We start from the raw sequence: 57671 nt of genomic DNA, 5'->3' as shown, positions 1-57671 counted from the left end.
GTGGTGGCGGAGGACGAGGAGTCGCTGACCGCCGACGTCATCATGCGCGTCGAGGACGCCCGCGACCTCACCACGCCGAACGTGCAGTGGTCGCTGCCCATGGTGCTGCTGTTCGGCACCGCGCCCGGCTGGTGGAGCGCCGCTTCGGTCGCCTACCTGTTCCTGGGCCTGGTCGCGTGCGTCGCGCTCCATGCCAGGACGCCGTCGAGCGCGACGGTGGCCCGGCGGGCCATGAGCGTCCGATGATCGTCATCGACGCGGCCTCGCCGGTGCCGCCGTTCGAGCAGCTGCGGGCCCAGCTCGCCCGGCAGATCCAGGACCGCACGCTGGCCGTGGGCACTCGGCTGCCGACCATCCGCCACCTCGCGGCCGACCTCGGCCTGGCCGTCAACACGGTCGGCCGTGCCTACCGGGAGCTCGAGGAGGCGGGGCTGATCGAGACGCGCGGGCGGGCGGGCTCGTTCGTGTCGGCCGCCGGAGAGGAGGGCCGGGAGCGGGCCCGCCGGGCCGCCGCCGACTACGCGGCCGTGATCGCCAGCGTCGGCATCGACGCGGGCGAGGCGATCCGCATCGTGCAGGCGGCTCTGACGTCCGGCGCGGCAGCACCGGCCTCGTCATGACCGCGACCCGGCCGCGGGGTCACGCCGCCGGGCGCACGACGCCGGCATTGTCTCCTCCTGCACCGTCGACCGGGCCGAGAGCGCGGTGCTCAACCGGGCGCAGGCGCTGGATGAAGGGCCGGCCGGTGTCCGCCGGGACTCCGTGGGCGGGCGCGACAGCGGCTACGAGACGGCTTCCAGCGGTACGTCGTTGCCGCGCCAGGTAGCCGCCAACTCCTGAACCGGCACGTCGAGTGCCTCGCCGAGGCAGACGATCGTGCCGAATCCGGGGGACGGCAGTCGTCCGGTCTCGATCTTGCGCAGGGTTTCCGGCGAGATGCCCGCCGCGTGCGCGACTTCCGCGAGGTCGCGTCCCGCTCGCGCGTGGCGCAGCAGGGCGCCGAGACGTCTGCCGGCTTCGATCTGCTCAGGTGTGAGCGGTTGGCGGACCATGCTCCCAGGATAGGGCTGGTATTACTATACCGGCAAGTGCTAGGGTGCCGGTATAACTATACCAACACCCTGTGATGCGAGGTAGTCGTGATCGAACTGAAGACGCCTGCGGAGATCCAACGCATGCACGTGGCCGGGCGTTTCGTCGCCGAGGTGCTCTCCGAGGTCGGCCGACTCGCCGACGTGGGCGTCAACCTCCTGGACCTGGAGCGCCACGTGCGCGGCATGATCAAACGGCGCGGGGCGGAGTCGTGCTACTGGGACTACGCGCCGTCCTTCGGACGCGGCCCGTTCCGCAACGTCATCTGCCTGTCGGTCAACGACGCCGTCCTGCACGGCCTTCCCCACGACTACACGCTGCGCGACGGCGACGTGCTCAGCGCGGACCTCGCGGTCAGCGTCGACGGCTGGGTGGCCGACTCGGCGCGCACGGTCGTCGTCGGGACCGCCGCCGAGGAGGACCTGCGGCTCATCCGTGCCACCGAGGAAGCGTTGGAGGCGGCGATCGAGGTGGCACGTCCGGGCAACCGCCTGGGTGACATCTCGGCGGCCATCGCGGCGGTGGCCCACGACCACGGTTATCCGGTCAACACCGAGTTCGGCGGCCACGGCATCGGCCGCACCATGCACGAGGGGCCCCATGTTTCCAACAAGGGCCGGGCAGGGCGCGGCCTCACGCTCCGGCCGGGCCTGACCCTCGCACTCGAACCCTGGTTCGCCCGCACGACCGACCGGATCGTCTATGACGCCGACGGCTGGACCATCCGGTCGGCGGACGGCTCGCGCACGGCCCACTCCGAGCACACGGTCGCCATCACCGAGGACGCTCCCTTGGTGCTCACCCGGCGTGAACCGGAGAACCCGGCCACGCGGGCTGATTCCGCCAGTCGGCTGTCCGCGAAGGACGCTTGAGTCGCCCTGTTCCACCGATGCCGGACCGATCGAACGGTGCCGGCGCCGATTGGCTGCTGCTCAAGGGTCGTGACCTCCTGAACCAGCCGGCACGACGTGGTCACTCGCCTTGGCCGAGGTTGCCGTGCGCTTCCGCCGAAAGGTCCTGCCAGTCGGCCCAGGTCTTGAGCCGGTCGGCGTAGACCTGCTGGAGCATCGGGTAGAAGCCCAGGCCGAACAGCACCCGCAGGGGCGGGTTGTCGGCGTCGACGATCTTGAGTAGTGCCTGGGCCGCGGCCGGGTCGCCGGCGGGCTGCTTGCCCGCGAAGCCGGCCAGGCGCCGGCGGAGGCCGTCGTAGATCGGGTTGGGCTCGGCCATGTGGCCGTTGTCGAGGGGATCGGGGTTCTTGCCGGACCGGGTGGCGAAACCGCCGGGCTCGATGACGGTCACCTTGATGCCGAAGTCGGCGACCTCCTGGGCGAGGGATTCGTTCAGGGCTTCCACGGCCCACTTGGAGACGTGGTAGGCGCCGCCGAGCGGCATCGCCAGGAGGTCATTGAAGCCCGCGGTGGTGCGGGCGGTCGCGGCCACCTGGTCGCCACGCGACAGGGCGGCCTCGACGAAGTCGCGGCCGAGGCCGCGGGACGAACCGGTGACGAACCAGACCTTGCTCATGATGTCTTTCCGTTCTCTCTGCGGTGGCGGTCACGCGACGGGGTCAAGGCGATCACTCGTGAAATCGTGGTGCCGCGTGGATCGTTCGCGCAGCGTCCCGACGACCATGAGGCGCCGGCGACCCGACCTTTGTGACAGCGCGGTCATGTGACGTCCGTCACCGATCACGGGTGTCACAAAGCGGTCATGGGCGGCGTCTCGTGAATGGACCACAGTCGAGAGCGAACAGGCAGGAGCCGGCTATGAACGAGCGCAGCGGGCCAACGACGGGCACAGTCGAGCCGCCCGCCGGCGGCGGCCGGATGGCTCGCGCCACCGAGGTGTTCGTCGCCCACCGCAACCTGCTGTTCACCGTCGCCTACGAGATGCTCGGCTCGGCGGCCGACGCGGAGGACGTCCTGCAGGAGACCTGGCTGCGGTGGATGAAGGTCGACCTGAGGCAGGTGCGTGACCAGCGCGCCTACCTGGTCCGGATCACGACCCGGCGCTCACTCGACCGGCTGCGTGCCATGAGCCGCCGAAAGGAGGACTACGTCGGCTCCTGGCTGCCGGAGCCGCTGCTCACCGCGCCGGATGTGGCCGAGGACGTCGAGCTCGCCGCAAGCGTGTCGATGGCGCTCATGATCGTGCTGGAGACGCTGTCGCCGACCGAGCGCGCCGTCTTCGTGCTGCGCGAGGCCTTCGGCATCAGTCACGACGAGATCGCGGCCGCCGTCGGCAAGAGCCCCGCGGCCGTCCGTCAGATCGCACTTCGCGCCCGCCGGCACGTCGATGCCCGCCGCCCTCGCGAGGAGGTCGCCCCCCACCAGGCCCGGGCGGTGTTGGAGTCATTTCAGGCCGCACTCGAGACCAAGGACCTGCAGAGCCTCCTCGACGTGCTCGCCCCGCAGGTCGTTCTGATCAGCGACGGCGGCGGCGTCAAGCGGGCCGCGCCGCGGCCGATCACCGGAGCCGGCAAGGTGGCCCGCTTCATCGTCGGCGGCCTCGGCAAGGCCCAAGTCGCGCTCACCACTGACCACACGGTGGTCAACGGCAACCCGGCACTCATCCTCCGCGTGAACGGCGAGATCGACGGCGTCATAGCAGTCCGGGTCGAGCACGCCCGCATCACCGGCCTCTACTACGTCCGCAACCCGCAGAAGCTGACCCGCGTTGAATCCGAGACCCCACTCACGCTGACGTAATCCTTCAGCGCCGCATGATCACGATTGCGCGACCGTGGGAGCACCCCGAGCGAAGACATCTGCTCATCGTCAGAAGCGCGTACCGGTCACCCCGTAAAGCACGCAGACGCTCTCTTCGAGGAGCGGACATGGCCGATGACGGCCGTGCGATCACGCTGCCCAGGTCGGCGGCAAGCAGCACAAATCTCGGCCAGATCCATAACTAGGAGGTCATTCATGACGAAGAACGTCGCCGACGAACTCGCCGGTCTGCAGCTGCCGGTCGAGCGGGGCTGCCCCTTCGCTCCGCCCGCCGCCTACGAGCGACTGCGCGAGCAGGCGCCGATCAGCAAGGACCGCCTGACCAGCGGCGGCGAGGCATGGTGGGTGTCCGGGCACGAGGAGGCCCGTGCCGTCCTCACCGACGGCCGCTTGTCCTCCGACAAGCGCAAGGACGGCTTCCCGCTCTTCACCCTCGATGCGGCGACCCTGCAGCAGCTCCGCAGCCAGCCGCCGTTGATGCTCGGCATGGACGGCGCGGAACACTCCGCGGCCCGCCGGCCGGTGATCGGCGAGTTCACCGTGAGGAGGCTGGCCGCGCTGCGCCCGCGGATCCAGGACATCGTCGACCACTTCATCGACGACATGCTCGCCGCCGACCAGCGGCCGGTCGACCTGGTGCGGGCGCTGTCCCTGCCGGTGCCGTCCCTGGTGATCTGCGAACTGCTCGGCGTCCCCTACACCGACCACGACTTCTTCCAAAGCCGCACCACCATGTTGGTGCGCAAAACCTCGTTGGAAGACCGCCAGCGAGCCTTGGCCGAACTGCGCGCCTACCTCGACGACCTGGTCACCCGCAAGGAGTCCGAACCTGCCGACGACCTGTTCGGCCGACAGATCGCCCGGCAACGCCAGGAGGGCACCCTCGACCACGCGGGCCTGGTGAGCCTGGCCTTCCTGCTGCTGACCGCCGGACACGAGACCACGGCGAACATGATCTCGCTCGGCGTGGTCGGGTTGCTCTCCCATCCGGAGCAACTGGCCCTGGTCAAGGCCGACTCGGGCAGGACGCCCATGGCCGTGGAGGAACTGCTGCGCTACTTCACCATCGCCGACGGGGTCACCTCCCGGGTGGCCACCGAAGAGGTGGAGATCGGCGGGGTGAGCATCAAGGCCGGCGAGGGCGTCATCGTCTCGGCCCTGTCGGCCAACTGGGACCCGGCGGCGTTCAAGGATCCGGCCGAACTGGATGTCGGGCGCGGGGCCCGCCACCACCTCGCCTTCGGATTCGGCCCGCACCAGTGCCTCGGCCAGAACCTGGCCCGGATGGAGCTGCAGATCGTCTTCGACACGCTGTTGCGCCGCATCCCCACCCTGCGGCTCGCCGCACCGGTCGAGGACCTGCCGTTCAAGACCGACGCCGTCATCTACGGCGTTCACGAACTCCCGGTCACCTGGTGAGCAGGACATGATGCGGATCAAAGCGGACACCGGCCTCTGCGTCGGCTCCGGCCAGTGCGTCCTGACCGAGCCGGCCGTCTTCGACCAAGACGACGACGGCATCGTGGCGCTGCTGACCGATCACCCCGACGGCCAGAGCGCCGCGCAGGCGCGCCACGCCGTCACCCTGTGCCCGTCCCGAGCCCTGTCCATCCCGCAGGAGTAGGCCATACCCGGGTGCACTACGCGTCCGTGCCTTCAGTTCGTCCGAGCTGGAGGCAACCGGGCCGCTGCCCACCGCGCGGATCAGGGACCGTAGCCGGTCGTGCCCCGCTCCGCTCGATGTTGCGCCCGGTCGCGTCGATCCGGGTCATGTCGTCGACCACCAGCCGTCCGCCCTCGGCCAGGATCTCGCGGTAGTCGACGACCGCATCGTGGGATCCGCCCACCAGGTGGTGGAGGCGCAGACGCGGGACGAAGACCCGGCGCGGGTTCGCAGCGCGGGTGCTGCGCCTGGCCGCGGTCGGCGCCGGGTCACCACTGGGAGATGAGCGGCGTGTCCGGTTCGTGCTGCCGCCAGGCTTGGGTGAGGCGGACGAGGCGGGTGGCGGCGGCGATGCCGCGCACGGTTGCGATCTTGCCGTCGGTGATGTCGAACGTCACGGCGCCGACGACCTGGTCGCCGAGCACGAAGAGGATGGCGGGGGCGCCGTTGACGAGCGCGTAGTGGATGGCGGGCGTGCCGCCGGCCAGTCGCCGTTTCGCGGGCGTGGGTTTGAAGCCGGCCCGTGCGACGGCGGCGATGCGCTGCGGAGTGTCGAACCGCAGCAGCGTCTCGGTCAGGCCGGCGCCGTCGGAGATCGCGGTCGCGTCGTCGGTGAGCAGCGCCGCCAGCCGTTCGGTGCGGCCCGAGGAGGCGGCGGCGAGGAATTCCTCGACGATCCTGCGGGCGGATGCCAGATCGACTTCGCCGCCGCGGCGGCGCGCGGCGGTGATGCGGCGCCGGGCCCGGTGGAGGTGCTGCTGGCTTGCGGACTCGGTGATGTCGAGGATCTCGGCGATCTCGGCGTGGCTGTAGGAGAACGCTTCGCGCAGGAGATAGACGGCCCGCTCGACGGGTGACAGGCGCTCCATGAGGGTCAGCATGGCCAGGGAGACCGATTCGCGTTGCTCGAACGTGTCGGCCGGGCCGAGCATCGGGTCGCCGTCGAGGAGCGGTTCGGGCAGCCAGGCGCCGACGGTGCGTTCGCGGCGGGCTTGTGCCGAGCGGAGCCGGTCGAGGCACAGGTTGGTGACGACCTTGGTCAGCCATGCTTCCGGCACCTTGATCCGCTGCCGGTCGGCGGCCTGCCAGTGCAGGAACGCATCCTGCACGGCGTCTTCGGCGTCGGCGGCGGAGCCCAGCAGCCGGTACGCCAGCGAGGCCAGCCGGTTCCGGCTGGCCTCGAACCGACTGGTGTCGAAGCGGTCAGTGGCGGTGCTGTCCACGCGGACCACCCTAGGCGGCTACGCGAGCGCCTTCTCAGCGGACCTGTCCGGCGCGGCGGCCAGGCGGCGCCTGCGCTTGGGCAGGCCGAAGGTCGGGTGCGAGATGCCCCACAGCGAGATCTTGAGGATGCCCGTCTTGATCCGCGCGGCCTTCCGGCCGCCCACATACGTCGGCTTCGCCTGCGCTTCGTCGTCGACCATCTGCAGGATCCCGTCCCGCCGCCCGAGGCTGATGTGGTTGCCCGGGTAGACCAGCTTGGTGTTGGCAATCTCGCGGCCGGTCAGGCGTCCCACGATCGCGTCCGTGGCCTGCCGGCCGGTGTAGCCGGCCGTAGCGCAGGACATCGGCAGCGGCCGGCCGTTGTCGCCGATGGCGTAGGCGCTGTCGCCGGCGGCGTAGACGTTCGGGTGCGAGACCGACCGCATGGTGCGATCGACGACGATCCGACCGTTCTCGGTGACCTCCAGCCCGCCGGCGGCGGCGATGGGGCTGACCGCGAACCCGACCGTCCACACGGTCGCGTCGGACGCCAGGGCGGTGCCGTCGGCGCACAGCACCCGCGTCGCTTCGACGGCTTCGACGCTGGTGTGCTCCAGGACGGTGATGCCCAGCCGGCCGCAGGCCTGGCGCAGGTGGCTGCGGGCTCCGGCGGAGAGCCGGGCGCCCAGCTCGCCGCGGGCGACCAGCGCCACCGACAGGCCGGGCCGGGATTCGGCGATCTCGGTGGCGGTCTCGATGCCGGTCAACCCGTCGCCGACGACCAGCACGCTCCCGCCTTCGCCCCGCCTGCCCAGGCTGTCCAGGCGCTCGCGCAGGCGCAGCGCCGAGGGCCGGCCGGTGACGTCGAAGGCGTGCTCGGCCACGCCGGGGAAGCCGCGGTCGGCGACGTGGCTGCCGAGCGCGTAGAAAAGCGTGTCGTAGGCGAGCTCGCCGCCGCCGCCGCCGGCGCCGGCCACGGCGACGACCTGGCGCTCGGGGTCGACGGCGGTGACACGGGCCAGGCGCAGCCGTATCCCCGTGCCCGCGAAGACGTCGGCGAGCTTGCGAGCCTCGATCTCCTGCCCGGCCGCGAGCTGGTGCAGCCGCAGCCGCTCGACGAAGTCCGGCTCAGCGTTGACCACGGTGATCTCGGTGTCCGCCGGCGACAGCCGGCGGGCCAGGTTCCCGGCCACGTAGGCCCCGGCATAGCCGGCGCCGAGGACGACGATGCGGTGCTTCATGCGTTGCTCCTGTCGGTTCGCTTGCTCCCGGTGACTTGAGCGGGACGGCGCCCCGATTGCTGACAGGAACTGTCTGTGGCATGGGTCACAGAGCGGCAGGAGCGCCGCCCGACGATGCTCGCGACGCCGAGGCAGCGCAGACGCAGGCCGAGCCGCCAACCTGGCCGTGCTGAAGAACGGCAGCGCCGTCCGCTTCGCCACCTCGCCGCACTCTGGATCTCCCGGCAAGGCCGAGCATCCGGCTATTCGCGGGGCAGCGTGCGGGCGAAGTGGGCCGCTGCGGCGTCCACTGCCGTCGTGACCTGCGGTTCCTGGTCATAGAAGGCGAACTGGTCGCCGTCGGTCCAGACGAACTCCTTGGGCCCGGCCAGCGCGGCGTGGAAGCGCCGCGCCCCGTCCGGGATGGCGGCGTCCTCGCTGTGGACGAGCAGGACGGGCTGGGTGAGGCGGGAGGCAAGGGAGATCGAGTCGTAGCCGAGCCAGTCCCGCCATGCCATCACCGCGAAGCGGTTGGGCCACTGCGGCAGGCCGCCGCGGTCGGGGTTGAGGTAGAAGTCGATGTCGAACGGCATGGCCGCGCGAGGGTCGGAGCCGCTGACGACCGGCACGTACTCGACCTCGCCGGTCGCCTCGTACTTCGCGCGTGCCCGTGCGGCCTCGGCCAGCTTGCCCGCGACGCCCTCCTCACCGCCGTACACCTCCCGGCAGATCTCGGGGTCGTGCAGCCAAGGCGCGACGAGCGCCAGCGACCGGATGCGCGGATCGTCGACGGCGTTCCCGCTCATGTACATCGCGGCCGCGCAGACGCCGAGGGCGCCGAGACGGGCGGCGTTCACCGCAGGATGTTCGGCGAGGAAGGTGACCGCGTGGTTGATGTCGCGGACCTTCCGTTCCGGCACCTCGTAGTCGCGAGGCTCGCCCTCGGATTCGCCATAGCCGGTGAAGTCGAAGGACAGGGCGGCGAACCCGCGGTCGGCGAGCCGTTCGGCGTACCGGTCGGCCATCAGCTCCTTGACGCTCGTCCAGGTGCCCGCCACCACGATGCCCGGCGCCGGGCCGGCGCCGCCGGGCAGAAACAGGTTCCCGGTCAGCGCCACGTCGCCGGCGGAGAACTTCACCTTCTGCACAGTGGTCATGAACGTCTGCTCCTTCGATCAGTTCGCATAGGTCAGTTCGGCTCTGGTGATGGACGAGCCGTCGACGGTGAAGGCGTAGTAGGCATCGAAGCCTCCCTGGCCGCCGGGGGCGAAGCGCACCAGGAGGCGCTGGTGACCGGGCCGGTTCTCGGCGACCTCGATGACGGTCAGGCTGCCGCCGATGACCTCGGCCCTGGCCCAGTCGCGGATCGCGGCGCGACCCTTGAAACGCCGCCCGACGTCAATGAGCTCCGCGTCGGCGGCGAACGCTCCCGCCAGCGCGTCGAGGTTGCGGTCGTTGACCGCGGTGACGTAGGCGCTCACCGGCGCGAGCAGCCCGTCCGCCCCTTCCTGGGGGGTGTCCGCGCAGGCGGCGGGCGTCTTCGCGGGGTCCTCGGCGGACAGCTCCCGCGCGACGGCCTTGATGTTCTCCTGCACGATGGTCGGAAGGTCCGCGACCGGCGGATGGCCGGGGTAGGCGCGGTCCAGCTCGGCGATGATCGACTTCTGCTCGCCGGGGGCGACCGTCCCGCCCTCGGGCGAGTCAGGGGCGACGGCCGGCCGGACCAGCCCGCGGAACACCTGCAGATACCGGCGCTGCACGTCGATCAATGCGCGGGCCGGGCCTGCGGCACCGTGCCCCGGGTACATCGTCCTGGCCCCGGAGAAGCGCCCACCGAGCTGATCGAGGATCTGGAGCCAGCCACAGCTGGTGCCCTCGATCAGCGCGGGCGTGACCTTACCGGTCGCCAGGTCACCGGAGAAGAGGTCGCCGGTGTCGGGACGGTAGTAGACGTTCGCGGTGTCGGACTCGCCGTGGGCGAACGTGGCGGTCTCGAAGCGGAGACCGCCGGCCTGCAACGGTGCGCCGTCCTCGAAGGTCCGGTCGGCGTAGGTGATCTTGGCGGGGAAGCCCGCGTTCGCCGAACGGGCCAGCGGGTAGAAGCCCCGGCTGTCCTCCCGCATCGTCTTGTCGGTCGCCTTGGACGCGTAGATGGGCGCTTGGGGGAACGCCTCGTGGAAGGCGCCCGCCCCGCCCACATGGTCGGGATGGGAGTGGGTGAGCAGGATGGCGGCGACCGGCTCGCCGGTCTTCTTGATCTCCTCCACCGCCTTCCTGGCATCGGTCGGCGTGCGTAGGGTGTCGATGATGACCAGGCCCTCCGGTGCCTGGACCCAGTAGGTGTTGACCGAACCCGGGTTGGACGAGGCGAAGCGTCCCGGCTCCACCTTTCGCGCGGGCTGCGCCACGGGCCTGTCGTCGTTCGAACAGCCCGCCACCGACGCGATCGCGCATGCGGCGGCGGAGCTTGCGGCGAGAAGGCGCCGCAATCTCTGGTTCATCTGGAGCTTTCGTGAAGTCGGGATGCGAAGGGGTTCAGCGGAAGTCGTCCGCGTGGGCCTGTGTCCACTGCTCGAAGGTGCGGGGCTCGCGGCCGGTGACCTCGCGGACGGTCGGGCGGACGATCGACTCGTCGAGCGAGCCGTTCACGTAGAAGTCGAAGAACGCGTCCACGTACTCGACGGGCATGGTGGCGAGCAGATCGGTGCGCGCCTCCTCGTTCGTCAGGCCCACGAACTCCAGATCGCGGCCGAGGGCCCTGGCCAGCACGGCGACCTGGTCGGCGGGCCGCATCGCGACCGGACCGGTCGGCCGGAGGATCTCGCCCCGGTACTCGTCCGACAGCAGCGCGCGGGCGGCGACGGCCCCGATGTCGTGCGGGTCGACGCTCGCCGCGCGGACGTCAGGGAACGGGACCCGCACCCGATCGCCGGACCGGAGCTGCGGCAGCCAGCGCAGGGCATTGGACATGAACGCGCTCGGCCGCAGGAACGTCCACGGCAGCCCGGACTCCCGCACGGCGGCCTCGGACGCGGCCATGAAACGGGTCACCGCGTTGGTCATGTCGCCGCTCCCGGCCGAGCCGCCGGACAGCAGCACGACCTGTTCCACTCCCGCACGCCGGGCCTCGGCCACCAGGCCCGGCATGTCCTCGTACCCGGGGAGCAGGAACACCGCGCGGGCCCCGCGCAGCGCTCCGGTCATGCTCTCCGGCCGGTTGAGATCGCCCGTCACCGCCTCGACGCCGTCCGGCAGCGGCACGGTGTCCGGCTTCCGCACCAGCGCCCGGACGGGTTCACCGGCTGCGGCCAGGGCCCGGACCACTTCGGAGCCGACGTTGCCTGTCGCGCCCGTCACCAAGATCATTTCATTGTCCTTATCAGGGTGTTCACCAGGGGAGGGGACGGCCGTCGCGGAAGAACCCGCCGGTCGGGCCGTTGTCGGGCAGCGTGGCCGCCCAGACGACGCCGGCCGCGCCCTCGGAGACGGGACGGCCGCCCGGTCCTCCCATGTCCGTCGCGACCCAGCCAGGGCAGATCGCGTTCACGAGGACGCCGTCACCGCGAAGCTCCGCCGCCAGCATGCGGGTCAGGGCGTTGAGGGCCACTTTGGTGGTGCCGTACGCCGGGGTGCCGCCGCCCATGTTGGTCAGCGAGGCTGCCTCGCTTGACACGTTGACGATCCGGGGATGCGCGCTCTCGCGCAGGAGCGGCAGCAGCTCCTGGATCAGCCGCCAGGGACCGTACAGGTTCGTCTCGGCGGCCTCGCGGACGACGTCCAGGTCGGCGGACGCGCCGCCCTGCCAGGTGTCGTAGGTGATGGCGGCATTGTTGACCAGAACGTCCAGCCGCCCGTACCGCTCGGCGACGGCGGCCGCCGCCCCCGCGATGTCCTCCTCGGAGGTGACGTCGAGCCGTAGCGGGACGACGTCACCTCCGAGTTCCTTGGCCGCGGTCTCGGCCGCCTCCGGCGATCGGGCGGTGAGGAGGACGGTGTGGCCGAGTGCCGCCAGCTGGTGGCAGACCTCCCGGCCGATCCCCCGGTTGCCGCCGGTCACGAGGGCGATCATCCGTTCCCCGCCGCCAGGGACATGAGGTTCCGGTTGCCGTCGGCCCAGGTGGCGGTCATCACCACAGCGCCGATCTTCCACACGCCGTCCGACCGGACCAGGTCGAAGCGGTAGGTGCCGCCCAGCGTCCACAGCGACGAGCCGAACGGATCGGTGAGGCGGTGCGTGGCCTGGAACGACGCCGTGCAGAGCGCGGTGTCGCCGTCGACGGTCACCAGGTGGTTCGTGATCAGGTGCTGCGTGGCGTCGAACGCGCCGAGCAGGCCCGTCCATGCCTCGACGATCTGCGCCGGCTTCAGCACGGCAGGCTCGCCGCCGTTCAGGCTGGTGTAGTCCAGCGTCACCGAGTCCGCGAACACCTCGCCCAGGCGGTCCCACTCGCGCTGGTCGGCGTGCCATGCCATGCGGGTACAGGTCTCGATGATCGCCAGGCGATCCTCCGTGGTACTCATGCCGCAATCGTGGCGTTGACCTTTCCCGCACGTCCAATATCTGCTGTAATAGCCGACGGTTATGGATGCTCATCTGCGTGACATGAGGTATTTCGTGGCCGTGGCGGAGGAGCTCAGCTTCACCCGCGCGGCCGAGCGCCTGTTCATCTCGCAGCCGGCGCTCAGCAAGCAGATACGCCAGCTCGAAGAGCTGATGCGGGTGAGGCTGTTCGACCGTGACCGGCGCACGGTGCGGCTCACCGCACCGGGCGAGGCGCTGCTGCCGGCCGCCCGCGAACTGCTCCGGCAGTGGGACGAGGCCCAGCGGGCCGTCGGCGACGCCGCGGCCGCCGAAGCCTCACGGCTGACCGTGGGCATGTCGACCAGTGTCGGACGCGGCCTCCTGGGAACGCTGCGGGAACGGTTCACCGCCCGCCGTCCAGGCTGCGACCTGCGGCTGCGCCAGGTCAACTGGACCGACCCCACGGCGGGCCTGGCCGAGGGCGAGGTCGACGTGGCGTTCGTCTGGCTGCCGTTCCCCGGTCAGGACGATCTCAACGTCCGGGTCGTGGCCCGAGAGCCGCGCTGGGTCGCGTTCCGGGACGACCACTGGCTCGCCGAACGGGACGAGGTCGACTTCGCCGAGCTCCTGGACGAAGAGTTCCTGGCGCTCCCCGAAAGCGCCGGCCCGCTCCGCGACCACTGGCTCGCGACCGACGAGCGCGGCGGGCGGCCACCGGTCGTCTGCACGACCGTGACGAACGCCGAGGAGACCTTCGCGGCGCTTGAGAGCGGCGACACCATCGTCCTGCTCGCCGCCGGCAACGCCGAGATCTACCGGCGGCCGGGGATCATGACCATCCCGGTCACGGGTCTGTCCCCGAGCGCGCTCGCCCTCGCGTGGCGGCCCGGCGATCACCGCAGCACCATCCGCGACCTGGTCGAGGCCCTGTCGCCCGACCCGCAGCGCCTCCAGACGTGATCCCCGTACGCTCCTGGTAGGCGTGGTGGTCCTGACACGGGTGCCGCCCCCTGCCCGCATTATTCGATAGATCCGCTTTCCTGGTCGCTTGTACAGTGACGCCAGGCGTCAGGGGGAGGGGATCATGCGCGTGCACTACCCGCGTACCCCTCATCTGCCCTGGTCGCCCGGCGCGACAGCGGACGACGTCCGCGCGGGTGACCTGTCCGGGCTGCGCGGACAGGAGGTCGTGGTCACCGAGAAGCTCGACGGGGAGAACACCACCCTGTACCCCGACGGCATGCACGCCCGGTCCCTGGACTCGGCCCACCACCCCTCCCGGGCGTGGGTCAAGGGACTTCAGGGGCGGATCGGCGCGCGGATCCCGGCAGGGTGGCGGGTGTGCGGGGAGAACGTGTACGCCCGGCACTCCATCGCCTACCAGGAGCTGGAAAGCTGGTTCTACGGGTTCTCGGTCTGGGCCGGCGATCGGTGCCTGGACTGGGACCGGACGGTGGCCCTCCTGCGGGAGCTGGGGGTTCCGGCGCCGCCGGTGCTGTGGCGCGGCGTCTTCGACGAGCGGGTGCTGCGACGGCTGCGGCTGGACACGGAGCGGCAGGAGGGGTACGTCGTCCGGACCGTCGAGGGGTTCGGGCGGGAGGAGTTCGCCGGACGGGTGGCCAAGTGGGTGCGGCGGGAGCACGTACGGACCGACACGCACTGGATGCACGGCCCCGTCGTGGCCAACGGCCTGGGGCCGGCCGCGGCGCTGTGGTCGGTGCGTTCGGGAGCGGATGCCGACGCGGCCGCCCTGCTGTCCGCGGTGAAGGTCGCAGGCGAGGACCCGGCGGCGGCCGGCACGGCGGTGGCCGAGGTGACGGGCAGGCTCGACGCGATCGGGCGGTACGGGGACGCCCGGCTGGCAGGGGTGCTCGCCGCCGCGCTGCACGCCATGCCGCGCGCCTGGCTGGCGGCGCGGCTGGCGGGGCCGCTGGGCATGCCACTGGCGCGGCGGGTCGCGGACCTGGTCGGGTTGCACGCCGGCCTGCGCCGGCCGTACCCGGACGAGGATCGGCGCGCCGGCCTGGTCCGCATGGCGTTCGCCGCCGATCTGGGGGTACTGCACGCCGTCGCCGCGTCCGTGCCGGCAGGAGAGGTCGACGGCGAGGCGCGCGAGCAGGTCGAGTGGTCGGCGCTGCACGCCGAGGACGCCGGGCTGCTGGGGCCGGGGCCGCTGGAGCCGCTGCGGACCGGCCTGCGCGAGGCGCTCGCCGGGCTCGGGGCGGAGGCCGCCGACCGGTGCTGGGCGGAGGCACGCGAGGCGTACGCCAGGGGGCGGGTCGCCACGGTCGAGGAGGCCGTGGCGGCGACCTGGAGATGGCGGTCCGGACGGTTTCCCCGGCTGGTTCACCTGGTCGGGCCGTCGGGCAGCGGGAAGAGCACGTTCGCGGCGGGCCTGCGGGGGATCGACGTGCGCCTGTCCCTGGACGACCTGCGCGAGGCCCGGGGCTCGCGGGCGGACCAGCGGGACAACCGGGAGGTGCTCGGCGAGTGCCTGGAGCGGCTGGACGCCGCGCTGGCCGGCGGCGCCACCGTGGTGTGGGACGCGACGTCGCTCACCCAGCACCAGCGCTCCGTGGTGCACGCCGTGGCGCGCCGCCGCGACGCGCTGACGACGCACGCGGTCGTGCTGGTGGAGGAGGCCGAGCTGCACCGGCGGAACGACCGCCGCGACCACCCGGTGCCGCCGCACGTGCTCGCCGCCCAGGCACGCCGGTTCGTCCCGCCCTATCCCGGCCAGGCCCATCGCACCTGGTACGTCGGCGCGTCAGGAACCGTCGATGACGTGGGCGGAACCATGGACGCGGCGGAGGCGTGATGCGTACCAGCGAGGAGATCTACCACCGGGTGCGCTGGGACCCGCGGTTCGACCCGTCGCGTTTCGTGCTGGGCGTCGGCCAGCGCGGAGCCGCCCCCAAGCGGATCCCGCTGCCTGCCTTCACCCCGGGCGGCGACATTCCCTGGCACCGGGTGCTGTTCGTCGAGGCGGACGGCGAGCTGGTCTGGGACCGCGCCACCGGCCTGGACCGCGTCGACACCTGCGTCGCCGGCCGGGCGCGGGACCCGCGCCGCCTGCGGGCGCCGTTCTTCACGGCGCGGACCCCGCACGCCTGGGACCCGGTGGAAGGCTGGCGTCCCTGCTCCGGGCAGGGGACACCCGCGACGCACGACCTGCGGGTCCTGACCTGGAACACGCTGTGGGACCGCTACGACAGCGAGCACATCGACACCGCCCGGCGCCGGCCCCTGCTCCTGGCGGCGCTCGAGGCGGCCGACGCGGACGTCATCGCCCTGCAGGAGGTCGAGCCCGCGCTGCTGTCCATGCTGCTGGCGGCCCCGTGGGTGCGCGCCCGCTACGCCATCGGCACCGGCCCGGACGGCGCGGACGTCGACGACAGCGGGCTGCTGCTGCTCAGCCGGCTGCCCGTGCGCGAGGCGGCATGGCACGCGCTCGGGCCGCACAAGGCCGTGGCCGCCCTCGTCGTGGACACCGCGGCCGGCCCCCTCGTGGTCGCCGCCACCCACCTGACCAGCGATCACACCGACGACGGCGCGGCCAGGCGGCGGGCCGAGCTGGCCAGGATCGCCGAAGGGCTGGCCGGTGTGGACGGCGACCTGATCCTGCTGGGCGACTTCAACGACGGCACGGACGCCCCCGCGGCCGAGCTCCGGCTCCGGGACGCCTGGACGGAGATGTACGGACCCGACCAGACCCCTACCTTCGATCCGCGCGCCAACCCGCTGGCGGCGCTCTCCTCGCTGACCGGGCGGGCCGCGCGCCTGGACCGGATCCTGCTGCGGGGCCGGCCCCGGGTGGTCTCGGCGGCCCTGCGCGGTGACACGCCGTACCCGGAAGGGCTGTACATCTCCGACCACTACGGGGTGGAGGCGGTCCTCGACGTCACGGGGACCGCGCCCGCCGGGACACTCGACGTGCCGCCGACCGCGCGCACGGCGGTGGCGTGGCTGCCGCCGCCGGAGCTGTGGCCGCCCATCCAGGATGTCCGCCGGGAGCACGATCCCCGTATCGACCGCTGGCCGCCGCATGTCAACCTGCTCTTCGGCTTCGTGCCAGAGTCGGAGTTCGAGTCGGCGGCGCCGTTGCTGGCTGCGGCGGCCGCGGAGGTGGCGCCCTTCACCGCCCGCCTGGAAGGAGTGCGTGCCTTCCGGCACCGGGACGACGCGACCGTCTGGCTCGACCCCGCCGCGGACGGCCCGGCGCCGTGGGCCCGCCTGCGCCGGGCGCTGGAGCGGCGCTTTCCCCGATGCGGGGGGCGGGCCGAGGGTTTCACGCCACACCTGACGTTGGGCCGCGTCGCGGACCCGGATCGGCTCGCCGTCCGGCTCGACGGGATGACGGCGCGGGTCGGGGAGATGGTGCTGCTGTCGCGCCGCGGGGACGAGCCCATGCGCCCGCGGGCGGTGATCGCCCTGGGAACGGGCGAGGTCCGCTGGATGACCGACGAGGCGGTCGAGCCGCCGGGGCCCGCCACGGCGGCCCTGGCCGAGAAGGTCACGAGGCGTCTGGCGGAGGCGCTGCGTCCGGGGATCGTGCACGTTGCGGGATCCCGGCGGATGGGTTGCGAGCTGGCGGCCGCGGACCTGGACCTGGTGGCGGCGGTGCCCGGCGAGACCGACATGGATCAGGTCCAGGCTCGGGTACGAGCGGCCGTGCCCGGCGTTTCCAGGGTGCGACAGGTGATCGGCGCCAGGGTGCCGGGTCTGCGGTTCCACCTGACCGGCCTGGACGTGGACCTGACCGTGGTGGCCACCGGGCCGCTCTCCGCCACGCAGGCCCTCGCCCGCCGCGCCGAGCTGGGCCACGCGGCCGCGGTCGCCTTGAGCGCGGTCAGCGACGCGGACACGGTCCGCGCCGCCGTCGGGGCCGAACACGCCCGTTTCGCCCGTCTTGCCAGGCAGGTCAAGGCGTGGGCGCGGGCCCGTGGCCTGGACGCGGCCCCGTTCGGCGGGCTGCCGGGGGTGGCCTGGGCCGTGCTGTCCGCGCGCACCGTGTGCGAGAGCGACGACCCCGACCTGCTGTCGCGCTTCTTCAGCACGTGGGCCGCCTGGGACTGGCGGGATCCGGTCGCCCTCACTCCCGCCGCCGCCTCGGGGGAGCCGGCCCCGATGACCGTGATGACGCCCAGCGACCCGATACGCAACTGCGCGCGCCAGGTCACCGCCGGTGGCCGGGACCTGCTCACGCAGGAGCTCTACCAGGCATGGGAGCTCCTGGAGGACGGCCGGCGCACCGAACTGCTCTCGCCACCGCCCCTCCACCGCCGGCACGCCGCATGGGCCGTGCTGACCCTGCACCGCGACCGGGCCGAGGAGTTCGACGCGATGCTGGGGCGCGTCAGGGGCCGGATGCTGGAGTTGCTCACCGCCCTGGAAGCGGCCGGCGTGCCCGACGCGCACGCCTGGCCCCGCCCGTTCGAGGCGGGACCCAGGTCGGCACGGTACGCCATCGGCCTGGGCCGCACGCCGCCGGATGCGGGCCGGCTCGCCGAGGTCACCGGTGGATGGGTCCGCGGCCTGCCCGGGGTCACGGTCGAACGCGCCGAATGCGGTGCCGTACCGACCCTGGCCTGACACGCGCGGCCCGGCCCTCCACGAGGTTCCCGGGGTGGCGCTGACCTTGCGGATGGTCCTCCCTCACGCGCACCCGCGCGTGAGGGAGCGGGAGTGTCAGGGGAGCCGGCGGGTTGTGGCCTGCTCGCAGGCGCCGGGCGCGCGGCGGCCCGGGCAGGGCGGACAGCGGGTCAGCTGTTCGCGCGGATGGTCTGGTTGATCCAGTCGGTGTAGGCGGTCACGTTGGTGTACAGGCCGGGGCCTTCGGCGCAGGAGGGGCTCGGGGCGCCGGGGCCGGAGGTGACGCCGATGAGCTCCCAGCGACCGCCCCGGCCGCGCTGGATCTGCGGGCCGCCGGAGTCGCCGTTGCAGGCCATGGCCTTGGGTGTGCGGCTGATGGTGCACAGGCGGGTGCCGGAGGCGTAGCCGGGTCCGCATTCGGAGATCGCGCCGCGGCGGGTCTCCAGCTGGCGCAGCTTCTTGGCCATCTTCCACTCGTCCGGGTTCTTGCTGAACGTGGTGATGCCGAAGCCGATGATGCGGGTGGGGGTGCCGGGCTTGCCGGCCTGCCGGGCGATCGGGACGGGCTTGACGGAGACGGGCTTGTCCAGGCGGATCAGCGCGAGGTCGGCGGTGTTGTACGGCGCCTTGTCCGTGCCCTGGGCGTAGCGGGGGTGGGTGATCGCTTGGGCGATCCTGCGGACGGTGCCGCCGGACTTGCGCTGGTCGCTGCCGATGCGGACGGTGCCCTTCACGATCGAGCCGATCTCCATGTCGACGCAGTGCGCCGCGGTGACCACCCACTGGGGGTTGATCAGCGCCGCACCGCAGTTGCCGTCCTTGAGGCCCAGGGCGGGCGCCGTGATGGGGATGGAGGCCATGAAGCCGTAGGACTCGGTGGGCTTGGTGCCGTTGATGATCGCTCCGGCGCTGCCGGCCGTCGCCGCGAGGCAGGCCGCGCCGGCCAGGGCGACGATGGCGGAACGGGACATGGCGCGGTGGAACGACTTCTTGCCAAACACGGGGGAGAAACCCTTCAGTGGAAGATTGAGACGTTATAAAGCTAGATGTCCGTCTTTTCCTGGGGGATCACGTCAGCACGTCAACATGGGGTAGGGGTAACCCCACCTGACCAGGGCGGGCATCACGGCTCGTGCGGACCGAGGCGGCGGGGTCTCCAGCGCACACTCGCTCCCCAGTCCGGCCCAGATGCGCGGTGAAGGTCCGCTGGGTCGAGGACGTTCGCGACCTGACGGCGGCGGGGGACGCGTTCGCCGCCGGTTTCCTGTGCGGGTATCTTCGATCGCGGGATCTTCGTGAAGCCGGGTGCGAGGGCCTGTGCCGGCCGCCAGGGTCCTGTCCTCTCCGGAAGCCTCTGTGACCGGCCGGCTCGCCTGTCGGCTCGCCCGGGCTGGGGCAGGCGGCGCGTATCCCTGGTCCGCGGCATCCCGTCGGGCTCCCGTCGCGGCGCATCGTCCTCGCCACGCCCGAAGCCAGGTGGTGGGCGTGGTCCGGCCGGCGAGCGGAACGGTGTCGGGTGGCGTGCGGGTTACAGGCGACGGGAAGTGGCATGGACAGGGTGTTGATCTCGGGTATCTCAGGATCGGGAAAGACGACGCTGGCCGTGGCGCTGTCGACCGCGCTGAAGCTGCCCCGGTTCGAGCTCGACGCTCTTCATCATGGGCCGGGCTGGGTGCGGCGGCCGGAGTTCGGGTCCGACGTGGAGGCGTTCTCGGCCGGGCCGCGTTGGGTGACCGAGGACCAGTATCACGCTGCTCTGGGGGATCTGCTGTGGCAGCGCGCGGACACGGTGATCTGGCTGGATCTTCCCCGTCCGACCATCATGCGGCGGGTCGTGCGGCGCTCGATCATCCGAGCGGTCACGCGACGTGAGCTGTGGAACGGCAACCGGGAGGCTTTCCGTGACTGGCTGGACGCGGGACACCCCGTCCGCTGGGCCTGGTCACAGTACGAACGCAGGAGAGACGAGACCGCCGGCCGCATCAGCCGGCATCCTGACCTCACGGCCGTCCGTCTGCGTTCGACCGGTGAGGTCAGCCGCTGGAAGGCCGGGCTGACGACCGACTCCCAGGTCTGAGGCCAGTCGGGATCGGCCCCACGACGGCCCGCCGCCGGCGAACGGCCCGGCGGGTGTGTCGGGGCGCGCCGCCGGTCAAGCGCGGCTGTTGAGCGGACCGACCTCGCTCGTGGCCGCCAGGTCGGCGAGCAGGGCGACCAGCCGGTCGTGCGCCTCGGCGGCGACGAGCACGCTGCAGGCCGCGGTGCAGTCCTGGCCCGCGTTGTAGAAGGTGGCCGCCGAGATGCCGTCGGCCGCCCGCTCCAGGTCGGCCGGCCCGAGAAGCCGGGTCGTCCTTTCACCCGGTGCATCCGCAAACTCCTCGCCTACCTGGCCGACAACCCGACCGCATCGTGGTGATCGGCCGGCGGCAGGGGGGCGCCTCCCGGCCGACGCCACCCGCTCAGACCAGGGCCAGGTAGCCGGCGAGCTCGTTGGATGAGTCGGTGGCGATCCCGATGTATCCGTCCGGCCGGATGAGGGTGTGACGCATGTCGCCGTACGGCTCGGCGGTGGTGTACGCCCGCACCTGCGGGCCGTCCGGCACCCTGGGCGCGGGTTCCGGCGAGAGCAGCGTGAAGTGCGGGCCCCGCAGCAGGTCGAACATGCGCGCCCGGCTGCCATCGGCCAGGCGCAGCGGCCCGTCGGGCACCCGATCTCCGCCGTTGCGGGCAAGCGAAGCGCCCCGGTAGCCGACCTGCAACTGGTAGGTCTCCTCATCGCGCTTGTAGGTCTTCTTGTCGTGCAGGTCGGTGCTGAGGCCCAGCACGCGAGCTGCGATCGGGCGGCGTTCCTCCTCATAGGTGTCCAGCAGCGACCGCGGCGCTCCGGCGAGTACGCGCGCGAGTTTCCAGCCCAGGTTGTAGGCGTCCTGCACACCGGTGTTGAGGCCCTGCCCGCCTGCGGGCGAATGCACGTGGGCGGCGTCTCCGGCCAGGAAGACACGACCGTCCCGGTACCTGTCGGCCAGCCGGATGTTGACCCGGTAGAGGGAGGACCACAGTAACTCGGTGATGCGCACCCTCCGCAGCATCGACCGCTCAGCGAAGACCCGCTGAAAGCCGGACAGCGTCAGATCCGGCGTCATGCCCGGCTTGAGCGGCGCGAGCACCTGGAAGGTGTCGGTGCCGGCCATCGGATACAGCGCCACCATGCCCTTGCCCGGCCGGAACCAGATGTGGATATGGTCTCGGTCGAGTCCCTCGACATGTACGTTGCCAAGCGCCATGCGCTCCTCCTCGCGGGTCTCGCCGACGAAACCGGCACCGAGTGCCTTGCGCACGAAGCTCCTGCCGCCATCGGCCGCGACCAGGTAGTCGGCCCGCAGCGTCACCCCCGTGCCCAGCCTGGCCGTCACACCTTGCGCGTCCTGCTCGAAGCCGGTCAACTCCGCGCCGTACTCCACCTTCCCGCCCAGCTCCGCCAGCCGTTCACGCAGGGCCTCCTCCGTGCGCCACTGTGGATGCATCACCACCATCGGGTACGGCACGGCGTCCGTCGCCGCGACGGGCTTGTGCATGCGCCCCTGATACACCGCCACCCTGCCGATCCTCACCCGCAACGGCGGATAAACCGTCGCGGACGCCAGCACGCGGTCGATCACGCCGAGGTCGTCGAAGATCTCCTGCGTGCGGGGCTGCAACCCCTTGCCCTTCGAACCCAGGGAGGGCTCCGGCGCCCGTTCCACGATGCGGTGGCCGATCCCGCGCCTGGCCAGTTCTGCCGCCAGCGTGAGCCCCGTGGGCCCGCTACCGACGATGAGCACGTTCGTCTTCTCAGTCATGGCCCGACCGTGCCAGGCCGCGCTGCCATATCCCTGTCACCGCTCTGCCGGGACCGCCGTACAGCCTGCTCGCGCGCTCTTCGAGGCCTGCGGGAGATGCGGTCGGCCCGGCGGGACCGGAAGGATCTTGGCAGGAACGAAAGGGCCACGGCCGCCGACCTGTCGGTGGCCTTCGTCAGCCAGGCCGCCGCGGCTGCCGCATCGGACCGGATGCCCACGCGCCGCCGCCGGGTGGGGGTCCTCTGGCCAGGATCTGCTCACTGCTGGAGGGTCTGACTGCGGTCGATGAGATCCAGCACCGCGTCCCTCATCTCGCGGAGGACGGCGACGGTCTCCGCGGCGGCCGCGGCGATGGCCTGCTCACCGGGTGCGGTGTCGGGCTCGACCAGCCGGGCGACGGTGTCGGCGAGAACCTTGTCGGGATCGTCGACGCCGGGCACCGCGGTGGCCGGGTCGGACATCGCGGTGCCGAACCCGGTGAGCAGGGCGTGTACGGCGTACGTCTGCTCCGGCAGGGGGCGGTCGTGGCGGACCAGTCCGTGCCGGTGCACGATCGGCATTCCCATCTCGCACATGGCACTGGGTGTGGTGCGGGCGAACAGCTCGCGGTCGCCGGTCTGCTGGGTGAGCAGCCGCAGCAGCTCGGTGTCGCCGCTGTGCAGGCGGCGCGCCAGCGGGAGTTTCAACCCGGTGCGGATCAGCAGCGGGGCGAAGCGGCGCGGCAGCACGACGGCCGGGTCGGCGGTGATGCGGGCGATGATCTCGTCCAGGAAGGTCAGCACGTCGCGTGCGAACAGCCCGAGGATGAGGTCTTCCTTGGCGGGCCAGTACAGGTAGACGGTGCCCTTGCCGACCCCTGCCACCCGGGCGATCTCGCTGACGGTGACCTTGCGCACGCCATGGTCGAGCACCAGCTCGCGTGCGCTGTCCAGGATGCGGGCGGCTTTACGCGAGTGGCGCTCGATCAGCTGGCTCACCGGGGCGGTCCTCTTCTCCCGTGCTCGGGTTCCGTCGGGCTGGAATCGGGTCAGGCGGCGGCGATGTCCAGCTGTTTGTTGTTCATGTCGGGGCCGTTCACCATCTTGCCTATGGCCGGGCCGATGACCGGCGCGTGCATGAGGCGGACCATCACGCTGCGCATGATCTGCTCCTTGCGGTCATGCGGGGTGAGCAGCCGGCGCATGACCAGCGCGCTCTTCTGCTCGGTGTGGATGAACGGCCGCATCCGGTCCTCCCACGCGCGCAGCGCGCCGGACAGGTCGCCGGGGTGGCGCTGCAGCATGGTGCCCAGGAGTTCGCCGCCGGCGATGCCGCTGGAGGCGCCCATGCCCGCGTACAGGGTAACGCACCATGCGGCGTCACCGATCAAGACGATCCGGCCGCGGTGCCAGCGCGGCATCCTGACCTGGTGCACCGAGTCGAACAGGAAGTCCGGGGCCTGCTCGAACGCCGTGAACAACCGCTCCAGCAGCGGGCCGGGGGGCTGCGGGCCGAACGCGGCCCGGATGGACTCGATCGGCGGGCGCGCGAACTCGGCGTCCGTGTCATCGGTGCGGTAGGAGAACAGCAGGCCCGGCGTGTGGTCGCGGAAGGAGAAGATCCACGCAGAGCGTCCCGGCTCGGCCAGGACCAGGCCCTCGTCCTGGGTGAAGCCCTCTATGGACTCCTTCAGGACGGTCGCACCGATCATGTAGTTCAGCGGATGCAAATGGTTCTGGGAACCGAAGACCAGCTCGCGCACGGTGGAACGCATCCCGTCGGCACCCACCACCAGGTCGAAACGTTCGGTGACGACGGCGCCGGAGGCGGTGTCGTGCAGGGTGACCGTCGCGGCGGAATCGTCCTGGGTGATGCGGGTCGGCACGGTGGAGTAGCGGATCTCCACATCGTCCGGCAGCGCGGAGAACAGCGCCTGCTCGATGTCGCCGCGCACCACCAGCCGGGGTTTGCCAGGCAGATCGGCCGGGCTCATGCCGGGGCTACGGCGCCCGGCCCGGTTCACCTCGTAGGTGGTGAGTTGCGGGCTCCTGCGGTCACCGATCGCCTCCAGCACGCCCAACCGGCGGGCGGAGGCGATACCGGTGCCGAACAGCATGATGAAGTACCCGCTCGAGCGGCGCGCGGGCGCTTGCTCCACCAGCACCGGCTCCCAACCCACTTCCCGCAGCCGCAGCGCGGTGGCGATGCCCGCTATCCCGAGACCGACCACCAGAGCCCGGCCATGTCTGACTGTGTCCGTCATGACGACTTCCTTCCTGTCGTGTCGCCCATGACGCTACTGAACGAACTGACCAATTCAGTTCGTTTGGTCAGTTTGTGGTGGAGGCCACACGGGTGAACCTCCCGCAAGGCCGAACGGTCCCCGGCCGGAAGGCAGGAGTGTCAGAGGGTCGTCGCCATCGGCCTCCGGCGGGCAGTTCCGTGTGGGGCCAGGACTGCCCCTCGGGTGTAAAGGCGTGCCGAAGCCGGCCGGATGGTCGGTCGCGGGTGGAGGCGGCCGGCGGGGGAGCGGCCGTCCTCCCGGAAACAGCCGCAGCGCCCGTGCGAGCTGCGATCAGCGCCCCGGGTCCGAGCCGGGCGACGGATCCGGGGCGGGTGCAGGCGCTGCGGGCTCGGGCCGAGCCGGCCGCAGCGGGCTGCCGGTTCTCCCTGGACGCCGAGGGGACCAGGGTGGCGGGGACAGGCGCGCAGCATCACCCCCAGGCTTCGCGCGCGCTGCGCGAGCCGGTCACGTGGTGGGCGTTATGGGTGTGCTATCCCGCCGCGATCCAGGTCCACATGCCCCGCTGGCGGTGCTGGTCCACCGGGCACCACAGCAGGTATCGGCCATGCTTCAGGGCGACCGTGAGCGTTGTCCGTCCTCCAGGCGGGACGATCATGGAGGTGCGGCTGACGCCGGGTCCCCTGATCGACAGGCCGTGTGGGTGCCCGCCCACGTTCTTGATCCTGAAGGTGACGCTTCCGGGCCTGAAGTGCCACCTTGAGAGCACGATGAAGTAGTTTCCTTCCCTCACCTTGACGACAGAAGTGTCAGCGGCGCTCGCCGTGACGTGGGGCGCTGCCACGGCGGCCGTGCCGCCGGCCGTCAGTGTCAGCGCGGTGGAGGCCAGTACTGCCGCCAGACAGTACGTGCCTCTGGAACGATGAACAGCGAACATGATCGCCATCCCTTCATCGCCGTACCACCGATGTCGGCCATGGCGCAGGCCTCCATCACCTCTCCACGCATACGGGGCGCCAACCCCACGAAAGTCTCTGAGGGTCGTACAGCATTCACCATTTCGGCGAGACCAAATCTTGTCCTTTTCAACAAGATCCGGCTGTGGCCGCGGCGCAGCGGACCGCGAACGTCTCCCGGCGGCGGTCCGCACCGGGAGTCGGGCACGCACAGGCCAGGCAACGGAGGTTAGGCACGGCAGACCGGGGCAAAACTTGCATTATGGCAGGTGGGGGATGGTTCTCCCGATGGCCGGTGCTGCGGCAGCTTCGGGGAGAGGACGGCAGGAGCGACGCCGCGCGTTCGGCGCGCACCGACGCGCTGAGGCCGCGCACCGAGGAGGCGGACACGGTCGCCCGCTCGGTCTGCCCCTACTGCGCGGTCGGCTGCGGCCAGCTCGTCTACGTCAAGGACGGCCGGGTCAGCCAGATCGAGGGCGACCCCGACTCGCCGATCTCGCGCGGCAGGCTGTGCCCCAAGGGCTCGGCCAGCAAGCAACTCGTCACCCATCCGGGCCGTCAGACGCACGTGCTGTACCGCAGGCCGTACGGCACGCGGTGGGAGCGGCTCGACCTCGGCACCGCGATGGAGATGATCGCCGAGCGGGTGCTGTCGACACGGCGGGACACCTGGCAGCACACCCATGAGGGCAAGGTCGTGCGCCGCACGCTGGGCATCGCCGGTCTGGGCGGGGCGACGCTCGACAACGAAGAGAACTACCTGATGAAGAAGCTCTACACCGCCCTCGGCGCGATCCAGGTGGAGAACCAGGCGCGTATTTGACACTCCTCCACCGTCCCCGGTCTGGGGACCAGCTTCGGGCGTGGCGGCGCGACGACCTTCCAGCAGGATCTGGCTCGTGCGGACTGCATCGTCATCCAGGGTTCCAACATGGCCGAATGCCATCCGGTGGGCTTCCAGTGGGTGGTGGAGGCCAGGGCGCGGGGAGCGAAGGTCTTCCACGTGGACCCGCGCTTCACCCGGACCAGCGCGCTGGCCGACCGGCACCTGCCGATCCGCGCGGGCAGCGACATCGTGCTGCTCGGCGCCCTGGTCAACCATGTCCTCGGCAACGAACTGGACTTCCGCGAGTACGTGCTGGCCTACACCAACGCCGCCACCCTCGTGTCCGAGGACTTCCAGGACACCGAGGATCTCGACGGGCTGTTCTCCGGCTTCGATCCTGAGACGTGCTCGTACGACCCGAAGAGCTGGTCGTACGAGGGCCCGGCCGAGCACGCGCCGGGGGAGACCCTGGAGGGCGGCCTGCACCACGCCGCGGCGGCGGGAGCGGACCGGTACGGCTCCAGCGGGGCCGCCGCGCACCCCAGCCCGCCGACGGACCCGACGCTGCGCCACCCGCGCTGCGTCTACCAGATCCTCAGGCGGCACTTCGCCCGCTACACCCCGCAGCTGGTGGAGCAGCTCTGCGGCATCTCGCCGGAGGACTTCGCCGAGCTCGCCGACGCGATCACCGCCAACTCCGGCCGGGAGCGCACCACCGCGTGGGTGTACTCCGTCGGCTGGACCCAGCACACGGTGGGCGCGCAGTACATCCGCACCGCCGCGATCCTCCAGCTGCTCCTGGGCAACATCGGCCGCCCCGGCGGCGGCATCCTGGCGCTGCGCGGGCACGCGAGCATCCAGGGCTCGACCGACATCCCGACGCTGTTCAACATCCTGCCGGGCTACCTGGCCATGCCCCACGCCCACCGGCACACGGGCCTGGACGACTACCTGGCCCGCGAGGGAGGAGACACCGGCTTCTGGGGCAACCGGCGTTCCTACCTGGTGAGCCTGCTCAAGGCCTGGTGGGGAGAGGCGGCCACCGAGGAGAACGACTTCTGCTTCGACCACCTGCCGCGCCTGACCGGCGACCACGGCCACTACACCACGGTGATGGGCCAGATCGACGGGACGGTGAAGGGCTACTTCGTGGTGGGGGAGAACCCCGCGGTCGGCTCGTCCGGCGGCCGGGCCCAGCGCCTCGGCCTGGCCAACCTCGGCTGGCTGGTGGTGCGCGACCTGACGCTGGTGGAGACGGCCACGTTCTGGCAGGACGGGCCGGAGCTCGAGACCGGGGAGATGCGCACCGAGGACATCGCCACCGAGGTGTTCTTCCTGCCCGCCGCGAGCCACGTGGAGAAGGAGGGCACCTTCACCAACACCCAGCGGCTCCTGCAGTGGCGGGAGAAGGCGCTCGACCCGCCCGGCGACTGCCGTAGCGACCTGTGGTTCTACTACCACCTCGGCAGGATCCTCAGGGAGCGGCTGACAGGGGACGAGATCGACCGGCCGCTGCGCGAGCTGACGTGGGACTACCCCGAGGACGGCGAGCACCGCGAGCCGTCGGCGGCGGCCGTGCTCCGCGAGATCAACGGTGTCGGCCCGGACGGCCGGGCGCTGTCGTCCCCCACCCAGCTCAGGCCCGACGGGTCCACCACGTGCGGCTGCTGGATCTACTGCGGCGTCTACGCCGGCGAGGTCAACCAGGCCGCCCGGCGCCGGCCCGGGAGGGAGCAGACGCCCGTGGCGCCCGAATGGGGCTGGGCCTGGCCGGCCAACCGGCGGATCCTGTACAACCGGGCTTCCGCCGACCCCGAGGGCCGCCCGTGGAGCGAGCGGAAGGCCTACGTCTGGTGGGACGCGGAGCGCGGTGAGTGGACCGGGCACGACGTACCCGACTTCGAAAGGAACAAGCCGCCGGACTACGTGCCGCCCGAGGGCGCCAGGGCCGAGGCCGCGCTGTCCGGGACCGACCCGTTCGTCATGCAGTCCGACGGGAAGGGCTGGCTGTACGTGCCGGCGGGCCTGGCCGACGGGCCGCTGCCCGCCCACTACGAGCCGCACGAGTCGCCGGTCCGCAACCCGTTGTACGGCCAGCAGGCCAACCCCGCGCGACGGACCTACCCGCGCGCGGTAAGTCCCTACAACCCGCCCCGGTCGCCGCGCTTCCCGTACGTGCTGACCACCTACCGGCTCACCGAGCACCACACGGCGGGCGCCATGAGCCGGCCGCTGGCCTACCTCGCCGAGCTGCAGCCTGAGCTGTTCTGCGAGGTGTCCCCCCTGCTCGCCGCCGAGCTCGGGCTGGCCAACGGCGACTGGGCCACGATCGTGACGAGCCGTACCGTGATCGAGGCCAGGGTGCTGGTCACCGGCCGGGTCCGGCCGCTGCGGATCCAGGGCGAGACGGTGCATCAGATCGGCCTGCCCTACCACTGGGGGTGGGGCGGCGGCGGCCTGGTGACCGGCGACGTCACCAACGACCTGCTGCCGCTGGTGCTCGACCCGAACGTCTACATCCAGGAGAGCAAGGCCATGACCTGCGACGTGCGTCCCGGCAGACGGCCGAGAGGACGGGCGATGCTCGACCTGCTGGAGGAGTACCGGCATGACTGAGCGGATGGGCTTCTTCACCGACACCAGCGTCTGCATCGGCTGCAAGGCCTGCGAGGTGGCCTGCAAGGAGTGGAACCAGCTGCCCGACGACGGGTTCGTGTTCGAGGCGACCTCCTACGACAACACCGGGCAGCTCGGGGCGAGCACCTGGCGCCACGTCGCCTTCATCGAGCAGACGCGCCCCGTGCGGACGAGCGGGGACGGCGACGGCGGGGTGGACCGCTGGCTGATGTCGTCCGACGTGTGCAAGCACTGCACCCATGCCGCCTGCCTGGACGTCTGCCCGACCGGCGCGCTGTTCCGGACCGAGTTCGGCACGGTGGTGGTGCAGGAGGACATCTGCAACGGCTGCGGCTACTGCGTGCCGGCCTGCCCGTTCGGCGTGATCGACCGCAGGGAGGACGACGGGCGGGCCTGGAAGTGCACGATGTGCTACGACCGGCAGCGCGGGGGCCTCGAACCGGCGTGCGCCAAGGCGTGCCCGACCGACTCGATCCAGTTCGGCCCCCTCGACGAGCTCCGGGAGCGGGCCGCGGACCGGCTGGAGAGCCTGCACGCCGAAGGGCGCCCCGAGGCCAGGCTGTACGGCGAGAGCCCGGACGACGGCGTGGGCGGCGCGGGGGCGTTCTTCCTGCTGCTGGACGAACCGGAGGTGTACGGCCTGCCCCCTGATCCGGTGGTGACCACCCGCGACCTGCCGTCCATGTGGCGCTGGGCGGGGGCCGCGGCGCTGTCCGTGGCGGGTGTGGTGGCGGTCGCCTTCTCGGGAGGCTTCTCGGGAGGCTTCGCGGGATTCCGTGACGGAGGGCGGCGGTGACGCGGGAGCGGTCGATGGTGCCGGAGGCCGAGTTCCGCTCGTACTACGGGCGGCCGGTGATCAAGGCGCCGATATGGCACGAACCCCACATGCCAACCTATCTCTACCTGGGCGGCATGTCGGGGGGTTCGTCGATGATCGCCGTGGTGGCCGGGTTCGCCGGGCACCACCGGCTCGCGCGCGCGGCCCGGATCGCGGCGGCACTCGGGGCGGCCGCCGGCGCCGGCCTCCTCACCGCCGAGCTGGGCAGGCCCGAACGCTTCCTCAACATGCTGCGGGTGTTCAAGCCGACCTCGCCGATGAGCGTGGGCTCCTGGATCCTCGCCGCCCAGGGCGGGCTGTCGGCGGTCGCCGCCGCCACCGAGCTGACCGGGACCCTGCCCGTGGTGGGCGACGCGGCGGTCCTCGCCACGGGCGTGACCGGTCCGCTGACCGCCACCTACACCGCCGTCCTGGTCGCCGACACCGCCGTGCCGGCCTGGCACGGCGCCTACAGGGAGCTGCCGTTCCTGTTCGCCGGGAGCGCGCTGGCCAGCGCCGGGGCGGCGGGCATGCTGGCGACGCCCCGCGCCGAGGCCGGTCCCGCCCGCGTGGTGGCGGTGCTCGGGGCCGCCATGGAGACCGTCTCCGGCGCGGTGATGGAGCGCAGGCTGGGGCCGGTCGGCGAGCCGTACCGGCTGGGGAGGGCGGGCCGCCTGATGCGCGCCGCCCGCGCGCTGACGGCCGGTGGCGGGCTGCTCGCCGCGGTCGCGGGGCGCAGCCGTACGCTCACCGCCCTGTCCGGCCTGGCCCTCACGGCCGGCGCCCTGTGCACCCGCTTCGGCATCCTGGCGGCGGGCAGGGCCTCGGCCGCCGATCCGAGGTACACGGTCGTACCGCAGCGGCAGCGCCTCGACGGAGAGCGGCCCGCCTGATCGGCCTTACCCGCCTGCGCGTAGGTTCTCCCTTGGAGGCGTGTGGGCGCCTGGTGGCCCCCGCGGTCTTCAAAACCGACGAGGCCGAGGTCATCGGCCTGGCGGGTTCGATTCCCGTCCGCCTCCGCTCTATTTTCGAAGGGTGGACCCACGAAGGCAGGTGCCACGCACCGACGCCGTACTCGCCGACCCGCGCCTGGTCGCGGCGGGCGGGCGGCTGGGCCGGTCGGTCGTCAAGGACGCGGTGGCGCGGGCCCAGCAGCGGGCGCGGCTCGGCGAGATCACCGCCGAGGAGGTCGCGGACGAGGCCGTGGCGGCGCTCCCCCCACAGGCCGCGAGCCTGCGCGCGGTGATCAACGCGACCGGCGTGCTGATCCACACCAACCTCGGCCGGGCGCCGCTGTCGCCCGCCGCGGTCGAGGCGATGGCGGCCGCCGCCGGAGCCGCCGACGTGGAGTTCGACCTGGAGACCGGCGTCCGGGCCCGCCGCGGGCGCGGCGCGCTGGACGCGCTCGCGCGCGCCGTGCCGGCCGCCGAGGACGTGCACGTCGTCAACAACAACGCCGCAGCGCTCGTCCTGGTGGCCACCGCGCTCGCCGCGGGCCGGGAGATCGTGATCAGCCGCGGCGAGCTGGTGGAGATCGGCGACGGGTTCCGCATCCCCGACCTGCTGGTCTCCACGGGGGCGCGGCTGCGCGAGGTCGGCACGACCAACCGCACCTCCTTCGGCGACTACGCGGCGGCCGTGGGACCGCAGACCGGATGCGTGCTCAAGGTGCACCCGTCGAACTTCCGGATCGAGGGTTTCACCGGCTGCGCCGAGGTGCCGGAACTCACCGGGCTGGGCGTGCCCGTCGTGGCCGACATCGGCTCCGGCCTCCTCACCCGCGAGCCGCTGCTGCCCGCCGAGCCTGACGCGACCACCATGCTCGAGGCCGGGGCGGATCTCGTGACCGCCAGCGGCGACAAGCTGCTCGGCGGGCCGCAGGCGGGGCTCCTTCTCGGCCGCCACGACCTGGTCGAACGATGCAGGCGGCATCCCCTCGCCCGCGCGCTGCGAGTCGGCAAGCTGACGCTGGCGGCGCTGGAGGCCACGCTCCGGGGTCCCGCCGTCCCGGTCCGCCAGGCGCTGCACGCCGATCCGGCGGCGCTCGCCGACCGGGCCGAGGCGCTCGCCGGCACGCTGGCGGGCGCCGGGGTCGACGCGCGAGCCGTACCGAGCGAGGCCGCCGTGGGGGGTGGGGGAGCGCCCGGGGTCACGCTGCCGAGCGCCGCGGTGAGCCTCCCCGAACGGCTCGCCGCGCCGCTGCGCACCGGCGATCCGCCGGTCGTCGGCCGCGTCCAGGGCGGGCGGCTGCTGCTCGACCTGCGCACCGTTCCCCGCGACAGGGACGGCGACGTGGCCCGCGCGATCCTCGGGGTGAGCGGCTGATGCACGTCGTCGCCACCGCCGGTCACGTCGATCACGGCAAGTCCACGCTGGTGCGGGCGCTCACCGGGATGGAGCCCGACCGGCTGGAGGAGGAGCGGCGGCGGGGGCTGACGATCGAGCTGGGCTACGCCTGGACGGCTCTGCCCTCGGGGCGGCGCCTCGCCTTCGTGGACGTTCCCGGCCACGAGCGGTTTCTCGGCACGATGCTGGCCGGGGTCGGTCCCGTGCCGGCCGTCCTGTTCGTGGTGGCCGCCGACGAGGGCTGGATGCCGCAGTCCGAGGAGCACCTGGTGGCGCTGGAGGCCCTCGGCGTACGGCACTGCCTGCTCGCGGTGACCCGCGCCGACCTCGCCGACCCGGGCCAGGCGATCGAGCAGGCGCGGACCCGCCTGGCCGCCGCGGGGCTGGGGGGCGCGGGCCCGGATGCGGGCGGGTCGGGCGGCGTCGAGGCGGTGGGGGTGAGCGGGCGCACCGGTCAGGGACTCGGCGAGCTGCGGGAGGCACTGGACCGGCTGGTCGCCCGGCTTCCCGCGCCCGATCCGCGGGCACCGGTCCGGCTGTGGATCGACAGGGTGTTCACCGTGACCGGCAGCGGCACGGTCGTGACCGGGACCCTGCCCGAGGGCACGATCTCGGTGGGCGACGACCTGGCGCTCGGTGGCGAAGCGGTACGGGTGCGGGCGCTGGAGGCCCTCAAGGAGCCACTGGCCGCGGTGACGGGCGTCGCCAGGGTGGCGGTGAACCTGCGGGGCCGCGGCCTTCCCGAGCGAGGCCTGGCCCTGGTCACCCCCGGCCGATGGACGTTCACGGACCTGGTGGACGTCCGGATCTCACCGGTCGGAGCGCTCCGGGATCCCGGCCGCGGTCCGGGCGGCGGCGACGAGGGGCGGCGCCTGCCCAGGCGGCTGATCGCGCACATCGGGTCGGCGGCGGTGGCGTGCGAGGTACGGCCGCTCGGCGGCCGTGTCGCACGGCTGCGCCTGGCCGGCCCGCTCCCGCTCCACCTCGCAGATGTGCTGCTGCTGCGCGACCCCGGCCGCGACCGGACCGAGGTGCGGGTGCTGGCCGCGGCGAGCGTGCTCGACGTGCGCCCGCCGGCGCTCGGCCGCCGGGGCGCGGCGCGGGCGCACGCCGCACGGCTTGAGTCGGCCACGCCGGACGCGGCCTCCGCCCTGCGCACCCACCGGCTGCTGCGCGCCGCCGACCTGACCGCCATGCTCCGGACGCCCGGCGGGCAGCCGGTCTGCGGCGACTGGTACGCCGACCCCGATCATTGGGAGGAACTGGCCGGGCGGCTGACCGGGGTGGCCCGGCGGTACGCGGCCGAGCACCCGCTCGATCCTGGCATGCCGCTCGAAGCGGCCCGGCACGAGCTCGCCCTGCCCGACCGGCGGCTGGTCGCCGCGCTGGTACGGCCGCCGCTCACACTCGGCGAGGGCCGGATCCTCACCCGGCCTCCCGGGCTGCCCGCACAGGTGGCCAGGGCGGTCGAGCGGCTGACGGCCGAGCTGTCCGCGCATCCCTTCCAGGCGCTGGAGGCCCGGCGCCTGACCCAGCTGGGGCTCGGGATCCGGGAGCTGGCGGCGGCCGTACGGGCGGGACGCCTGCTACGCGTGGCCGAAGGCGTCGTGCTGCTGCCCGGCGCGGACGCCAGGGCGGCGGAGCTGCTGAGACGGCTGCCGCAGCCCTTCACGGTCAGCCAGGCCCGGCGCGCCCTCGACACCACCCGAAGGGTCGCGGTGCCGCTGCTGGAACACCTCGATCGGAGCGGGGTCACCGAACGGGTGGACGATGTCCACCGCCGCTGCCGTTGACCCCATGAACGACACCGTGGGACGCGCTGGCCGAGACGCCGCGCAGGGGAGCGGCGGCCGTGGGGCGGCCCCCGCCTGCGTGTGACCGGGAAGTGACCGGCACGTCAGCGGCCCGGAGCACCCTTCAAGGGCCCTGAGCAAGGGGGCGGCGGCCTTCATCCAGGCGGCCCGAGCCGTGTGCGGGGGCGTACGTCAGCGGCGCGACGTCGCTGACGAGCATCGCGGCTCGGGGCGGTGCTGATGCTCGGTCCGGCCGATCGCGGTCTTCATGGACCCATCGCGTCATGGGCCCATGGCCGCGACAGCACCAGGACCGCCGGGCCCGCCACGGGTCCGGCGGTCCCCGGCGACACCCTCGCCGTCCCCCCTCTCTCGACCGGCTCGCCCGCTCCCTTCAGGACCTCATCGCCTCGATCGCGAGGCTCCTGGGCGTCAGCCGCTCCACCATCCACACGTACGTGCCCGAGCTCAGGACCGGCGGCGACCACCAGACCATCGACCTCCCCGCCCAGCGCCTCGAACTCGCTGTGGAGAACGACCAAGCGAGTGGCGGCTCACCGGGAGCCAGAGGAGTTCCAGGCCGAGACGCGGACGGGAAGAGGCGGTTCACGCGTCGGTGAGCGAGAACCGCTCGATGTCCTGGACCAGGCTGCCGTGCGTGAAGGCCGCCGTGTACTCCTGCTCGCCCAGGACGGTCCGCGTCTGATGCGCGGCGGCGGAGTGCAGGTCGTGGAAGGGCCGCAGCGCGGTCAGCGAGACGCCGGTGACGCGTCGCAGCCGATGCGCGACCCCCAGCAGCTGCGCCGCCCGGTGGTGGTGCCCGGCCGAGGCGGTCGACCAGGCCAGCGACTCCATGGCCCAGGCGGGCCCCCAGCAGTCGTCGATGTCGTACTGCCGGCGCAGCGCCTCCCGGAACAGCGCGGCCGACCTGTCGACGTCCCCGTGGCGGAGTTCGGCAAGGCCGAGCGTCCACAGCGCCCACGAGTAGGCCCATCCGGCGCCGCTGGTCTCGGCCTCGGCGAGATACTCGCGGGTCGCTGCGCCGGCCAGCTCGCCGTCGCCGAGGAAGGCGCAGCTCATCGCCCACATCATGGTCGCCATATGCGCGTCGCCGTGCCGCCCGGCGCGGCGGAAGGCGGCCCTGGCCCGCGACAGCGTCGGGATGGCGCGGCGGTCGCTGTGCACCAGCAGCGCGTGGCTGCCCTCCACGTAGGTGGTGACCGCCGCCACGGCGGGATCATCCGCGGGGCGCCCGCCGGCCGTCATGCAGGCCTCCGCCGTCGCGCGATCACCCTGGACCAGCGCGCTCCACGCCAGCATGGCCGCCGCGCCGGCACGGTAGGACGGCGGGTCGGCGGGAACCGCCTGGTAGGCCCGCTCCAGCCAGTGACGTCCCTCGCCGATCGTCTTGGCGAAGAACCAGACGCGCGTCCTGGTGAGATCGACCGCGATGTCGAGCCCGTGGACGGCCTCGCCGGGGCAGGACAGGGAGAAGTTCAGCGCCTCCTGGAAGTTCGGCAGCTCGCGCCGGAGCCTGGCCAGCCACTCGATCTCCTGCTCGCCGCACCAGCGATCGGCGGCCTCGGCGGCCATCCGCTGGTAGTGGTCGCGGTGGCGGCGGCGCAGCGGCGACTCCATGCCGGCCTCGGTGAGCCGCTGCCTGCCGTACTGGCGCAGCGTCTCCAGCAGCCGGTAGCGGGTGCGGCGGCCGTGGGCGCGCGCCAGCAGCACCGACTTGTGCACCAGCCCGGCCAGCAGGTCCAGGACGTCCGTCCGGTCGATGCCGGAACCGCTGCACACCGCCTCGGCCGCCTCCAGGTCGAACCCTCCGGCGAAGACCGACAGCCGCTCCCACAGCAGGCGTTCCGGCTCGGTGCACAGCCCGTAGCTCCAGTCGATCACGTGTCTGAGCGTCTGGTGGTAAGGGGGTGAGGTCGTGGCGGGGGTGGCCAGCAACCTGAACCTGTCGCCGAGGCGGTCCAGGATCTCGTCGACGGACAGCGTGCCCAGCCGTACGGCGGCCAGCTCGATCGCCAGCGGGATGCCGTCGAGGCGCCGGCACAGCTGGGCGACCCGCTCCTCATTGTCCTTCGTGACGGCGAACCCGGGAGAGGCCGCGGCGGCGCGGTCGACGAGCAGCGCGACCGCGTCGTAGTCGGTCAGCGGCAGGAGGGCGGCCGGCTCGGCCACGGGTGCGGCGTTCCTCCCCGGCGCGGGGCCGGTGGTGCCCGCGACGGCGGCGGGCTCAGGGGAGAGACCGGTGGACGGCACGGGCGGCAGGGAGAGCGAGGGCACCAGCAGGACGTGCTCGCCGGCCAGGCCGAGCCGGTGGCGGCTGGTCGTCAGCACCCGCAGCCCTGGGCACGCCTTGAGCAGCAGGTCGACCAGCGCCGCCACCGCCGTCACCACGTGCTCGCAGTTGTCCAGCACCAGCAGCAGCCGCTTGCCGCGCAGGAACCCGGCCAGCACGTCGGCCGGACGCCGCGCCGACTGGTCTCGCACGCCGAGCGCCTGCGCCACCAGCCGGTCCAGCAGCTGCGGTTCCGGCAGCGCGGTCAGGTCGGCCAGCCAGACCCCGTCGGGGAACGCGGCGGCCAGCTCGGCCCCCGCCCGTAACGCCAGCCTGGTCTTGCCCACGCCGCCCACGCCGGTCAGGGTCACCAGCCGGTGGGCCGCCAGCAGCCTGCCGACCTCGGCCAGCTGCCGCTTGCGGCCGACGAACGTCGTCACCTCGGCCGGCAGGTTGCCGCGTACCGGTGGCCGGCTCGAGAAGGCCATCGCCGGATCGCCGGCGAGCAGCCGCCGGTGCAGCTCGCGCAGCTCCGCCCCAGGATCGACGCCGAGCTCCTCGGCCAGGAGCCGCCTGACCGTGTGGTAGCAGCGCAGGCTCTCGCCCTGCCGTCCCGACCGGTACAGGGCCAGCATCCGCTGGGCCCAGAACCGCTCGCGCAGCGGGTGGGCCGCGGTCAGCTCGTGCAGTTCGGGCAGCAGGCTCTGGTGCAGGCCGAGCGTGAGATCCGCCTCGATCCGCAGTTCGAGCGCGTCGAGCCGGCGCTCGTCAAGCGCGGCGGCGACGTCGCGGCGCAGCACGTCGGAGCTGATGTCGGCCAGCGCCGCTCCCCGCCACAGCCGCAGCGCCTCGCGCAGCAGCGCGGCGGCGTGCTCGGTCTCGTCGGCCGCGGCGGCGACGCCGGCCCGCCGTACCAGGACGTCGAACCTGTGCAGGTCAAGCGCCTCGGGGTCGACCTCGATCGCGTACCCCCCGGGCCGCGTCACCACAGGACATCCGGTGCCCGGGCCCGTGGCCAGCAGGCGGCGTAGCCGCAGCACGTAGTTCTGCACCGTGTTGCGGGCGCCGTCGGGCGGGCTGTCGGCCCACAGGCGGTCGATCAGCGTGTCGACGGTGACGACGTCGCCGGCGTCGACGAGCAGGACGGCCAGCACGGTCCTGAGCTTGGCCGCGGGGACGGCCAGCGGGAGACCGTCGCGAAGCACCTCGACGGGCCCCAGGATCCGGAACTCGAAGCCCCCAGATGGCATGACGCATTGTAATCACATGGCGACGAAGAGGACCGGGCTCATGGCGACGTAGCCAGGCCCCGCTCGGCCATCCGAGCGGGCTTTGGCAGGAGGTCTGCCTGACGTCAGCTGAGTCTTGGCGGATGGGACGCGGCGCGTGGCCGTATCGACCTCGCCGCCGGCCTCAAGAAGCGGAGGCGGCCATGAGGCGCTCGGCGAAGGCGGACATCTGATCGCGCTGCTCGTCCGGTTCGGTGGCGCCGGAGCTGACGACGATACGGGTCACGCCCTGTTCGGCGAGGGCCGCGACCTGCTCTTCGGAGATGTCCATCGACGCGGACCGGGTGTACTCCAGCGCCGCCGGATCGCGTCCCGCCTCCACGGCGGTCTTCCTGGCGAGGTCCAGCTGAACAGCCCGCTCGTCGGGGTGGAGCGCGCCGCCGGGGAAGAACCCGTCGCCGCGCAGCCCGGCGCGGCGGGCGGCCGCCCGGCTCGACCCGCCGACGTGGATGGGCAGGTGCCTGACCCCGTAAGGCTTCGGGAAGCTGCTCAGGTTCTCGAAGGCGAAGAACTCCCCGGCGAAGCTGACGCCTTCCTCGCCGCCCTCCCAGAGCAGCCGCAGCACGTCGATCGCCTCGTCGGCCCGGCGGCCGCGGGTGGCGTAGTCGACGCCCACCGCCTGGGCCTCGCCGGGCAGCGCCCCCAGCCCCACGGTCAGCAGCCGCATCCGCCCCTTCGACAGCACGTCGATGGTGGCCAGGCGTTTGGCGAGGGTCACCGGGTGGTGGTACGGCAGCAGCAGCACGCCCGTGCCCAGCAGGATCCGGCTGGTGTGCGCGGCGGCGAAGCCCAGGCAGTCGAGCGGGTCACCGTACGGCAGCGACGGCGGCATGGCGAACGAGCCGATGGTCGCACCGGGGTACAGCACGATGTGCTCCGGAACGTACAGGGACTCGAAGCCGCATTCCTCGGCGTGCCGGGCGTAGGCGGCGAGCTTGTCTGGGTCGACCCCGTGATACGGCGTGCTGTAACTGATCCCGAACTTCATGGCGGCCACGCTAGAACGTTGACACCGGCGTCAAGGCAAAACCCGTGAGGCCCCACACCCGCCGGCAGGTAAGCCGGACGCGGGCTCGACGACCAGCTCGCCGAGCTCGCTCTCCAGCCGGTCGGCCGCTCGACCGTGGCGCCTGGCCGACGGCGTTGTCGTCGTGGCGTGCGGGGTCGGCCGGTAAGGGCTTCCCGAATCGGGACCTCGTGGACCAGGACATTGATATAAGAGTCTGGTGATCACCAACCCGCGCCCGTTAAGGCCGTCCGATCCCCTTCACGTGGCGTCGTACCGGCTCGTGGGTCTGCTGGGTGAAGGCGGGCAGGGCGCGGTCTACCTGGGCGTCGCTCCCGACGGCGGTCAGGTGGCGGTCAAGGTACTGCACGCCCGCCTCGTCCAGGACGCCGAAAGCCGCCGCCGGTTCGTCCGGGAGGTGAACACGGCGCGCAAGGTGGGACCGTTCGGTACGGCACGCGTCGTGGACGTCGACATCGAGGGAGATCAGCCGTACATCGTCAGCGAGTACATCTCCGGTGAGTCCTTGCAGCAGCTGATCAGCCGAGAGGGGCCTCGCGACGCGGGCGGGATGCGCCGCCTGATGCTGGCCACCGCGGCCGCGCTGCAGGCCATCCACGAGTCCGGCATCGTGCATCGTGACTTCAAGCCGAGCAACGTGCTGCTCGCGCTGGACGGTCCCCGGGTCATCGACTTCGGTATCGCCCGGGCGCTCGAGGGCACGACCATGCTCTCGAGCGCGGTCGTCGGCACCCCTCCGTACATGTCTCCCGAACAGCTCGCGGGAAAGGACGTCGAGCCGAGCTCCGACGTGTTCTCCTGGGCCGTCACGATGGTGTTCGCGGCCACCGGCCGACCGGCCTTCGGCCAGGACAGCATTCCCGCGGTGTTCAACCGCATCCTCAACCGGCAACCCGATCTGGACGGCGTTCCGGACGAGCTGAAGGGCCTGCTCGCGGCGTGCCTGGCCAAGGACCCGCGGGAGCGCCCGAGCGCCGGCCAGCTGCTGCAGCGCATCCTGGGTCATCACGAGCCGACGCTCGCCCTTCCGGCGCCGCCCTCCGCTGATCGGCCGTTCGGCCTGGCCTTCGTCGCCCAGCTCGTCGTGATGCTGGCCACTCCCGTGATCGGCTTCGCCGTCCATTACGGCTACGGCGCGGACCCGGACGGCGGCCTGTCTCCGATCCCCTTCCCGTGGGTGGACGACGGGATTCCGTTCTGGCCCGGCATGATCGCATGGATCGTCATCGGGAGCCTGATCACGCTGGCGCTGCGGTTCGCGGCGAGACGGAGCTGACACGTGGACGTCGAAGGTCTCATCATCGCTCTGTTCGCGCTGGCCGGACTCGCCGGTTCGGCCTGGCTCTTCATCGTCAAGAGGAGACGCTTCCTGTCCGAGCATCGCCTCCTGATGGCTGTCACCGTCCTGCCGTTGCAACCGATCCTGATCACCGGGCTGGCGGCGTTGTTGATCACGCAATGGGGCCGGCTCGAGCTCAGCGGGGTGATGCTCGGCGTCCTCGCCTACGTCCACGGGCTCGTCGCCTTCGCCCTGGTCGTGGCGGTGCAGGACCTGCGGCAGGCGCGACGCCGACGCGGAGTCGACCACGTCTCTTCCCCGCACCCCACCGATGGCGGGATCGGGGGGTTCCAGGGCTGACGTCGGCGGCCCCGGGCGACCGCCCGATCAGCACGATCGGGCGGTCGACACCGCTGGAAGGACACCGTCACGTAGCGCCGGGGTGAGGTCAGCGCAGGCGGGCCTCGATGGCCTCGATGATCCGCGGCCGCAGTTCCGCGGCGCGGATGACGGCGTCGACGGAACCCACCTCGACCGCCCGCTGGATGTTGTGCACGCGGTCGAACTCCGCGGCCACCTCGCCGAGCTTCTCCGCGCGGACCGACGAGCGGAGCTCGTCCAGCTCCGCGGTCAACGCGGCCCGGTCGGCGCCGGCGGCGGCCGCGACGCGGGCCTCCAGGTCCCGCACGCGGGGGTCGGCCGCGGTGCGGGCGTCGACCTCGCCGGAGAACACCACCGCGGCGGCGGGAGCGCCGCCGAGCACCGAGGCGAATGAGCCTTCCAGCGCGAGCACGGTCATGTTCGGGTTCAGCGCCTTCGAGAAGACCACGAACGCGCCGCCGTGGTACCGCGAGATCACGCAGAACACGATGGGCCCGCGGAAGTTCACGATCGCGCGGCCGATCTCGGCGCCGTACTCCAGCTGCAGCTTCCGCATCGACTCCGGCGAGCCGTCGAAGCCCGACAGGTTCGCCAGCACCACCAGCGGCCGGTTGCCGCTGGCCGCGTTGATCGCCCGCGCGGCCTTCTTCGACGACCGCGGGAACAGGGTGCCCGCGGTGTAGGTGTCCGGGCCGTCGGTGGGCGGGAAGCCGCGCCGCGGTATCGCCCGCGACTCGATGCCGAGCAGGCACACCGGCATGCCGCCGAGATGGACGTCCTGCACCACCGCGGTCTCCGCGTCGGCCATGCCCGCCCAGCGTTCGAGCACCGGGTGGTCCTGGTCGGACAGCGCCCTCATCACGGTTCGGATGTCGAACGGCTTCTTGCGGTCCGGGTTGGCCTCGGCGGAGAAGATCTGACCGACCGAGGTGAAGTCACTGCCCGCCACAGCGTGCGGGAAGTCGGAGACGTCGCGGTCGACGGGGTCGGTCGTCGTCGCCCGCCGCGGCGCCTGCTCGCCAGGCGCGACGTAGGTGTGGTCGTAGTGCGACATCAGCACGTCGCGCGCGGCGGTCAGGTTCGGCGCCCAGTACTGCGCCTGCCCGTTCGGGCCCATCACCCGGTCGTAGCCGCCGATGCCGAAGTTGTCCTCGGCCGAGACGCCACCGGAGAAGTCGAGCGACTGCTTGCCGGTGAGCACCATCGCCGAGTCCGGCGTCATCACCAGGATGCCCTTGGTGTGCATGAGCATCGTCGCCTCGGCGTTCCAGTACGGCTGCGCGCCGACGTTGATGCCCGCGACCACGATGTTGATCTCGCCGCCGTCCTGGGTGAACTCGACGATCCGCTTGAGCGCCGCGGCCACCCAGTCCATGTTCTCGGTGCCCGACGCCATGGAGATGCGCGCGCCGGACGACAGCGCGTACCACTCCAGCGGCACCCGCATCCGCTCGGCCAGGTCCAGCGCGGCGATCACGCGGCGGCACTCCGGCTCGGACAGCGCGCCGAGCGACTTCGTCGGGTCGCCGAGCAGCACGACCCTGGTGAGGCCCTCGGGGTGCCGCGCGGTCGGCGTGGAGACCACGCCGGCCACGATCGCCGCGCTGTTGCGCCCCTTCGGCCGGTCGACCGGCACCAGCGCGTGGGCGTCGTCGAGGTCGTGCTCGACGAAGTCGCCGAGCAGGCCGGTCAGCTCGTACGGGTAGACCGTGTTGCGGCTGCTCGCGCGCAGGACCTTCTGCCGGTAGTCGTCGAGCGGCTCGATGGGCTCGTCCGACGGCTCGCCGATGGTCAGCTCGGTGCCGCCGGTGGCGTCGAGGGAGATGCGCACGGCGATCTTGGTCAGCTCGCCGGTCACCTGGTCGCGCTGCCGCCCGATGAACAGGGTCTCCTCCAGCCCGGCGCCCACGGTCGTCGGCAGCACGCGCCGGGCGATCATCTCCAGCTCCGCGCGGGTGATGTTGCTGGGCGGCCAGACGTAGATCACGATCCGGTTGGTGTTGAGGCGCTTGTTCGACGGCCGCCGCGACTGGGCGCGGCGGATCGAGTCGACGCAGGCGGCGATGGTGTCCTCGGCCGTCGGCAGCGCGACCAGCCTGCCGTCGTGCTCGCGCAGCTCGGTCAGGTCACGCACCTGTGCGAACGCGACGAGGCGCTCGTCAGAGCGGTTCTCCCGCGCCACGCACTGGAAGAGGTAGACCTCCTCGTCAGACGACGGCAGCCGGGTGAGGTCGAACTTGCCCAGCCGCTCCATCTGCATCCGCTGCGCGATGTACGGATGCAGACCGCGGATCAGCCGCTCCTCGGTCATGCCGGTGGCCGACGGGCGGAAGGTGAAGTGGTGGTGCATCACCGCGCCGCGGCTGCCCGCGACGGTGGCGGTGAGCCTGCGGACCTGGCTCGGCATCGGGTGCGCGCTGATCACCTCGTGCAGCGCGGCCGCCATCGCGTCGGAGTCCTCCGGCTGCTCCTCCCACGCGAGATAGATGTCGGCGTCGATGGCGTCCTCGCCGCTCGCGAGCTCGGCGAGCCCGCGCAGCGCGCTGCCCAGCGCTCCGAAGCTCACCGCGGCGGATGCCACACATGAGCCCGCGCGCTCGGCGACCACGAACGTGCAGCCCGCGCCCGCGCTGGTGCGGACACCGGTGAGAGCCTTGTTGCCGTAGTAGCGCCGGGTCAGCACCTCCAGCATGATCGTGTTGTCCAGGTCGGCGCGGATGAGCCGCTGGCCGAGCAGCCGCACCAGCGGCTCGGTGCTGCGCACCATCTCGGCGATGCGCTCGGCGCGGTCCGGTGCGTCCGGGTGCGCGTCCAGGTGGCGCAGGTGCTTGCGGACACTGGCGTAGACGCGGGCGCGGTTGCGGCGCAGCAGCGGCTGGCCGAACCAGGCGAACACCACGCCGCGCGCCAGGTCGGCGACCACGGGGAAGCGGACCTGCGTCGCGGCCACCAGCCGTTCCAGCGCGAGGCCGGCCGGCTCGCGCAGCGTCTCGTCCGGCGGCGCCTCCCGCAGCCACGCGCGCAGCAACGTCGCGACGGCCGTGGCGTCGGCCGACGCGCGTTGCAGGGCGAGGAAGATCCGGAACACCGCGGCTTCGAGCTCGGGGGACGGCTCCAGCCCGGTGACACCGTAGTGCCCGAGCGCCTTGGCGAGCTTGTCCTGGAACGCCTGCGGCAGCCCGGCCCGCTCGACGTCGAGGCTCTGCAGGTAGGTGTGGAAGTATTCGCGGGCGCTGCGCACGTGGCCGTCGCCGCCGCCGTCCTCGCTCGCCGGCCGGTTACGGCTCAGCTCGGCGAGGTCGGCGAACACCTCGATCAGCTCGAGCTCCTCGGTCAGCGGCCGGTGGCCGTCCTCGCCGGCGGCCCGCCGCGCGGCGAGGTAGTCGTCGAGCACCCGGCTTTCGTCGTGCGGGTCGACGTCGAAGCCCAGCAGCAGGCTGCGCAGGTCCTCCTGGCCACGCGTGGTGCGCTCCCGCACCGGGACCTCCGCGGGCGCCGCGGGCAGGTCCAGCTCGACGGACGCGGCGGCCGAGGAGTGCTCGACCGCGGTGTCGGCGAGCGGCTCCAGCCGCAGCAGCGGTGCCCCCGTCTCCACCTTGCCGCCCACGGACACGACGCATTCCTTCAGCCGCGCCTTGAACGGCGCCCGCAGCACCGTCTCCATCTTCATGCTCTCGAGCACCATCACCGGCTCGCCCGCCTCGACCTCGGCGCCGACCTCCAGCGGCGTGGCCACGACCAGCGCGGGCGCGGGCGAGCGGACGACGCCGCCCTCGTCGCGGCTGACCCGGTGGGTCACGCCGTCCACCTCGATCACATGGATCGGCCCGTGGGTGCCGGTGAGCAGGCGGTACCGGGCGCCGTTGACGACGATCTGCCCGGTGTGCCGGTCGAAGCGGTCGAGCTCGACGTCTGCGGTACGGACGTCGTCACCCGCGTGGACGCCGACGCGGAAGCGATGCGCGCCGACCCGCGCGACCCGCACGCGGTAGCCGACGCCACGCAGCTTGAGGTCCAGCGGCCGGCCGCTCTCGTGCTGCACCTGCGGGCGTCCGCCGAACGCCGTCGACAGCAGCCGCTGCCGCTCGACGCGTTCCTCCTCCTCGTACGCCTCGATGGCGGCGGCCGCCAGCGCGACGCCGGAGTGGCGGTGCGAGACGAGCCTGCCCTCGCCGCGGACACGGTCGATCCAGCCGGTGTCCGCGCTGGCGTCGATCACCTCGGGCTGGTCGAGCAGCTCGAGCACGAAGCTCTTGTTCGTCGCGCCACCCTCGATGATCACCGAGGTCTGCGCCATCGCCCGGCGCAGCCGGCCGAGCGCCTCGTCGCGATCGCGGCCGTAGGCGATGATCTTCGCGATCATCGAGTCGAAGTCGGCGGGGATGGTGTCGCCCTCGCTGACGCCGGTGTCCACGCGGATTCCGGGGCCGGCGGGCAGGTCCATCCGCGCGATGCGGCCCGGAGAGGGCGCGAAGTCGCGGTCGGGGTCTTCGGCGTTCAGCCGGGCCTCGATGGCGTGACCGCGTTCCACCGGCGGGTCGCCTTCGAGCCTGCCGCCTGAGGCCACCCGCAGCTGCGCCTTGACCAGGTCGAAGCCCGTGGTGCACTCGGTGATCGGGTGCTCGACCTGCAGGCGGGTGTTGACCTCGAGGAAGGCGAAGAGCTTGTCACCGGGATGGTAGAGGAACTCGACGGTCGCCGCGCCGCGGTAGCCGACCGCGACGGCCAGCCGTTCGGCCGACCTCTTGAGCTCGGCCGCCTGCGCGGGGCTGAGCACCGGCGAAGCCGACTCCTCGATGACCTTCTGGTTGCGCCGCTGCACCGAGCAGTCGCGGACGCCGAGCGCCCACGCGGTTCCCTGGCCGTCGGCGATCACCTGGACCTCGACGTGCCGGGCGCCGGTGACCAGCCGCTCCAGGAACACGATGCCGCTGCCGAACGCCCGCGCGGCCTCCTGGCTGGTGCGCTCGTAGGCGTCGGAGAGCTCGGCGTCGCTCGTGATCACGCGGATGCCGCGCCCGCCGCCCCCTGCGGTCGCCTTCAGCATCAGCGGATAGCCGATCTCGGCCGCCGCCGCCAAGGCGGCGTCCAGGGTCTCGACCGGCCCGCGGCTCCACGGCGCGACCGGCACGCCGACCTCCTCGGCGATCAGCTTCGCGCCGATCTTGTCGCCGAGCTTGCGCATCGCCTCCGCGCTCGGCCCGACGAACGTGACCCCGATCTCGTCGCACAGCTCCGCGAAGGCCGGGTCCTCCGCGACGAAGCCCCAGCCGACCCACGCGGCGTCGGCCCCGGTCTCCACCAGCGCCCGCTCCAGCACCTTCAGGTCGAGGTACGGGCGCGCGGACGCGGGTCCGAGGTCGTAGGCGATGTCGGCCTCGCGCACGAACGTGGCGGTGCGGTCGACGTCGGTGTGCAGGGCGACGGTCTCGATCCGAGTCCCGGTCTCCGCGGCGATGTCCCGTACGGCGTGGATGAGCCGCATGGCGGCCTCACCACGGTTGACGATGGCGACACGACTGAACACCCGACCGAGCCCTCCTGTAGACCAACGATGTGCGCGCCGCGACACACGGCGCCCCCCGGCATTGTTCACCCTTCCGTCTACCGAGCCGGCCGCGCTATGTCGCAGACAGCGCACGCTACCCGGCCCGAGTTGTGGGAAAGCCACCAAAACCGTCGGCCGCTCCGGCCCGACCAGGGCATGTGCGAGCGCAGTGGGCGACTCCCGTCCGTCAAGGCGCCGTCACGCCTCGCGGTCGCGGCCGCCGGGCTGAGCCGGGGTGGACGAGTCACCTGACCGCGGCACGCCGGCCCACCGGCCCACTGGCTACCCGGTCACCGGCTCCCGAGTTTCCGCAGTGCCTGCTCCGACGCCGAGCCCGGCTCGGCGGCGAACAGGTCCAGCCCGCAGCACGACGGCTCGTCGGGCAGCGCGATGAGCTCGCCGTGCAGGGTCAGTTCGCCCACGACCGGGTGGTGCAGCACATACGTCCGGGACCGGACCTGCGCGACCGGGTGCTCGGCCCACATCCGCGCGAATTCCGGGCTCAGCTCCAGCATGTGGTCGATGTGCGCCGTGAGCCCGGAGTCCCCGCGATAGCGCCCGAGCAGCACGCGAAGATGCGCCACCTGGTCGCGCGCCGCCCGCTCCCAACCGGCGCGGTGCAGCTCGCGCCAGGAGGGTTCGGTGAACAGCAGGTGCGAGAGCGTGCGGCGGTCCTCCGGCAGCGCGGGGAAGTCGCCGAACACCGCCACGGCGAGCTCGTTCCAGCCGACGATCTGGGTGTGCCTGCCGACCACCAGCGCCGGCGTCATCACGAACGACTCCAGCAGGTAGCGCAAACCCGCGGGCAGAACGGGCGACGCGGCGGCCGCACACGCCAGGGGACGCCGCGCGATCCGGTGCAGGTAAGCCAGCTCGTCGGTGTCCAGGCGCAGCGCCGCGCCGACGGCGTCCACGACCTCGTCCGAGACGCTGTCGCCCTTGCCCTGCTCCAGACGCGTGTAGTGGGCGATGCTCACACCGGCGAGCCGGGCCAGCTCCTCGCGCCGCAGGCCCGCGACCCGGCGGGCTCCGCCGTAGTCGTGCAGCCCGACGTCCGCCGGACGCAGACGGGCACGGCGTGATTTGAGGAACTCGCTCAGCTCCGTCCGGTCGTCCACGCGACAACCCTACGTGTGAGCGTGCGGTGGGTGATCACGCCGTGAGTACGCAGGACACGGGCCTGGTCCGGTGGTCACGCCGGCTCCAGGCTGTCAGGCGAGCCCGCCACACGCGAACGGTCCGGCCTCGCCGCGCTCGCTCGCCGGCGGCTCCTCTATCGACATCCACCGAACGAACGGAGCGAAGCCGTGTCCCGAACACTCGGACTCATCGGCAGCGGAATGATCGGTTCTTCTGTTGCCCGCCTGGCCGTCGCGGCCGGCCTTGAGGTCGTCCTCAGCAATTCGCGAGGGCCCGAGACACTCGCTGATCTTGTCGCCGAGCTGGGCGAGCACGCCTGGGCGGCCACACCGGCAGAAGCCGCGCGCGCCGCCGACCTGGTGGTGGCGGCCATCCCGTTGCAGGCATACGAACAGCTCCCCGCCGAAGCCCTGGCCGGCAAGACGGTGCTGGACACGGCGAACTACTACCCCGAGCGGGACGGCCACCTGGCCGAACTTGACGCGGGCGACCTGACCTCCAGCGCCCTGATGCAGCGCCACCTCGCGGGCTCCCAGGTGGTCAAGGCGTTCAACAACATCACCCCGCACCAGCTGGTCACCCTCGCCCGGCCCGCGGGCGCGCCGGACCGCAGCGCCCTGCCCATCGCCGGTGACGACGCGGAGGCCAAGGAAGAGGCCGCCCGGCTGCTGGACGTCCTCGGTTATGACGCGGTGGACATCGGAACGCTTGCCGCCAGCTGGCGCAGTGAACCGAACACGCCGGTGTACATCCAGCCCTATCTCGGTGAGGTGCCCGCCATGAACGTCGAGGACTTCCTCCGCTGGACTCTCCAGACTCCCGGCGTCGTCGTTCCGGCGTCACAGGTCGGCAACCTGGCCGAGACCGCGGTTCGCCAAGCGGCGGGCGAGGCCAGGCTGCCGAGCGTCGACTGACTCCGCACCCCGTCGAGGCGGCGCGTCGCCGGGGTGAGGTGATCTCCCCGGCGCGGTGCCTCGACGGCGGCCCTCCGCGCCACCCCGCACGGGCGAACTCAGCAGACAGCCGTCCGCTTCGCGGACTCCGCCGCGAGCAGGGCCGCACCGAGCTGGACGGCGACCAGCGTCCGGATCGGGATCGGGGTGGCCACCGCGTCGGCCTCGGCCTCGGTGAACCATGCGTCGAAGCGCGCACCGAGACGGGCTCTCTCGGCCCGGATGGCGGGCGTGGCGTTGCCCGCGCCGAGCTCGGCGTCGAGCATGCGCAGACAGGTCCCGGTGTACCTCAGCCGCATGCTGTGCACGAGCTGCCGGTTGCCCACCACCTCGGCCACCGTGGCGGGCCGGTCGGTGCCGGGGAAGGTCTCCCATTCGCCGATGAAGTCGTCGTGGGAGGCGACGAAGTCCTCGAGGGCGTGGCGGAAGGGCGAGCGCACCTTCAGGTCGGCCCTGACGGCGGAATGGGACCGCGCCAGCTCGGCGATCAGGGCGCGCTGCCCGGCCAGGTTGGCCTGGATCGCCTCGCCGTAGGTCTGCTCGGTGGGGGTCTGGTCGGCGACGCGGGGGTCGGCCCAGTAGGGCAGTTCGGTCACCAGGTGCAGGGCGTCGAAGCGGTCGGCGTAGTCGACGCTTCCGCCGCCGATGCCGTAGGCCGCCGCGATGTGGGCGCCTCTCGGGGTCATGTAGGCGGCCGGGCCGATCGGGACGGCGCTCGGTACCTCGGGCGGGCCCATGTGCAGCGGCAGGCCCTGGGCGGTCGCGATCGCGGTCAGGCGGGCGGCGAGCGCGGGGTCGTCCTTGCTGAGGTAGTAGAACGCACCCTGGAGTTCGCCGTTGTGCAGGGAGTAGACGAAGGCGGGCTTGACCTCGTCCATCAGCCGCATCAGCGCCTCGGTCTCGGGCAGGGTGCGGTCGAAGAAGTAGTCCTCGCCGGCCAGCGGGAAGGTCCATTCGACCTGGTCGGCTTCGGCGGGGCGGTAGAAGTGCTCGGCGTAGGCGCGGCGGTCGCTCGGCCGCGAGTACCAGCCCTCGTTGAGCCGGGCGCCGTCGGGGTCGGCGCACGGGACGAGGTGCCAGCGGTAGCCGAAGTCCTCGCGCAGCGAGGCGTCCTCGACGAGCTGGCGCAGCAGGCTGCTGACGGTGAGCGCGCCGATGGGCTCGTTGGGGTGGGGCCCGCCGATGATCACGGCGTCGTGGGGGCCGGAGCCGATGGTGGCCGCGCGCAGCGGCTCACCCAGCCGGGAGGTGCCGATGCGGCGCAGCCGTACCAGATCGGGGTGGGCGGCGGCCAGCTCGTCGAGCTCGGCATGCATCTGGTCCACGGTGGGGAACGCGGTGTAGTCGGGCACTCGGCTCATGTGGTGGGCGACGTCCATCTCCGACCTCCTGATAAACTGGATTATTCTAGTAAACCAGATTATCTTTACGGCATGCAGGAGATGTCATGCGGCTGACCAGAGCGGAAAGTAAAGCGGCCAACAAGCGCGCGCTGCTCGAGGCGGCGCGCGAGATCGTCGGCCGGGACGGCTCCAAGGCGAAGCTCGAGGACATCGCCGAGCTGGCCGGCCTGACCACCGGCGCGGTCTACTCACTGTTCGGCGGCAAGAACGACCTGATGGTCGCCATGGTCGCCGACTACGCCGGGCCGCTCGACCTGCGTTCGGTCGAGGCCGCCGCGCCCGGCATGCCGCTGGAGGAGATCGTGGCCGAGGTCGCCCGCGGGTTCCTGCGCATGTCGGCCGACCCCGAGGCCACCGGCAAGCTCCTGTTCGAGACGCGGGTCCTCGACCTCGTACTCAACGATCCGGCGCTGCTCGGCAAGCTCAACGCCTCGACCAGGTCGATCGAGGCCGGGCTCGCCGCGCTGTTCACCGGCAGTGCGTACGGCGGGGCGCCCGTCACGGCCGAGCAGGCGGTGCGCCTGGCCCGCGCGCTCAAGGCTCTGCTGTCCGGGCTCGGGCTGGCCGTCGTGCTCGGCACCCACGACGGCTCCGAGGAGTTCTTCGTCGCCACCGCACAGGCGCTGATCACGCCGAGGGTGCTCGGCCCGGCCTAGATCACGGCCGAGGGTTCGGGGGGACCGCACGGCCACACGTCACCCCACCTCGAAAGGCACAACCATGTCCAGATCCGGATTCGGCATCATCGGCGCGCCGGTGTTGTTCATCGGCGTCCTCCAGTCGATGGAGATGACGCTCTCGCCCGCGCTCCCGCTCATCCAGCGGGACCTGGCGGCCTCGCCGGGCGCGCTAGCCTGGATCTTCACCGGCTCGCTGATCAGCTCGGCGATCAGCACCCCGATCGTCGGCCGCCTGGCCGACATGTACGACAAGCGGCGGTTGCTGCTCGCGCTCATGGCGATCAGCACCGCAGGAGTCCTCCTCGCCGCCTTGGCGCCCAACGTCACCGTGCTGATCGTGGGCATGGCGGTGGAGGGCGTCTGGCTGGGCATGCTGCCCCTGACCGTGGGGTTGTTCCGCGACACCCTCGAACCCGAACGGGCCGCCACAGGCAACGGCCTGGTCATCGGCGTCGCCGCTCTGGCCAGCGCGCTCGGCCTCATCCTGGCCGGACCGATCAGCGCGGCGCTCGGCTACCGCTGGCTGTTCCTGCTGGCCGTGGCCGGTGCGGCGGTGGCCGGACTCTGGGCCTGGTACGCGGTGCCTGCCACGCCCCGCGAGGCCGCAGGGCGCGTCGACTGGGCGGGCGGACTGCTGCTGGGTGGCGGGCTCGCCCTGCTCATGCTGGGCCTGACCGCTGCCTCCAACTGGGGCTGGACGGCTCCCGCCACGCTCGCCCTGTTCGCGGCCGCCGTACTGACGCTGGGCCTGTGGGCCGTCATCGAGCTGCGCATCCCCGACCCGCTGGTGGACCTGCGGCTGCTGGCCGGGCGCACCCCGGCCGGAGTGACGGCGATGGGGGTCCTCTTCGGCTTCGCCTCCTTCGGGCTCGTGGTCGCCCTGCCGATGATGCTGGCCATGCCCGTCGAGACCGGGTACGGCCTGGGCGCCGACACCCTGTGGATCGGGATCTACATGTTCCCGATGGGCGTTGCGGGCACCCTGGTCGCGCCGCTGGTCGGGCCGATGACCAGGCTGCTCGGGCGGCGTACCGTGCTGGTGCTCGGCAGCGCGCTCGTCTGCGCCGGCACCGCCATGCTCGCCCTGTGGCACTCCTCCCCGTGGCAGATCGTGGCCGGGGTGACGGTCATGGGACTGGGCGGCTCCATCGGCCTGACCGCCGGGCTCAACGTCGTTGCCACCGACGTGCCCGCCGACCGCGCGGCCGGTGTCAGCGGCGTGGTCTTCGTCGCCAAGAGCGTCGGCGGCACGTTCGGGGCGCAGCTCGGCGCCATGGTACTGGCGGCCGGCGCGGTGGGTGGAGTGCCCACCGAGCGTGGCTTCGTCGACACCTACCTGCTGTCCGCGGCGCTCGGCCTGCTCGCCGTCGGCGCCGCTTTCGTGATCCCCGCCGCTGTACGGGACGCCCAAGCCGGGGGCGAAGCTTCGGCCCCGGCGACAAAGCCCGCCGTACACCAGAGTGAAAGCCTGTGACTATGGCAAAGGTTTACATCTCCATCGACATGGAGGGCGTGGCGGGCATCGCCACCATGGACCAGGTGTCCCGCGGCGGTCACGGCTACCCCCGGTCGCAACGGCTCATGACCGCCGAGGCCAACGCCGCCATCGAGGGGGCGTTCGCGGCCGGGGCCGAGAGCGTCCTGGTCAACGACAGCCACGGCACCATGGACAACCTCCTGCACGACGAACTCGACCCGCGGGCCCGGCTGATCTTCGGCTCGCCCAAGCTGGACTGCATGGCCGAGGGCATCTCGGCCGAGCACGACGTGGCGATGTTCCTCGGTTACCACGCCGCCGCCGGTTCGCCCGGCGTGCTCGCGCACACCTTCTCCTCGCACTTCCTCGGAGTGCGCCTCAATGGCAGGCCCGTCTCCGAGGCGGAGGTCAACGCGCTGCAGGCGGCCGCGGTCGGCGTCCCGGTGGGGTTGCTCACCGGCGACGACGTCATCTGCGGCGTCGCGGAGAAGGCGTTCCCCGGCGTGCGTACGGTCGCCGTCAAGGTCGCGCACGGGCACACCGCCGCGGACAGCCTCGCACCCGCCGAGGCCAGGCGGCAGATCCGGGAGGCGGCGGCGGAGGCCGTACGGGGGGCCGGGGAAATGGCGCCGCTCCAACTGCCGGAGGTGCTCGAGCTCGAGATCGACATGCCCAGCGCGCCCGCGGCCGAGCTGGGGGCGCTGGTCCCGGGCGTGCGCCGGGTCGCCGACAAGACGCTGGCCGCCACCTTCGGCACGCCCACGGAGGTGCTGGGCTGCGTGACGGTCTGCTACCACCTCGCCGCCGACGCCATGATCAGCCGGATGGCCCTGTACGGCCGCCGCTAGCCCGGCCGCCGGTCCGCCGCCGGCGGGATGAGCCGCGCCGAGTGACAGGGGGTGACCTGCTCGCCCCCTGTCACCGGCACGCCGGACACCGACCGCCACCCCGACGTGCCGGCCGCCCAGCGTCGGGAACGCGCCCGTGTCCGCGGTGAGCAACAACGACGTCGGGGACGACCGTCCGCCCGAGCAGCCTGATCACTCAAGCCGGTTGGTCATCGCACTGGCCGACACGATGAGTAATGCTATAGTCACATCCAGCTATGGAGGTGGTCATGGCCGTGCCGCGTCACGTGGCCTGTGTGATGGACGGGAACGGCCGTTGGGCCGCGCAGCGGTCGCTGCCGCGCACCGCGGGCCACGAGGCCGCCGAGGCCGCGGTGATGGACGTCATCGAGGCGGCGCGCTCCTCCGGGGTCACCTGGCTGAGCCTGTACGCCTTCTCCACGGAGAACTGGCGGCGGCCGTCCGGCGAGGTCGACATCCTCATGCGGCTCGTCCGACGGGCCATCCGCAAACACGCGCCGGTGCTGCACGCGCGGGGCGTGCGCTGCAGATTCCTCGGCATGAGCGATCCGCGCATCCCGGCACCGCTGGTCCAGGACATCACCGACCTGATGACGCTCACCCGCGACAACAAGCGCATGACGCTGACCGTCGCCTTCGACCACGGCGGGCGCCGCGACATCGTGGAGGCCGCGCGGTCGCTGATCCGTTCCGCGACGCCGGCCGACCAGGTCACCGAGGCCAGCTTCGCCGAGCACCTGCCGTACTCCGACACCCCCGACGTCGACCTGGTCATCCGCACCTCCGGCGAACAGCGGATCTCCAACTTCATGCTCTGGCAGGTGGCCTACGCCGAGTGGGTCTTCCCCCAGGTGCTCTGGCCCGACTTCCGCGCGACCCACTTCTGGGAATGCCTTGGCGCCTACTTCCGGCGCCAGCGCCGGTTCGGCGACGTACGCCAGCCCACCATCGTGACAGGAGAGGACCTGCGATGAGCCAGACCATCCCGGAGGAGAGCGTCGACGTCTTCGGGCCCGACTCCATCCTGCGTCGCCTGGTCAACGAGGCGCGCTGGGGGCTCGCGGTGACCCGGGCCACCCTGCTGGAAGCCGCCTACCCGCAGATCGGCGCGGCCCTGATGGAGAACTCCACGTTCCTGACGCACCCGTGGCGACGCCTGCGCAACACCACGATGAGCTCGCGGCGCATCCTCGACCCCGACCCGCGCGTACGCGACCGCGAAGCGGCCCGGCTCAACCGCCTCCACGCCCGCATGTCCGGCACCGACGCGCAGGGCCGCCCCTACGACGCGACCGACCCCGAGGCGCGCGCCTGGGTGGTGGCGACCCTGTTCGAGTCGACGGTGACGATGTGCCGGCTGAGTGGCGAGGCGCTCGACGCCGAGGCGATGCGACGGCTCTACGACGAACACCGCACGTTCCTGGCCCTGATCGACGGCACCAGCGACCATCTCCCCGCGACGTTGCCGGAGTTCTGGTCCTACTACGACGACGTCATCGCCCACCGCCTGGAGAACAACGAGGCGGTGGGCGTCATCCTCTACCGGCTCTTCGCCAACGTGCCCGCGCCTCCGGTGCTGCGCGGTCATCCCGCGGTGTGGACCGCGGGCCGGGCCGTGGCAAGCCCGGTGGTCACCGCGATCACCATCGCCTCACTCCCCGAAGCCTTCAGCCGGCGCGTCGCCCTGCCCGATCTGCCGGGAGCCCGGACGCTCATGCAGACCGCGTACCTGAGCGCCGCACTCGCCACGCGCTACCTGCCGGAAAGCTGGACGCGGGTGGAGTTCTTCATGGGTCTGCTGGACCCCTCACACGAGGGCGCCGGCCCGTGGGAGGCCGTACGCCGCCAGGCCGGCAAGGCCGCGGCCCTGGCACGTCTCCTCACCCCCGCCTCCGACGAGGACGACCAGGTGGTCCGATCGGCCGACCGGTTCTTCGCCGAGGTCCTCGACCAGACGGGCGACGGCTACCTGCGCTGGCCCGATCTGGCCGCCATGGCCAGAGAGATCGCCACGCGGCTCGACCTGGGCGAGCAGGAGGAGGAGCGGCTGTTCCAGGCGTACGCCGCGTGGTGGCGCGAGCTGCAGACCGCTCTCGACAGCGACGGCGACGGACGCGTCACCCGCCGCGAATACGCCGCCGCGGCCGCCTGCCTGCCGGGCTCCGGGCTCATCAGGATCGCCGATGTGCTGTTCGACGCCACCGACGTCGACGACGACGAGAAGATCGACGCCGAGGAATACCGCAACCTGTTCCGTACGGCCTTCCACCGCGACCTGACCGGCAGCGGCGGCAGCTACTCACGCAGCGCCTTCGTCAGGCACTTCGTCTCCTTCATGTCCGGGCAACAGCACTCGAACGCCTACACCTCGCTCCTTTCCCAGGGGTGACCGTACGGGCAGCCGGAACGACAGGACAGCCATGGGCGGTGAGATGGATCATGGTGCGGATGGAGCCGCAAAGCCGACTCACCGCTGCTGTCCGCACCGCCCGACCTGCGCGAACAGCCCGGCGCCGGTGCACCTGCACGTGTCCTGACCTGCCAGGACGTTACGGCACCACGAGGTTGATGGCCACACCGACGGGGACGGACCAGACGGCATCGGCAAGGATGTAGCCCCACTGCCGGCGGCGTTCGGCCTTGATGGACCTCTTGGTCTCACCGAGCAGAATCTGCCGGATCTTCTCGGCTTGCTCGGCTTGCTCGGCATCGGCTCCGAGTAGCCGCTGCTGCTCCTCGGCCTGCCGCACTGCGCCGCGGCGTACAGGCGCAACAGGAGGCCCGCGACCCGTGGCGGGCTGTCGCCGGTGCCGCGGTCGCCGGTGCCGCGCGCCGGCATGTCGGCGATTCCCCTTGTCCCCTCCCGCCTCACGTGCGATGTGCTCACCCAGCAGAGCAAGGGATCGCCGCCGTGTTCGCGCCTGCCTGCCGGCAGCCGGTTGCGCGCTCGGGGTTGTGGTGAATGGCAGGGCCGAGCCCCTCTGCCATGGCGCGCTGCGAGGTGGCGGGACCCACCGGTCGGCCGGATTGCCTGATGCAGGACTAACTTGGACAATTCATTATCTTGTGTGATTCGTGTTTATGGCGGTAGGTTGGGCGCTATGTCCGCATCCCAGACTCCGACCACCGCCGAGGAACTGCGCGGTGCCGGCCTGCGGGTGACGGCCGCTCGCGTCGCGCTGCTCGAGACCGTCAGGAACGGTGACCACCTCGACGTCGAGGCCGTCGCCTCCGGGGTGCGCGAGCGCGTCGGCCACATCTCACTCCAAGCCGTGTACGAGGCCCTCCACGCGCTGACCGCGGCGGGGCTCGTGCGCCGCATCGAACCGCCCGGCAGCCCGGCCCTGTTCGAGGGACGCGTCGGGGACAACCATCACCATCTCGTGTGCCGGTCGTGCGGTGCCGTCGCCGACGTCGACTGCGCGGTCGGTCACGCCCCCTGCCTGACCGCCTCCCAGGACCACGGTTTCGCGATCGACGAGGCCGAGGTCATCTACTGGGGCCTGTGCCCCGACTGTTCCACCGCCCGCAGTGCCTCAGCACAGTGATCTGAATAGTCCGGAAGGATTCCCATGTCTGAGAACCACGACGCCATCGTCACAGACGCGAAGACCGAGGGTGAAGGTGGCTGCCCGGTCGCGCACGGGCGCGCCCCGCACCCGACTCAGGGTGGCGGGAACCGCCAGTGGTGGCCGGAGCGGCTCAACCTGAAGATCCTCGCCAAGAATCCCGCTGTGGCGAACCCCCTTGGTGACGGGTTCGACTACGCCGAGGCGTTCAAGAGCCTCGACCTTCCTGCCGTCAAGCGGGACATCGCGGAGGTGCTGACGACCTCGCAGGACTGGTGGCCGGCCGACTTCGGCCACTACGGCCCGTTCATCATCCGGATGGCCTGGCACAGCGCGGGCACCTACCGGATCAGCGACGGCCGCGGCGGCGCGGGGGCCGGCCAGCAGCGCTTCGCTCCGCTCAACAGCTGGCCGGACAACGGCAACCTCGACAAGGCCCGCCGCCTGCTGTGGCCGGTCAAGAAGAAGTACGGCAAGAAGCTCTCGTGGGCCGACCTCATGATCCTCGCCGGTAACGTCGCCCTGGAGACCATGGGCTTCGAGACCTTCGGCTTCGCCGGCGGTCGTGCCGACGTGTGGGAGCCCGACGAGGACGTCTACTGGGGTCCCGAGACCACCTGGCTCGGCGACCAGCGCTACAGCGGCGACCGCGAGCTGGAGAACCCGCTCGGCGCGGTCCAGATGGGCCTCATCTACGTCAACCCGGAGGGCCCGAACGGCAACCCGGACCCGCTCGCCGCGGCCCGCGACATCCGTGAGACCTTCCGCCGGATGGCGATGAACGACGAGGAGACGGTCGCCCTCATCGCGGGCGGTCACACCTTCGGCAAGACCCACGGCGCGGGCCCGTCGGACCACGTCGGCCCCGACCCCGAGGCCGCCCCGATCGAGGAGCAGGGCTTCGGCTGGAGGAGCACCTTCGGCACCGGCAAGGGCGGCGACACGATCACCAGCGGTCTCGAGGGCATCTGGACCAACACCCCGGTGACGTGGGACAACAGCTTCTTCGAGATCCTGTTCGGCTACGAGTGGGAGCTGTTCAAGAGCCCCGCCGGCGCCCACCAGTGGCGGCCGAAGGACGGCGCAGGGGCGGGTACGGTCCCCGACGCCCACGACCCGTCGAAGAGCCACGCCCCGACGATGCTCACGACCGACCTCTCGCTGCGCGTGGACCCGATCTACGAGCAGATCTCGCGACGCTTCCTGGAGAACCCGGACGAGTTCGCGGACGCCTTCGCCCGTGCGTGGTTCAAGCTGACACACCGCGACATGGGCCCGGTCGCGCGCTACCTCGGCCCGGAGGTCCCGTCCGAGACGCTGCTGTGGCAGGACCCCCTTCCCGCCGTGACGCACGAGCTCGTCGACGCCGAGGACATCGCCGCCCTCAAGGGCCGGATCCTCGCCTCGGGCCTGTCGGTGTCGCAGCTGGTGTCCACCGCGTGGGCGTCGGCAGCGTCCTTCCGCGGCAGTGACAAGCGCGGCGGCGCCAACGGCGCGCGCGTCCGCCTCGAGCCGCAGAGCGGGTGGGAGGTCAACGACCCCGACCAGCTGGCGACGGTGCTGCGCACCCTTGAGGGCATCCAGCAGGACTTCAACGCCGCCCAGACCGGCGGCAAGCAGGTCTCGCTCGCCGACGTGATCGTGCTCGCCGGTGGCGCGGCCGTCGAGCGGGCCGCCGAGCAGGCCGGCTTCGACGTCGCGGTCCCCTTCACGCCGGGCCGCGTCGACGCCGCGCAGGAGCAGACCGACGTGGAGTCGTTCGCCGCGCTCGAGCCGACCGCCGACGGCTTCCGCAACTACCTCGAGAAGGGCAACCGGCTCCCGGCCGAGTACCTGCTGATCGACCGGGCGAACCTGCTGACCCTCAGCGCCCCCGAGATGACGGTCCTCGTCGGCGGCCTGCGCGTCCTGGGCGCGACCCACCAGCAGTCGCCGGTGGGTGTCCTCACCTCGACCCCCGGGGCGCTGACCAACGACTTCTTCGTCAACCTGCTCGACCTGGGCACGACGTGGAAGGCGACCTCCGAGGACGCGAACATCTTCGAGGCTCGCGACGCGGCCACGGGTGAGGTCAAGTGGACCGGCAGCCGTGTCGACCTGGTCTTCGGGTCGAACTCCGAGCTGCGGGCGCTCGCGGAGGTCTACGCGAGCGACGACGCGAAGGAGAAGTTCGTGACCGACTTCGTCGCGGCGTGGGACAAGGTGATGAACCTCGCGCCCTCGTCGGCATGATCCTGTTCGGCATCGTGTTCGTGCTGGCCTTCAGCTCGATCGGCTTCGGCCCGATCCCCGGCTGGTGGGACAAGC

47 protein-coding genes and 1 tRNA gene (1 of these 48 running past the window's edge) are annotated in these 57671 nt (G+C 72.0%); 27 read left to right on the top strand and 21 right to left on the bottom strand.

The window, feature by feature from the left end; genetic code table 11:
- On the top strand, positions 1-246 hold the end of the coding sequence (locus tag ABZX22_RS35730; RefSeq protein WP_354918295.1) for a hypothetical protein. The gene continues 570 nt to the left of window position 1, outside the view; the window shows 246 of its 816 coding nt (coding positions 571-816); its start codon lies beyond the left edge, outside the window; its stop codon occupies positions 244-246.
- Entirely contained in the window at positions 243-620 is a 378-nt protein-coding gene (locus ABZX22_RS35725; protein WP_142618342.1) for a GntR family transcriptional regulator, read from the top strand. The genes ABZX22_RS35730 and ABZX22_RS35725 overlap by 4 nt, the downstream gene beginning before the upstream one ends.
- A gap of 162 nt (positions 621-782) precedes the next feature.
- Here the strand turns inward: ABZX22_RS35725 and ABZX22_RS35720 are convergent, their stop codons facing one another.
- Positions 783-1052, bottom strand: a complete 270-nt coding sequence (locus ABZX22_RS35720; protein ID WP_354918292.1) for a helix-turn-helix transcriptional regulator — start codon at positions 1050-1052, stop codon at positions 783-785.
- Between the two features lie 87 nt (positions 1053-1139).
- On the opposite strand from ABZX22_RS35720, the gene map reads away from it, so the two are divergent.
- On the top strand, positions 1140-1964 hold the full coding sequence (gene map / locus ABZX22_RS35715; RefSeq protein ID WP_354918289.1) for a type I methionyl aminopeptidase: 825 nt from the start codon (positions 1140-1142) through the stop codon (positions 1962-1964).
- Positions 1965-2064: 100 nt separating this feature from the next.
- Here the strand turns inward: map and ABZX22_RS35710 are convergent, their stop codons facing one another.
- Positions 2065-2619 carry an SDR family NAD(P)-dependent oxidoreductase gene (locus ABZX22_RS35710; RefSeq protein WP_354918286.1) on the bottom strand — a complete coding sequence of 185 codons (555 nt, stop codon included), beginning with the start codon at positions 2617-2619 and terminating at the stop codon, positions 2065-2067.
- A gap of 242 nt (positions 2620-2861) precedes the next feature.
- Here ABZX22_RS35710 and ABZX22_RS35705 point away from each other — a divergent pair, with 242 nt between their 5' ends.
- The 3 genes from ABZX22_RS35705 to ABZX22_RS35695 all read left to right on the top strand — a co-directional run bounded on the left by ABZX22_RS35705 (position 2862) and on the right by ABZX22_RS35695 (position 5448).
- Positions 2862-3803 carry an RNA polymerase sigma-70 factor gene (locus ABZX22_RS35705; protein WP_354918283.1) on the top strand — a complete coding sequence of 314 codons (942 nt, stop codon included), beginning with the start codon at positions 2862-2864 and terminating at the stop codon, positions 3801-3803.
- Between the two features lie 216 nt (positions 3804-4019).
- On the top strand, positions 4020-5243 hold the full coding sequence (locus tag ABZX22_RS35700) for a cytochrome P450 (protein ID WP_354918280.1): 1224 nt from the start codon (positions 4020-4022) through the stop codon (positions 5241-5243).
- A 7-nt stretch (positions 5244-5250) separates the two neighbouring features.
- On the top strand, positions 5251-5448 hold the full coding sequence (locus ABZX22_RS35695; protein WP_354918277.1) for a (4Fe-4S)-binding protein: 198 nt from the start codon (positions 5251-5253) through the stop codon (positions 5446-5448).
- A gap of 308 nt (positions 5449-5756) precedes the next feature.
- Here the strand turns inward: ABZX22_RS35695 and ABZX22_RS35690 are convergent, their stop codons facing one another.
- From ABZX22_RS35690 to ABZX22_RS35660, 7 genes are all read right to left on the bottom strand, one after another.
- Complete coding sequence (locus ABZX22_RS35690) at positions 5757-6710, bottom strand: sigma-70 family RNA polymerase sigma factor (protein ID WP_354918274.1); 954 nt, start codon at positions 6708-6710, stop codon at positions 5757-5759.
- An 18-nt stretch (positions 6711-6728) separates the two neighbouring features.
- Positions 6729-7931 carry an FAD-dependent oxidoreductase gene (locus ABZX22_RS35685; RefSeq protein ID WP_354918271.1) on the bottom strand — a complete coding sequence of 401 codons (1203 nt, stop codon included), beginning with the start codon at positions 7929-7931 and terminating at the stop codon, positions 6729-6731.
- Positions 7932-8173: 242 nt separating this feature from the next.
- Positions 8174-9067: an alpha/beta fold hydrolase gene (locus ABZX22_RS35680; RefSeq protein ID WP_354918268.1), complete on the bottom strand. Its 894-nt coding sequence runs from the start codon at positions 9065-9067 to the stop codon at positions 8174-8176.
- 18 nt (positions 9068-9085) lie between these two features.
- A complete protein-coding gene (locus ABZX22_RS35675) occupies positions 9086-10318 on the bottom strand; it encodes an MBL fold metallo-hydrolase (RefSeq protein WP_354918264.1) in 1233 nt (410 codons plus the stop codon).
- A 127-nt stretch (positions 10319-10445) separates the two neighbouring features.
- A complete protein-coding gene (locus ABZX22_RS35670) occupies positions 10446-11276 on the bottom strand; it encodes an NAD(P)H-binding protein (protein ID WP_354918261.1) in 831 nt (276 codons plus the stop codon).
- A 22-nt stretch (positions 11277-11298) separates the two neighbouring features.
- Entirely contained in the window at positions 11299-11979 is a 681-nt protein-coding gene (locus ABZX22_RS35665) for an SDR family oxidoreductase (protein ID WP_354918258.1), read from the bottom strand.
- Positions 11976-12431 carry a nuclear transport factor 2 family protein gene (locus ABZX22_RS35660; protein WP_354918255.1) on the bottom strand — a complete coding sequence of 152 codons (456 nt, stop codon included), beginning with the start codon at positions 12429-12431 and terminating at the stop codon, positions 11976-11978. Before ABZX22_RS35660 ends, ABZX22_RS35665 begins: the two co-directional genes overlap by 4 nt.
- 82 nt (positions 12432-12513) lie before the next feature.
- Here ABZX22_RS35660 and ABZX22_RS35655 point away from each other — a divergent pair, with 82 nt between their 5' ends.
- The 3 genes from ABZX22_RS35655 (at position 12514) to ABZX22_RS35645 (ending at position 18024) form a co-directional block, all read left to right on the top strand.
- A complete protein-coding gene (locus ABZX22_RS35655; protein ID WP_354918252.1) occupies positions 12514-13392 on the top strand; it encodes a LysR family transcriptional regulator in 879 nt (292 codons plus the stop codon).
- A gap of 124 nt (positions 13393-13516) precedes the next feature.
- A complete protein-coding gene (locus tag ABZX22_RS35650) occupies positions 13517-15250 on the top strand; it encodes an RNA ligase family protein (protein ID WP_354918249.1) in 1734 nt (577 codons plus the stop codon).
- Positions 15250-18024, top strand: a complete 2775-nt coding sequence (locus ABZX22_RS35645) for a poly(A) polymerase (RefSeq protein ID WP_354918246.1) — start codon at positions 15250-15252, stop codon at positions 18022-18024. Before ABZX22_RS35650 ends, ABZX22_RS35645 begins: the two co-directional genes overlap by 1 nt.
- 170 nt (positions 18025-18194) lie before the next feature.
- On the opposite strand, the gene ABZX22_RS35640 is transcribed toward ABZX22_RS35645, so the two are convergent.
- On the bottom strand, positions 18195-19025 hold the full coding sequence (locus ABZX22_RS35640; protein ID WP_354918244.1) for a serine protease: 831 nt from the start codon (positions 19023-19025) through the stop codon (positions 18195-18197).
- A gap of 131 nt (positions 19026-19156) precedes the next feature.
- Here ABZX22_RS35640 and ABZX22_RS35635 point away from each other — a divergent pair, with 131 nt between their 5' ends.
- Positions 19157-19384 (top strand): PfkB family carbohydrate kinase, encoded by a 228-nt coding sequence (locus tag ABZX22_RS35635; RefSeq protein WP_354918241.1) that lies wholly within the window; start codon positions 19157-19159, stop codon positions 19382-19384.
- A 189-nt stretch (positions 19385-19573) separates the two neighbouring features.
- A complete protein-coding gene (locus ABZX22_RS35630; protein WP_354918238.1) occupies positions 19574-20101 on the top strand; it encodes a hypothetical protein in 528 nt (175 codons plus the stop codon).
- Positions 20102-20176: 75 nt separating this feature from the next.
- On the opposite strand, the gene ABZX22_RS35625 is transcribed toward ABZX22_RS35630, so the two are convergent.
- The 5 genes from ABZX22_RS35625 to ABZX22_RS35605 all read right to left on the bottom strand — a co-directional run bounded on the left by ABZX22_RS35625 (position 20177) and on the right by ABZX22_RS35605 (position 25021).
- Complete coding sequence (locus ABZX22_RS35625; protein ID WP_354918235.1) at positions 20177-20479, bottom strand: aldehyde dehydrogenase family protein; 303 nt, start codon at positions 20477-20479, stop codon at positions 20177-20179.
- A gap of 4 nt (positions 20480-20483) precedes the next feature.
- Complete coding sequence (locus ABZX22_RS35620; RefSeq protein WP_354918232.1) at positions 20484-21863, bottom strand: FAD-dependent monooxygenase; 1380 nt, start codon at positions 21861-21863, stop codon at positions 20484-20486.
- A gap of 257 nt (positions 21864-22120) precedes the next feature.
- The gene (locus ABZX22_RS35615; RefSeq protein WP_354918229.1) at positions 22121-22840 is read right to left on the bottom strand and encodes a helix-turn-helix domain-containing protein; all 720 of its coding nucleotides are present in this window, start codon (positions 22838-22840) and stop codon (positions 22121-22123) included.
- A 50-nt stretch (positions 22841-22890) separates the two neighbouring features.
- Positions 22891-24105 (bottom strand): FAD-dependent monooxygenase, encoded by a 1215-nt coding sequence (locus ABZX22_RS35610; protein ID WP_354918226.1) that lies wholly within the window; start codon positions 24103-24105, stop codon positions 22891-22893.
- 511 nt (positions 24106-24616) lie between these two features.
- Positions 24617-25021: a hypothetical protein gene (locus tag ABZX22_RS35605; RefSeq protein WP_354918223.1), complete on the bottom strand. Its 405-nt coding sequence runs from the start codon at positions 25019-25021 to the stop codon at positions 24617-24619.
- 281 nt (positions 25022-25302) lie between these two features.
- Here ABZX22_RS35605 and fdh point away from each other — a divergent pair, with 281 nt between their 5' ends.
- From fdh to ABZX22_RS35575, 6 genes are all read left to right on the top strand, one after another.
- The gene (gene fdh, locus ABZX22_RS35600) at positions 25303-28482 is read left to right on the top strand and encodes a formate dehydrogenase (RefSeq protein WP_354918221.1); all 3180 of its coding nucleotides are present in this window, start codon (positions 25303-25305) and stop codon (positions 28480-28482) included.
- Positions 28475-29299, top strand: coding sequence for a 4Fe-4S dicluster domain-containing protein (locus ABZX22_RS35595; RefSeq protein ID WP_354918218.1), 825 nt, complete (start codon positions 28475-28477; stop codon positions 29297-29299). The genes fdh and ABZX22_RS35595 overlap by 8 nt, the downstream gene beginning before the upstream one ends.
- A complete protein-coding gene (gene nrfD / locus ABZX22_RS35590) occupies positions 29296-30213 on the top strand; it encodes an NrfD/PsrC family molybdoenzyme membrane anchor subunit (RefSeq protein WP_354918215.1) in 918 nt (305 codons plus the stop codon). The genes ABZX22_RS35595 and nrfD overlap by 4 nt, the downstream gene beginning before the upstream one ends.
- 34 nt (positions 30214-30247) lie before the next feature.
- Positions 30248-30340, top strand: a tRNA-Sec gene (locus ABZX22_RS35585).
- 15 nt (positions 30341-30355) lie between these two features.
- Positions 30356-31645, top strand: coding sequence for an L-seryl-tRNA(Sec) selenium transferase (selA, locus tag ABZX22_RS35580; protein WP_354918212.1), 1290 nt, complete (start codon positions 30356-30358; stop codon positions 31643-31645).
- Positions 31645-33459 carry a SelB C-terminal domain-containing protein gene (locus ABZX22_RS35575; RefSeq protein ID WP_354918209.1) on the top strand — a complete coding sequence of 605 codons (1815 nt, stop codon included), beginning with the start codon at positions 31645-31647 and terminating at the stop codon, positions 33457-33459. Before selA ends, ABZX22_RS35575 begins: the two co-directional genes overlap by 1 nt.
- A gap of 606 nt (positions 33460-34065) precedes the next feature.
- Here the strand turns inward: ABZX22_RS35575 and ABZX22_RS35570 are convergent.
- Together ABZX22_RS35570 and ABZX22_RS35565 are read right to left on the bottom strand one after the other, a co-directional pair.
- Positions 34066-36999 (bottom strand): BTAD domain-containing putative transcriptional regulator, encoded by a 2934-nt coding sequence (locus ABZX22_RS35570; RefSeq protein WP_354918206.1) that lies wholly within the window; start codon positions 36997-36999, stop codon positions 34066-34068.
- Positions 37000-37162: 163 nt separating this feature from the next.
- Positions 37163-38026 carry a TIGR03619 family F420-dependent LLM class oxidoreductase gene (locus ABZX22_RS35565; RefSeq protein WP_354918203.1) on the bottom strand — a complete coding sequence of 288 codons (864 nt, stop codon included), beginning with the start codon at positions 38024-38026 and terminating at the stop codon, positions 37163-37165.
- Between the two features lie 238 nt (positions 38027-38264).
- On the opposite strand from ABZX22_RS35565, the gene ABZX22_RS35560 reads away from it, so the two are divergent.
- Together ABZX22_RS35560 and ABZX22_RS35555 are read left to right on the top strand one after the other, a co-directional pair.
- The gene (locus ABZX22_RS35560) at positions 38265-39341 is read left to right on the top strand and encodes a serine/threonine-protein kinase (protein ID WP_354918201.1); all 1077 of its coding nucleotides are present in this window, start codon (positions 38265-38267) and stop codon (positions 39339-39341) included.
- A 3-nt stretch (positions 39342-39344) separates the two neighbouring features.
- Positions 39345-39704, top strand: a complete 360-nt coding sequence (locus ABZX22_RS35555; RefSeq protein WP_354918198.1) for a hypothetical protein — start codon at positions 39345-39347, stop codon at positions 39702-39704.
- An 88-nt stretch (positions 39705-39792) separates the two neighbouring features.
- Here the strand turns inward: ABZX22_RS35555 and ABZX22_RS35550 are convergent, their stop codons facing one another.
- Both ABZX22_RS35550 and ABZX22_RS35545 read right to left on the bottom strand, forming a co-directional pair.
- Positions 39793-45252, bottom strand: coding sequence for a carboxyl transferase domain-containing protein (locus ABZX22_RS35550; RefSeq protein ID WP_354918195.1), 5460 nt, complete (start codon positions 45250-45252; stop codon positions 39793-39795).
- Between the two features lie 311 nt (positions 45253-45563).
- Positions 45564-46391, bottom strand: a complete 828-nt coding sequence (locus ABZX22_RS35545) for a helix-turn-helix transcriptional regulator (RefSeq protein ID WP_354918193.1) — start codon at positions 46389-46391, stop codon at positions 45564-45566.
- Between the two features lie 189 nt (positions 46392-46580).
- On the opposite strand from ABZX22_RS35545, the gene ABZX22_RS35540 reads away from it, so the two are divergent.
- Positions 46581-47327 (top strand): NAD(P)-binding domain-containing protein, encoded by a 747-nt coding sequence (locus tag ABZX22_RS35540; protein WP_354918190.1) that lies wholly within the window; start codon positions 46581-46583, stop codon positions 47325-47327.
- 98 nt (positions 47328-47425) lie between these two features.
- Here the strand turns inward: ABZX22_RS35540 and ABZX22_RS35535 are convergent, their stop codons facing one another.
- Entirely contained in the window at positions 47426-48745 is a 1320-nt protein-coding gene (locus ABZX22_RS35535) for a M14 family zinc carboxypeptidase (RefSeq protein ID WP_354918188.1), read from the bottom strand.
- Positions 48746-48813: 68 nt separating this feature from the next.
- Here ABZX22_RS35535 and ABZX22_RS35530 point away from each other — a divergent pair, with 68 nt between their 5' ends.
- From ABZX22_RS35530 to ABZX22_RS35510, 5 genes are all read left to right on the top strand, one after another.
- Positions 48814-49425, top strand: coding sequence for a TetR/AcrR family transcriptional regulator (locus ABZX22_RS35530; protein WP_354918186.1), 612 nt, complete (start codon positions 48814-48816; stop codon positions 49423-49425).
- A 64-nt stretch (positions 49426-49489) separates the two neighbouring features.
- Positions 49490-50923: an MFS transporter gene (locus ABZX22_RS35525; protein WP_354918183.1), complete on the top strand. Its 1434-nt coding sequence runs from the start codon at positions 49490-49492 to the stop codon at positions 50921-50923.
- Positions 50924-50925: 2 nt separating this feature from the next.
- Complete coding sequence (locus tag ABZX22_RS35520; RefSeq protein WP_354918181.1) at positions 50926-51774, top strand: M55 family metallopeptidase; 849 nt, start codon at positions 50926-50928, stop codon at positions 51772-51774.
- 269 nt (positions 51775-52043) lie between these two features.
- Complete coding sequence (gene uppS / locus ABZX22_RS35515; protein WP_354918178.1) at positions 52044-52769, top strand: polyprenyl diphosphate synthase; 726 nt, start codon at positions 52044-52046, stop codon at positions 52767-52769.
- Positions 52766-54184, top strand: coding sequence for an oxygenase MpaB family protein (locus ABZX22_RS35510; protein ID WP_354918175.1), 1419 nt, complete (start codon positions 52766-52768; stop codon positions 54182-54184). Before uppS ends, ABZX22_RS35510 begins: the two co-directional genes overlap by 4 nt.
- A gap of 160 nt (positions 54185-54344) precedes the next feature.
- Here the strand turns inward: ABZX22_RS35510 and ABZX22_RS35505 are convergent, their stop codons facing one another.
- Positions 54345-54545 (bottom strand): hypothetical protein, encoded by a 201-nt coding sequence (locus ABZX22_RS35505; protein WP_354918172.1) that lies wholly within the window; start codon positions 54543-54545, stop codon positions 54345-54347.
- Positions 54546-54896: 351 nt separating this feature from the next.
- On the opposite strand from ABZX22_RS35505, the gene ABZX22_RS35500 reads away from it, so the two are divergent.
- Positions 54897-55343, top strand: coding sequence for a Fur family transcriptional regulator (locus ABZX22_RS35500; protein WP_354918169.1), 447 nt, complete (start codon positions 54897-54899; stop codon positions 55341-55343).
- Positions 55344-55367: 24 nt separating this feature from the next.
- Positions 55368-57596, top strand: a complete 2229-nt coding sequence (gene katG, locus ABZX22_RS35495) for a catalase/peroxidase HPI (RefSeq protein WP_354918166.1) — start codon at positions 55368-55370, stop codon at positions 57594-57596.
- The last annotated feature ends 75 nt before the right edge of the window (positions 57597-57671 follow it).

Origin of the sequence: Nonomuraea sp. NPDC003804 (genome assembly GCF_040610675.1) — a bacterium.
Taxonomy (GTDB): Bacteria; Actinomycetota; Actinomycetes; order Streptosporangiales; family Streptosporangiaceae; genus Nonomuraea.
Note: the sequence above shows the minus strand (reverse complement) of the source record. Positions and strands in the feature narration are given on the sequence as shown.

What these genes read in the sequence shown, in the direction of transcription:
- ABZX22_RS35705 (WP_354918283.1), top strand. Translation starts at nt 2,862, where the DNA reads ATGAACGAGCGCAGCGGGCCAACGACGGGCACAGTCGAGCCGCCCGCC.
- ABZX22_RS35520 (WP_354918181.1), top strand. Translation starts at nt 50,926, where the DNA reads ATGGCAAAGGTTTACATCTCCATCGACATGGAGGGCGTGGCGGGCATC.
- ABZX22_RS35720 (WP_354918292.1), bottom strand. Translation starts at nt 1,052, where the DNA reads ATGGTCCGCCAACCGCTCACACCTGAGCAGATCGAAGCCGGCAGACGT.
- ABZX22_RS35605 (WP_354918223.1), bottom strand. Translation starts at nt 25,021, where the DNA reads ATGTTCGCTGTTCATCGTTCCAGAGGCACGTACTGTCTGGCGGCAGTA.
- ABZX22_RS35565 (WP_354918203.1), bottom strand. Translation starts at nt 38,026, where the DNA reads ATGAAGTTCGGGATCAGTTACAGCACGCCGTATCACGGGGTCGACCCA.
- ABZX22_RS35530 (WP_354918186.1), top strand. Translation starts at nt 48,814, where the DNA reads ATGCGGCTGACCAGAGCGGAAAGTAAAGCGGCCAACAAGCGCGCGCTG.
- ABZX22_RS35680 (WP_354918268.1), bottom strand. Translation starts at nt 9,067, where the DNA reads ATGACCACTGTGCAGAAGGTGAAGTTCTCCGCCGGCGACGTGGCGCTG.
- ABZX22_RS35725 (WP_142618342.1), top strand. Translation starts at nt 243, where the DNA reads ATGATCGTCATCGACGCGGCCTCGCCGGTGCCGCCGTTCGAGCAGCTG.
- ABZX22_RS35650 (WP_354918249.1), top strand. Translation starts at nt 13,517, where the DNA reads ATGCGCGTGCACTACCCGCGTACCCCTCATCTGCCCTGGTCGCCCGGC.
- ABZX22_RS35595 (WP_354918218.1), top strand. Translation starts at nt 28,475, where the DNA reads ATGACTGAGCGGATGGGCTTCTTCACCGACACCAGCGTCTGCATCGGC.
- ABZX22_RS35685 (WP_354918271.1), bottom strand. Translation starts at nt 7,931, where the DNA reads ATGAAGCACCGCATCGTCGTCCTCGGCGCCGGCTATGCCGGGGCCTAC.
- ABZX22_RS35525 (WP_354918183.1), top strand. Translation starts at nt 49,490, where the DNA reads ATGTCCAGATCCGGATTCGGCATCATCGGCGCGCCGGTGTTGTTCATC.
- ABZX22_RS35695 (WP_354918277.1), top strand. Translation starts at nt 5,251, where the DNA reads ATGATGCGGATCAAAGCGGACACCGGCCTCTGCGTCGGCTCCGGCCAG.
- ABZX22_RS35510 (WP_354918175.1), top strand. Translation starts at nt 52,766, where the DNA reads ATGAGCCAGACCATCCCGGAGGAGAGCGTCGACGTCTTCGGGCCCGAC.
- ABZX22_RS35535 (WP_354918188.1), bottom strand. Translation starts at nt 48,745, where the DNA reads ATGGACGTCGCCCACCACATGAGCCGAGTGCCCGACTACACCGCGTTC.
- ABZX22_RS35645 (WP_354918246.1), top strand. Translation starts at nt 15,250, where the DNA reads ATGCGTACCAGCGAGGAGATCTACCACCGGGTGCGCTGGGACCCGCGG.
- ABZX22_RS35700 (WP_354918280.1), top strand. Translation starts at nt 4,020, where the DNA reads ATGACGAAGAACGTCGCCGACGAACTCGCCGGTCTGCAGCTGCCGGTC.
- ABZX22_RS35655 (WP_354918252.1), top strand. Translation starts at nt 12,514, where the DNA reads ATGAGGTATTTCGTGGCCGTGGCGGAGGAGCTCAGCTTCACCCGCGCG.
- ABZX22_RS35660 (WP_354918255.1), bottom strand. Translation starts at nt 12,431, where the DNA reads ATGAGTACCACGGAGGATCGCCTGGCGATCATCGAGACCTGTACCCGC.
- uppS (WP_354918178.1), top strand. Translation starts at nt 52,044, where the DNA reads ATGGCCGTGCCGCGTCACGTGGCCTGTGTGATGGACGGGAACGGCCGT.
- ABZX22_RS35670 (WP_354918261.1), bottom strand. Translation starts at nt 11,276, where the DNA reads ATGATCTTGGTGACGGGCGCGACAGGCAACGTCGGCTCCGAAGTGGTC.
- ABZX22_RS35575 (WP_354918209.1), top strand. Translation starts at nt 31,645, where the DNA reads ATGCACGTCGTCGCCACCGCCGGTCACGTCGATCACGGCAAGTCCACG.
- ABZX22_RS35610 (WP_354918226.1), bottom strand. Translation starts at nt 24,105, where the DNA reads ATGACGGACACAGTCAGACATGGCCGGGCTCTGGTGGTCGGTCTCGGG.
- ABZX22_RS35710 (WP_354918286.1), bottom strand. Translation starts at nt 2,619, where the DNA reads ATGAGCAAGGTCTGGTTCGTCACCGGTTCGTCCCGCGGCCTCGGCCGC.
- katG (WP_354918166.1), top strand. Translation starts at nt 55,368, where the DNA reads ATGTCTGAGAACCACGACGCCATCGTCACAGACGCGAAGACCGAGGGT.
- ABZX22_RS35665 (WP_354918258.1), bottom strand. Translation starts at nt 11,979, where the DNA reads ATGATCGCCCTCGTGACCGGCGGCAACCGGGGGATCGGCCGGGAGGTC.
- ABZX22_RS35570 (WP_354918206.1), bottom strand. Translation starts at nt 36,999, where the DNA reads ATGCCATCTGGGGGCTTCGAGTTCCGGATCCTGGGGCCCGTCGAGGTG.
- ABZX22_RS35500 (WP_354918169.1), top strand. Translation starts at nt 54,897, where the DNA reads ATGTCCGCATCCCAGACTCCGACCACCGCCGAGGAACTGCGCGGTGCC.
- ABZX22_RS35620 (WP_354918232.1), bottom strand. Translation starts at nt 21,863, where the DNA reads ATGACTGAGAAGACGAACGTGCTCATCGTCGGTAGCGGGCCCACGGGG.
- ABZX22_RS35630 (WP_354918238.1), top strand. Translation starts at nt 19,574, where the DNA reads ATGGACAGGGTGTTGATCTCGGGTATCTCAGGATCGGGAAAGACGACG.